Origin of the sequence: Streptomyces sp. NPDC019531 (assembly GCF_044903305.1) — a bacterium.
GTDB lineage: Bacteria > Actinomycetota > Actinomycetes > Streptomycetales > Streptomycetaceae > Streptomyces.
On sequence record NZ_JBJDQL010000001.1, the window covers coordinates 321,401 to 378,667 of the forward strand.

The window sequence follows — 57,267 nt, forward strand, 5'->3', positions numbered from 1 at the left end:
GGTACGCGCCGGGAGCGGCGATCTGCTGATCGTCGTGGGCGCCGACGACACCGCGCTGAAGACGGCCCGGCCGGTCCTCGACCTGCTCGCCTCCACCCTCACGGTGGTCGGCCCGCGCCCCGGCGACGGCCAGGCCATGAAGGCCGTCAACCAGCTGCTCGCCGGTGTGCACATCGCCGCCGCGGCCGAGGCGATCGCGCTCGCCCGCGGGCTCGGGCTCGACCCGGACACGGTCGTGGAGAGCCTCAAGCACGGGGCCGCCGGGTCGTTCATGTTCGCCGACCGCGGGCCGCGCATGGTCCGGACGTACGAGGACGGCGCCGAGGTCGAGGTCAAGTCGCGGCTCGACATCTTCGTCAAGGACATGGGCATCGTCACCGGCATCGCCAAGGACGCCCATGTCCCGGTGCCGCTGGCCGCCGCGGCCGAACAGCTCTACCTGCTCGGCGAGCGCGCCGGGCTCGCCGCCCGCGACGACTCCTCCCTCGTCACCGTCCTGTCCCCCAAGTCGTCGGAAATATCAGCAGAAACAACCCCCGTGACATCCCCGGAAGGAGAGGGACGATGAGCCACGCCGCCCTGCTCACCATCGCGGTCGCCGGTGTGGCGACCCTGCTCCTGCTCATCCTCAGAGCCAAGGTCCAGCCGTTCGTCGCCCTCATGGTCGTCAGCGTCGGCGTCGCGCTCGCCGCGGGGGTGCCCGCCGCCGACCTGGTGAAGACCATCGAGGACGGCATGGGTGCCACCCTCGGCCACATCGCCACCATCATCGCCCTCGGCGCGATGATCGGCCGGATCATCGAACTCTCCGGCGGCGCCCACGCCTTCGCGCACTCGCTCATCGAGAAGTTCGGCTCCCGCCGCACCCCGCTCGCCCTGACCGTCGCCGGGTTCGTGCTCGGCATCCCGGTCTTCTTCGAGGTCGGCCTGATCATCCTGATGCCGATCGCGTACGGCGTCGCCCGCGCCGCCCGCAAGCCGCTGCTGATCTACGCGCTGCCGATGGGCGCCGCGATGCTCACCGTGCACGCCTTCCTGCCGCCGCACCCCGGTGCCGTCGCCGTCGCCGCGACGATCGGTGCCAGCCAGGGCCTCATGCTGCTGCTGGGCCTGCCCATCACGGCGGTCGTCGCCTTCCTCGGCTACCTCGTCTCCCGTCGCCTCACCCGCCGTGAGTACCCGATGGACCCTGCGGTGTACGCGGAGGTGTACGGCGAGCCGGAGGCTGCCGGGGACGGGGGCGGGGCCGGCACCGCGGCGACCGCCGCCGAGGGCGGTCACGGCACCGCCGTGCTCACCAAGCCGGCGCCCTCGGAGACCGGTGTCCGCGCGCCGTCCTTCGGCATGGTCCTGGCGCTGATCGTCACCCCGATCCTGCTGATCCTGCTCGGCACGATCGGCCAGAACACTCTCGCCGAGGGCTCCACCCTCCGCGCCGTGCTGACCGTCCTCGGCGCCCCGATGGTGGCCCTGCTCATCGACGTCGCCCTGTGCGGCTGGCTCCTGGGCGCCCGCCGTGGCTGGAACCGCGCGCACATCGCCGAGGTCATGGGCTCGGCGCTGCCGCCGGTCGCGATGGTCATCCTGGTCGCCGGAGCGGGCGGTGTCTTCGGCAAGGTCCTGGTGGCCAGCGGCATCGGCGACGCGATCGCCGACGTCCTGGACCGCACCGGTCTGCCCGTGCTGGTGCTCGGCTTCCTGACCTCCCTCGCCCTGCGCGCGGCCCAGGGCTCGGCGACCGTCGCCCTGATCACGACCGCCGGCATCCTGACTCCGCTGCTGCAGCGCGCCGACCTGTCGACGGGTCAGCTGTCGCTGGTCGCCCTGGCGATGGGCGCGGGTGCCCTCGCGCTGTCCCACATCAACGACGCCGGGTACTGGATGTTCACCAAGCTGGCCGGTCTCGACGTGGCGGCGGGCCTGCGCACCTGGACGGTCCTCACGACCGTGATGGGCTGCGCGGGATTCGCCCTGACCGCGGCGCTGTGGCCGCTGGTGTGATCTGCCTGTGGGTATGACCTGCCCGTGGGTGTGACCTGCCCCTGGGTATGAGGAACCGCCCGCCCGAGCCGCGATCGGCCCGGGCGGGCGGTTTTCCGTGCCGGGCTACCGAACACTTGCCCAGTGCTCCACCCTTCAGGGTGGAGGGGTAGGGCATCCTCGTCCCGGCGGCCCGTAGGGGCGCAGCACCACTGCTGACGTCGCCTTGTCCGACAACGTAGGTGCGGACCTACCGCCGAGCGGGCGGGAAGTCAGGCCTCTGGAGGCCTTGTAAGACCACCTCCGGGTGGCAGGGGCCCGTGAAGCAGGAACCCGAGGGAGCACCGCGTAGCGGTTCTGACCGGAATCGCCTGCGTTCACGCAGACGAGGGCGTCAATTCTTGTAGCCCGTGACCTTGGCGATCCAGGCCACGAAGTCGGGCAGGTCGATGTTGGCGCCGTGGCCCTGGTCCCAGTAGTACAGGTAGTTGACGTTGTCACCGAGGCCCGCCGCGGCCGCCGCCAGGTTCGCGGAGATGATGTGCGAGGTGTCGGTGTCGCTGGTGCCCAGCCGGATCCACCAGTGCTTGGTGCGCTGGGGGTTGGCCTTCTCGACCAGGTGGTACATCGGGTTCATCAGGTTGAGCTTCTCGGGGATGTCGCTGTCGAGTCGCGTGCTGGTGACGCCGGTGGTGTCGTTCTTCAGGCCGTACGCCGTGAAGTGGCGGGCCTTGGTGGTGCCCACGCCGAACTCGTTGTTCTCGCCGGCCGACAGGTCGAAGGCGTCGAAGGCCGGAGTGGTCTTCTTGCGGGCGCCGACGTGGGTGAGGAAGTCGGCCCAGGTGAAGCCGGCCTTGCCGTTCTTCCAGGTGATGAAGGTGTTGGCGGCCAGGTAGGTCTCGCGGTCGGAGTCCGAGAGAGCGGCCAGGTAGGTGGTCGCCGAGGGCTCCAGGTACTGCGTGACCAGGTAGTCGTCGTAGTTGCGCGCGGTCAGCGTGCCGAAGCCGGAGCCCTTCAGGCCGCGCAGCTTCAACTTCGCCTGGTACTCGGCGAACTGCGACTGCAGAGCCTTTGACACCGTCTGGTCGACGACCGCGCCGGTGCTCTGGGTGACATTGGTGCCCCAGTTCCACTCGTAGGCGCCGTCGGCGTGCTCCAGGTCGGTGATCGGGCACCAGGCACCGGTCGCGAAGATCGCGTCGGAGGCGTCGGCGGCGCCGGCCTCCTTGAGGAGCTTGTCGTAGAGCTTGCTGTCGCCGGAGGCGCCGAGCAGTGAGGACAGGGCACCGCCCGCGCTCACACCGGCGGAGACGATCCGGTCGGTGTTGCCGGGGATGCGGCCCTTGTTGGAGCGCAGATACCGTACGGCGGCCTTGAGGTCGACGATCGCGGCGGGGGCGGTGCCGTAGTACTCACCGGCGGAGTTCGTGATCGTACGGCCGCGGGCGCCGGGCTCGACGACGACGTACCCGGCCAGCAGGGCCATCTGCGGCATGGCTGCCGCGCCACCGCCGCCGCCGGGCGGGGCGGCGGTGGCGGAGGCCGATGGAGAGGCGGACGCCGACGCGGTGGCGGACGCCGACGCAGAGGGGGCACCGCCGCCGGGAGGTCCACCGGCACCCACGGCACCGCCGATCCCGGTGGCCTCCGCCACGGAGGACTCGACGTACCCGGCGATGACGTTGGACAGCACGATGGGCGCGTTCGAGGCGTCCACGGCCTTGCCGTCGATCTCGACGGGCACGCTGACGATCAGGCTCTGGTACTTCTCGTCGACCGGCTTGGAGACGTAGGTGATGGCCTTCCAGAAGTGGTAGGTCACGTCGTGGGCGGTGCCGTCGGTGTCCGTGAGGGTGGTCGTGATCTCGGTGTAGGCGTCCGGATCGAAGACCAGGCCGTCGGAGGACGACGAGGCGGAGGCGGCCCCGGTCGACGCCTGCGCGCTGAAGGCGATCCCGCCGACCGCCGCGGCTCCGGCGGTGGCTCCGATACCCAGCACGACCGACCTGCGCTTGATTTCCTTGTGCTTCACGTTGACGTCCTCCGGATGGGTCCCGCCTGCGTTTGGTTTACTCCAGCAACCTAGGGCTGGGTGCTGTCAGTCGGCTGTCGGTTCCATTAATTGTTGACAATATTGTCCATGACTTGTCTGTGGCGGCCTAGGGTCCCTGAACGTCAGTAGTCCTCACCAAGGGAGAAAGACCTGTGAAGCGCCGCAGCCTCCTCACCGGGATCGTCGCCGCGACGGCCGCCCCCGCCCTCGCCGGATACGCCGTCCATTCGGAGCGCACTAGCCTGACCGGGACCCAACTGGCCGCGAGTTCCGGTCACATCGTCGCGGCCACGGCGATCACCGAGGTGTTCGGGGACGGGCAGAAGCTCACCGCCGTAGCGCTCGAATACGACGCGGAGATCGACGGGTCGACGTTGTCGCTGTCGACGTTCGAGGTGACCGACCGGACCGTGACCAACGTCTATGCCAACACCGCGGCGACGAAGGCGGGGCACGGGATCAATGGTCGTTACGTCATCGTCGAGCTCTCGCCCCTGGACGAGGCGGCCCGTCTGTACGAGGACGGGTTCTCGAATCCGTCCTCGTCTTCGTCCTCGCCTTCGTCCTCGCCTTCGGGCTCTCCCTCGTCCTCTCCCTCCGCCTCCGCCTCCGGTGGCCCGGGCGGAGGCGGAGGTGGCATGAAGAGCCCCACGCTGAAGGCGGCGTCGGCCGAGGTGACCCAGGCCGGCACCGTGACCACCACGGGCGGTGACGCCTACGCCGCCGACGCGGCCGTCACCACGAGCAAGGTCGACAACCTGATCGTCGACGACTTCCAGCAGTTGAAGTACACCGACGCCGAGACCGGCAACTCCCTCCAGTACAACCTGTTCGTGCCGAAGAACTACGACCGGCACAAGTCCTATCCGATGGTGCTGTTCATGCACGACGGCGGTACAACCAGCACGAACCCGCTCATCACCCTCACCCAGGGACTCGGGGCCGTGATCTGGGCGACCCCGAGCGAGCAGGCCAAGCACGAATGCTTCGTCCTGGCACCCCAGTTCACCAGCCAGACGGACGAGGGCAGCGACGGCAACGCACCCGCCCTGAAGACCATCAAGGGCCTGATCGACTCGCTGGCCGACAAGTACCGCATCGACCGCAAGCGCCTCTACACCACAGGGCAGTCCGGCGGCACCATCACCTCCATCGCGCTCGACTTCACCTACCCCGACCTCTTCGCCGCCTCCTTCCTCGTGGCCGGCCAGTGGGACGACCTCTCCCAGGTCAAGCCGCTCGCCAAGCAGAAGATCTGGGCCGTGGTGTCCGAGGGGGACGAGCAGGCGTACCCCGGGATGACCGGGATCATGGACACCATCGAGAAGGAGGGCGCGAAGATCAGCCGCGCGGTGTGGGACGGCCAGCTCACGCCCTCCGAGTTCGCCCCGTACGCCGCGGCGATGCGGGCCGAGAAGACCCCGGTCAACTTCGTGGCCCTGAAGAAGGGCACGGTGGTGTGGTCCGGCCTGACGGAGAACTCCGTCGACAACCACATCTGCACCTGGCGGGCCGCCTACACCATCGAGGGCATCCGCGACTGGCTCTTCGAGCAGAAGCGCAAGTGACCCGCCCACGGCACGGGTTCAGCCGGTGCTGTCGTTGTAGAGCCTGTCACCGCTGTAGACAGCGGTGATGGTCTCGCCGGTCCCTGCGGCGGCACGGCCGGGCAGGACGGCCTTGCCGCCGCGGAGCCGGACGGGCCCCCCGAGGTCGACCCCGTCGGCCTTGAACTGAACCGTGCCGGTGGGGGTGGCGGGTTCGCTGGTCGCGGCGGTGACCGTGGCCGTCGGCCGCCCGGAACCGTCGGTGGTCACCTTGGTGGTCGTGGCGCGGAAGCCGACCCGGGAGAGGAAGTCGTGCAGGGTCCGCTGCCAGAGAGCCCAGGTGTGGCCGCCGCCCACGGAGTAGTAGGTGAAGGGCACGCCCGCGTTGATGAGGCCCTCGCGTTCGGTGATCGCGGTCATCATGGGCGCGTTGCCGCCGAGGTCCTGCTGTCCGATGGCGAGGTGGACGCCGAGCAGCTTCTTGAGGGCGGGCTTCTTGTACGCCTCGTCGACCGGGGTGTCGCCCGAGCCGGTGACCGTGACGGCGGGAGCGCCGGAGGCCGGGGACCACACGCCGTAGTAGCCGAAGGCACCGGTGTCCCCGAAGAGGAAGTTGTTCGCCTGGGTTCCGTAGGCGCTGGTGCCGGCGAATGCGCGGTCGGCCGCGTCGGTGCCGATGTTGTAGTGCTGCTCGATGTAGGGCAGCACGGTGCCGGTGATCTCCGTGGTGTAGCTGCCCATGGTGATGCCGGAGCCGTTGGGCATGACGACGACGGCGGGCTGCATCCTCCCCGCGGCGATCAGATGGTCGACGATCTGCTCCAGCCTGCCGCGCGTGGACCAGGCGAGCTCGTTCTCGCCGCCGCCGTGGCTGAGGAGGAACACCGGATAGGGAGTTGAACGTTCCGGGTCGTAGCCGGGCGGGGTGTAGACGGCCAACTGGTGCTCACCGGTCGCGGAGTTGGGCGTCGGGTAGGTGACCTCGGTGAGCTTTCCGCGCCGGGACGCGGGAACGTCCGCCGTGTAGGAGAGGTCGGGGGTGCCGGACTTCCTGTCGGAGGGGACGTACACCTGGCTGAAGACGGCGGGCGAACCGGCGGTGGTCCAGGCGGGGTTGGCGGGGTCGGTTGTCGCCGTGCAGCCGGTGAGCGTGGCGGAGGCGCAGTCGGCGTAGAGCTGGTAGTCGAAGGTGCCCGAGGGCAGCGGGACGGTGTAGGACCAGATGCCCGAGGCGTCCTTGGTCATGGTCCCGACGGCCCACGCCTCGCCCGGCTGGTTGGGCGACTGGAGGGGGAAGTCGCCGGGTTTCCAGTCGGCGGCGGACACGGGGGTGGCGTTGGTCGGGTCGGTGCTGGTGGAGGCGGTCGACGCGAAGGACCAGGTGCCCTTGATGCGCATCGAGCCGGCCGACGGGGCCTTGACGCGGAAGGTGACCTGGTAGCCGGTCGGTCCCGTGCCCGTGTGGGTCACGGTGGGACCGAGGGCGGTGACGGGCTCCGGGGTGCGGGCGTTCGCCGACGTGGTGGTGAGCAGGGTCGCCGCGGTCAGGGACACGGTGAGGACACCTCGGCACAGGCGGCCGGTGGTCGTGGCGGCCATCAGGCACCCCAGGCCGCGGAGGCCGTGGTCGGCGGCAGGAAGGCCACCCGGGTCAGGAAGTCCCTCAGCAGGATCCGCCACACATGCCACTCGTGACCGCCGTCGACGAAGTCGGTCTGTACGTGGATGCCGGCGGCGGTGAGGTCCCGTACGGCGCGGAACGGGCCCCGGTGCAACGTCGAGAAGCCGACGTTGATGGGGTCCTGCCAGCCGCAGCCGACGTAGACCGACACCTGCCCGATGGCGGCCTTCCGCTCCTCGGTCAACGTGGTGTTCGGGGGCAGGCCCGCGCTCATGATGCCGTAGTAGCCGAAGACCTCCGTGTTGTTCAGGAGCAGATAGGCGGTGCGCATGCCGCCCGCCGACAGTCCGGTGTAGGCGCGGTCGGACGCCGACGTCGAGACGTTGTAGTGGTCCTCGACCCAGGGAATGACCCGTTCGATCAGGTCGGTGCGATGGGCCTGGTCCTGCGTCGAGCTCGCGTAGCCCGTCGCGTTGGGCATGACGACGACCATCGGCTCGACCTCGCCGTGGCCGATCAGGTTGTCCATGATGTCGGCCATGGCGCCCTGGGTGCTCCAGCCCATCTCGTTCTCTCCGCCCCCGTGGCTGAGGTAGAGGGTCGGGTAGGGCTCGGCGCGCTTCGGGTCGTAGCCGGGTGGGGTGTAGACGACCAGGTAGTTCTCGTCGGCGGGTGTGACGTGACCGGGCGAACCATAGGTGACGTAGCGGAGCTTGCCGCGGCCGCCGTGCGGGGCGGGGCCCTGCCAGGACCGGTCGACCGTCCGGAAGTCGGGGTCCGACGGGACGTAGATCTGACTGCGGTCGACGGCCCTGCCCTGCACGACTCCGTCCGTCACGTTCCAGGCCGGGTTGCCCGGGTCGGGCAACTGACCGGCCGTCGTCGTGTCGTCGGCCTGCGCGTCGACGAAGAAGCCGTACGTGTACACACCGCTGGGCAGGGGTGTGGTGTACGACCACACCCCGTCGCGTCCCCTGACCATGTCGACCACCGGCCAGACGGGGCTGGTGGAGTTGGGGTGGGAGGCCGGTACGTCGCCGGGCCGCCACTGCGCCGGCAGCAGGCCCTGGGTCTCGACGAGGTGGTCGGGGCCGGTGACGCGGGGGCTCAGTTCGCTCGGCCGCTCGAAGTACCACTCGCCCTTCAACTGGACGCGCTCGGCGGAGGGGGCGTGGTAGCGGAAGGTCACCTCGTAGCCGGTCGGGCGTCTACCGGTATGCCTGACCACCGGGCCGTACTTCCCGTGCTGCCCGGTGGTCAGACCGGTCGGCCCGGCCTGCCCGGTCGCGTACGCGGGAGCTGCTCCGAGGGCGGTCCCCGTGAGAGATGCTCCTCCGACGGCGGCCGTCACAGCGCGGGCGATTTCGCGTCTCGTCATCGACATGCCCCTCAGGATGTCGGCCACCGCGACGACGGCTACTCCCGCGGAACGCAAACTCATCGTGCACAGCGCGACCTGTGAGTCCGTACTGACCGGTTGTGACCCGGGGGACAGGGGTCACAGCATGGGTCGACTTTCCCGGGCCATGTCCCGACCCGCCCGTCCCTCCCTTCCCCACGGAGAACCCTTGACTTGGAGAGATGTCCCAGCCCTGTTCCGCTCCACCCCGCTCGGCCGCCGCGGCCTCCTCGGAGCCGCCGGTGCCACGGCCGGTGCCGCACTGGTCGGCGCCGCGGGGGCGGCCCCCGCCTCGGCCACCGGCCGAACCGCCTCCGAACGGCCCGTACGCACCGAGTCGGGCCTCGTCACCGGCGTCCCCGCCGCCCTCGACGGTGTCACCGTCTACAAGGGCATCCCGTACGCCGCCTCCACCGCCGGTGCGAACCGCTGGCGCGCACCGCGCCCGGCGCCCTCCTGGTCGGGCGTGCGCAAGGCGGACACCTGGGGCGCCGCCTGCCCCCAGCCCGTCACCGGCATCGACGCGGACAAGGTGCCCCCGCTGAGCGAGGACTGCCTGAACCTCAACGTCTGGACGGCGGGGGCGGGTTCGGCCGGTTCTAAAGACCGTCGCCCGGTGTTCGTCTGGATCTACGGCGGCCGCAACAGCGCCATGTGGGCCTCCCAGCCGGTCTACGACGGTGCCGCGCTCGCCTCCAAGGGCGTGGTCGTGGTCACCTTCAACCACCGCGTCGGTGCCTTCGGCAACCTCGCCCACCCCGAGCTGAGCGCCGAGGGCGGCCATGGCGGCTCGGGCAACTGGGGCGTGCAGGACACCGTGGCCGCGCTGAAGTGGATCCGGCGCAACATCGCCGCGTTCGGCGGGGACCCGGAGCGCGTCACGCTGGCGGGCTGGTCGCACGGCTCGTCGTTCGTGAACATCCTGATGATCTCGAAACTCGCCCGGGGCCTGTTCCACCGCGCCCTGCTCGCGGCCGGGGTGCAGTACACCAAGGACCCGGCCCTGGGTCATGTGGCGGGCGGCTACGACTCGTTGGCCACCGCAGAGGCCAACGGCACCGCGTTCGCCGACTACATGGGCGCCTCCTCCCTGGCCGGCCTGCGCGCGCTGAGCGCCGACGAGATCGTCTCCAAGGTGTACGCACCGGGCGCCCCGGCCACCGGCACCGACTTCGGCAACGTCCTCGACGGTTACGTCCTGCCGACCACGTACACCGGCGCCATGGAGTCGGGCACCGAGTACGACATCCCGGTCCTCACCGGCAACAACAAGGACGAGAACGGTGCTTCACCGACGCTCGCGATGACGGTGACGCAGTTCCAGCAGTACGCGGCCACAACCTTCGGCGACCAGGCGGCGGACTTCCTGAAGCTCTACCCGGCCGCCACCGACGCCGAGGCCGCCGACCAGTACAACAACTACGCGCGCGACGAGGAACGCGTCTCCACCTTCCTGTGGGGCACGCAGTTCCGGAACAGCGCGGGCAACCGCAGCGCGATCTACAACTACTGGTGGACCCACGCGCCCCCGGGCAGTGACACCACCAACCCGATCGAACCGGCCGACGGCGCGGGCGCCTACCACGGCGCCGAGAAGTACTACCTCTTCGGCAACCTGTACGGCACGGACCGTCCGTGGACCGACGAGGACCGCGCGATCGCGGACACGACGTCCTCGTACGTGGCCCGGTTCGCCGCCACCGGGAACCCCAACGGCCGCGGCCTGCCGCCCTGGCCCGCCCTGCGCACCACCAAGCCGCTCTCCATGGAACTCGGCGACGCCTTCGCGCCCCTGCCCGCGGCCGACAGCGACGCCAAGTACGCCTTCCTCAAGGCCTATCTGCTCTCCCAGACCACGGAGTACTGACATGCCCGTACTGAGCACCTGGTGCCGTATGAGAAAAGCCACCCTGCTCGCCGTCCTGGCCGCCGCGATCGCGCTGGTCACCGGCGGAAGCGCGGCGCTCGCCTCCGGCTCCCCGGACAGCGGGCAGGCCGTCACCGCGGTCAACGCCGCCACGACCACGTCCGGCATCGCGCCCGCCATGACCTGCTCCCAGGTGGCCTCCCTGGACCTCGCGGCCGCCGTACCCGACGTGCCGTTCGAGATCACCTCGGCCGCCCCGGTGGCCGCCGCCGACAACACGCTCGGCGACTGGGCGTACTGCAACGTGCAGGGCGTGATCGCCCCGCAGATCCACTTCCAGCTGCGCCTTCCGCAGTCCGGCTGGCAGGCGAACTACCTGCAACTGGGCTGCGGCGGCCTGTGCGGCAACGTCAACACCTCCAGCGCCGCCGCGTCGTACGGCTGTGTCCCGCTCACCGACGGCGCCTTCGCGGTCGGCTCCAGCGACGAGGGCCACTCCCAGGGCGGCGGGCTCTTCTCCACCGACCCGACCCTGCGCGCCGACTTCGGCTACAAGTCCGACCATCTGCTGGCCCAGGTGGCGAAGGTCCTGGTCAAGCAGTACTACGGCACCCCCGCCACCCACTCCTACTTCGACGGCTGCTCCCAGGGTGGCCACCAGGCCCTGACCGAGGCCCAGCGCTACCCGACCGACTTCGACGGCATCGTCGCCGGCGCCCCGGCCAACAACTTCACGGCGCTGAACACCTTCTCGCACGCCTGGACCGCCCAGTCCGTCTACCTGAACGGCGGCCCGGCGACCATCACCACGGCCGACCTCGCACCCCTGCACGCGGCGGTCCTGAAGGGCTGCGACGCACCGGCCGACGGGATCATCGCCGACCCGCTGGCCTGCACCTGGGACCCGGCGAGCATCAAGTGCGAGGCCGGGCAGACCTCCACGACCGCCGACTACTGCCTGACCGCCGACCAGGTCACCACCCTGCGCCGCATCTACTCCGGGCCGACCGACGAACACGGCCAACTCCTCTACCCCGGCTACCAGTTGCGCGGCTCCGAGCTCAACTGGGCCGGGATCATCGTGCCCACGACGGCGACCGGCACCACCGGTGACATGAACTTCGTCCGGGAGACCATCCGCTACCAGGTCTTCGACGAGCCGCACCCCGAACTGACCTACAAGGACGTCAAGTTCACGGCGGCCTACTTCAAGAAGATCATGCGGCCGAACGAGGGCATGTACGACGCCACCGACCCCGACCTGACCGCGTTCAAGAAGGCGGGCGGCAAGCTGATCCTCTGGCACGGCCTGGGCGACCAGCACATCCCGGCCGTGGGGACCATGGCGTACTACAAGGCCGTGCAGAAGGTCATGGGCGGCGCGGCGGCCACCAGCAGCTTCGCCCGGCTGTTCCTGCTCCCGGGCGTCGCGCACTGCGGCGGCGGCCAGGGCCCGGACAGGCTGGACGCCCTGACGGCGATCACCGCCTGGGTCACCAAGGGCCAGGCCCCCGACAGCCTCCTCACCACGGCGGTCGACAGCACCGGCAAGACCACCGCGACCCGCCCGGCGTACGCCTTCCCGTACGTCGCCAAGAACACCACCGGGGGCCCGGCGGACCAGGCGAGCAGCTACACCCCCGTCCTGTCCAAGGCGGAGTCGAACCTGACCCTGAACTGGCTCGGCTCGTTCCGCTCCGGCTACGAGACGGTCGGCAACTGGGTCCACGGGAAGTGGGTGGCCAGCAAGGGCAAGGTGTGATCCGAGCGGCACGAGGACGTCGTACACGACCGACTCGGCCTCTGACAGCTCCGCCTCGCCGGGGCACTCCGACCGTACGGCGTCGGGGTGCCTGCGGTGGGTTCCGCGGGTGCCCCGCCATCGGTCAGGCGATGGCGATGCCGTCCAGCTTGCCGGCCTTCGCCTCCTCCACCAGGGAGGCGAACTGTACGGCGCTCATCTCGACGCGCTGGCCGAAGTCGTCGGTGAGCAGCACGCGGCGCTCCGCGGGCGCGTTCGGGTCGACGAACAGTTGCGGACAACCGCAGTCGCACTCACCGCAGAAGGTGGCCAGTGGCTCAAGACCGGTGACGTCGCTCATCGTGCACTGCCTTTCGGGGATGTCGGGCGGCCGGAGGCGGGGCGATCTCCCGGGGCCGAGTACTGCCAAAGGACATACCCGCGGGCGCGCGGCGCGACGCGCCAGGCCGCATGGCTTCCGGGGCGCGGTGCCGTGCTCCCGTACGCCGGTGCACCCCGGGTGCTTTCGCCGTATCGAGCCCGGCCGGAACCAGCTGCGTATCTTCAACGGCCAACCGGGGAGGGTCCGTTCATCTCGCAGGGGCGGAAGCCGGGTCATCGGAGCGGTGCGGGCTAGGGTGTCGGTCATGACCGACACCCTGACCATCGGAGTGCTGCTCTTCGAGGACGTCGAGGAACTCGACGCGGTGGGCCCGTGGGAGGTGCTCGGCTTCTGGGCCTCCCATGTCGCCTCGTCCTCCGTGCGGGTCCTGGCCCTCGGTCCGGACGCCGGTGTGGTGCGCGGTTCCCAGGGGCTCGGGCTCGTCGCCGACCACGCCCTGGGCGAGGCGCCGCGCCTTGACGTGCTTGTCCACCCCGGCGGCGGCGGAACGCGTGCCCTGGTCAAGGACACCGCGCACCTGGAGTGGCTGCGGGGCCTGCACGAGCGGGGCACCGTCCTGGCGAGTGTGTGCACCGGATCGCTGGTGCTCGCCGCCGCCGGACTGCTGGCGGGCCGCCCGGCGACCACGCACCGGGACTTCCTCGACAAGCTCGCGAAGATCGACCCCTCGGTCGAGGTGCGGAAGCGGGAACGGTACGTGGACGACGGTGACATCGTCACCAGCGCCGGGGTGTCGGCCGGCATCGACATGGCCCTGCACCTGGTGGCCCGCTACGACGGGGCCGAGGCGTGCGAGCTGACGCGGGCCGGGATGCAGTACGAGGCCCCGGGACCGTGACGGACTCCGGGGCCTGACCGGGGGTCAGCGGACGGCGCTCTCGGCCCTCCTGCCGTCCCCGTCGGCGGCGGTGTCGTCCCCGGCCGTCCGGTCGCCGGCGAGCGGCCGGGCGCCGTAGGTGACGCGGATGACGCCGTCGGCGTGCCGCTCGGTGCTCGCCCGGACGCCGAAGACGTCCCGGAGGACCTCCGGGGTCAGCACCTCAAGGACCGGTCCGGCGGTCACCACCGCTCCCTCGTGCAGGACGACCAGGTGGTCGCAGAGCCGGGCGGCCAGATCGAGGTCGTGCAGGACGGCCAGCGTGGTGACCCCGGTGGCGCGGATCAGGTCCAGCAGCTCGAACCGGGCACGGATGTCGAGGTGGTTGGTCAGCTCGTCCAGTACCAGCAGCTGCGGGCTCTGCGCCAACGCGCGTGCCAGCAGGACGCGTTGACGTTCCCCGCCGGACAGGGAGGCGTAGTCGCGTTCCGCGTAGGGGCGTACTCCGCAGTGCTCGATGGCCTCCTCGACGGCCCGGTGGTCCTCCGTTCCGTCGCGGCCGAGCAGACCGTGGTGGGGCGCCCGGCCCAGGGCGACGATCTCGGTGACGGTCAGGCCGGTGGTGTTGCCGCCGGCGTCCTGGAGGACGGCGGCCGTACGGCGGGCGGCGGCACGGGCGGACAGGGCCCATACGTCGTCGTCGCCGACCCGGACCGCGCCGTCCGCCGGTCGCAGTGAGCGGTAGACGGTGCGCAGCAGGGTGGACTTGCCGCTGCCGTTCGGGCCGACGAGGCCGACGATGTCGCCCTTTTGGGCCTCAAGGCTCACGCCGCGCAGGATCGGGTTGCGGTCCAGGGTGATGTGGAGCCGGTCGACGGTGAGTTTCATGGTGTCAGTCCAGGCCCTTGTTGCGGCGCAGCAGCCACAGGAAGAAGGGGGCGCCGAGCAGGGCGGTGAGGATGCCCAGCGGCAGCTCGTTGGGGCGGTTGAGGGTGCGGGAGAGCAGGTCGACGAGGACCAGGTAGACGGCTCCCGACAGGGCGGTCAGGGGCAGCAGTCGGCGGTGGTCGGCGCCCGTGGTCAGCCGCACGAGATGGGGGATCATCAGGCCGACGAAGCCGATGCTGCCCGCGACCGCGATGACCGTGCCGGTCAGCAGCGCGCTGAGGACCAGGAGCAGAGCACGCAGGCGGTTGACGTCGACACCGAGGGCGGTGGCGGACTCGTCGCCTGCCAGCAGGACGTTCAGCCGACGGCCGAACAGGGTCAGCAGCGCGGTCGTGACGAGGACGACCACGGTCACGGTGGGGAGTTGGTTCCACTGGGCGCCCGCGACACTGCCCAGCATCCAGAACGTCACCGTCCGCAACTCGGTCGGCGTCGCCTGGAGTTGCACGAAGCTGGTCGCGGAGAGGAAGACATAGCCGACGGCGACACCCGCCAGCACCAGCCGGGTCGGCGCCATCCGTCCCCGCCGCCGGCCGAGCGCGAACACGAGCGCCCCGGCGACGACCGCACCGACGAAGGCCGCCGCCGACACCCCGAGCCCGGCGAGCGCGATCCCGCCGCCCAGGGTGATGACCAGGACGGCGCCGAGCGTGGCGCCGTAGGAGAAGCCCAGCACGATGGGGTCGGCCAGCGGATTGGACACCACCGTCTGGAGCACCGCGCCGGACACGGCCAGGCCGGCGCCGACCAGGGCCGCCAGGACGACCCGCGGGGTGCGGAAGTTCCAGACGATCTGGTCGAGTGCGGGGTCGTTCGGTGCCTTCCCCGCGCCGGTGACGTGATGGAGGACGATTCCCCACACGTCGCCGAGCGGGACGTTGACGGCGCCGATGCTGATCGCCACGATCATGGTCGCGAGCAGCGCGACGGGCAGGAGCGTGAACGCCAGCGGGAGCTTGAGGCGGGTCAGAAGGCGTCGGGGTGCAGCATCTTGGCGACCTTCTGCACGGCCACGTCGTTGCTGGGGCCCAGGTACATCGAGTCGGACAGCGTCACGTACGCGTTGTTCTTGGAGGCCGGCCACTGGGGGAACTCCTTGAGCAGTTTCTTGGCGTAGGCCGCCGGGTCGGGGTCGTTGTAGGCGATGACGACCAGGGCGTCGACGTCGGAGGCGGCGACCTTCTCCTTGCTCAGGTCGGCGAAGGAGGTCTTGGAGGCGTTCTCGAAGGCGTTGGAGCCGCCGGCCCGGGTGAGGATGTCGTTGTAGATGCCCTTGGCGACGACCGAGCTGAAGTCGTTGCCGCCCATGGACATGTTGGAGAAGAGCACCATGACCTTCGGTGTCTTCTGGCCCTTCACCTTGCCGGTGACGGCCGCGATGTTCTTCTCGGAGGCGGCGATCAGCTTCTCTGCCTTGTCGCTGACGTTGAAGACCTTGCCCATGTCGCGCAGCAGCTGGTAGCTGTCGGCGATGGTCATCTTGGAGGTGTCCTGGTCGCAGCCCTGCGGGGAGACGTAGCTGTTGGCGCCCACCTGCTGCAGCTGGTCCCGGGTGGCGAAGCCGTTCTTCTCGTCGAAGCCGTACGACGTCGTGGACAGCACCAGGTCCGGACGCAGGCCGAGCATGGCCTCCCGGGGGATGTCGTAGGCGTCGTTGAGTTTCACGTCACCGGTGGGCAGCTTCTTGATGGCCGCGGCCCGGCCCGCGACCTCGGACATGCCGTAGGTCTGCTGGTTGGCGACGATCTTGTCCCCCAGGCCGAGGGCGAGGAGCGTGGAGACCTCGGCGACGGAGGCGCCGTTCATCACGACGACCCTGCTGGGCGCCTTCTCGAAGGTCTCCTTCGCACCGCAGTTGTCGAGGGTGACCGGGTATCCGGTCTTCGCGACGGCGGCCTCGGTCGTCGTGTCTCTCGCCTTGTCGTCGGACGACGAGCCGCACGCCGCCGTGAGCAGACAGAGGGCTGCGGCCAGGGCGGCGGCGGCCGGCCGGTGCATCGACATGCGGGCTCCTTGCGTGGAGAACGTGCTCATGGGCTGACGGTCGTGTTGCAGTAGTCGGGCTGAAGTGGCCCTGAGTTCCCGGCCGTTGGCGACTGTTTCGCGGACACCCCGGTAGGGGTCCCGGAGCGCCGGGCGGGGGCGGGCAGCACTCCGGCCGTCACACAGTGGTCCAGGGAGCGGAAGAACAGGTCGCGGTCGACGGGCGGGCAGGTGATCCCGCTGCCCTCCAGGCCCGCCCGGACCCGGTCGGCGTGGACGCGGCCCAGGCGCAGGTCGGTCGCGGTGGCCCCGCCGACGGAGGTCTGTTCCGTCGAGTCGAAGAAGGCGAGCGTCGTGGCCGCCGCGTCGGCCGAACGCGGCAGGTGCTCCCGCCACTGGGCGAGCGGCACGGTCCGTACCGGATAGCCGTACTCCCGCACCCAGTCGTAGACGTCCGCGAGGCGTACGCGGGGCAGGGTGGCGTGGTGGAAGACCGGGCCCGGGGCGGTCCCGGCCCGCTGCCCCAGACACAGGTGCACCAGGGAACGCGCGACGAAGTCCACCGGAGTCCACACCTCGTCCTCGTAGAGCTCCGGGACGATCCCCTGCGGTATCCCCGCCCGCAGCACGCTCCACAGGAAGTCCCGCTCGTTGACGTAGCCCGTGTCGGCGGGCCCGACCACCCGGCCCAGGCGGTGGACCGTGACGGGCAGACCCCGCTGCGCCGCCTGTTCCAGGAGCCGCTCGGAGGCCCACTTGGACTGCTGGTAGCCGTGGCGCAGGCCCTCGTGGAGCGGCAGGAACTCCTCCCGCACCTCGGGGCTGAGGCTCGCCGGCGGGGCCACGGACAGGGTGGAGACGTAGTGCAGGGGTGTCGTGCCGACGGCGGCGAGGCGCAGGAGCTGCCGGGTGGACTCGGTGTTGGCGGCGCGCAGGGTGGCGTAGTCACGCATGATGCTGACGGTCGCGGCGTTGTGGAAGATCGCGTCGCAGCTCGCGGCGAGCTCGGACAGGGTTTCGCGGGACAGGGCGAGGCCGGGGCGGGCCAGGTCGGCGGGCAGGGCCGTCAGACGGGCGGTCGCGTGGTCGTCGAGCGTGATGCCGTGCCGCGCGAGGGCTTCGTGGACGCGGGCGCCGGCTCCGGGTACGTCGGCGGCCCGCACCGCGCAGACGATCTCGGCGTCCGTGGCGGCCAGCAGCCGGGCCAGCAGATGCGCGCCCACGAAACCGGTGGCACCGGTCAGCAGAATGCGCCGGGGAGCGGCCTGCGGGGTACGGCGGATGCCGGGCCGGATGCCCGGATCGAGCTCGGAGTCGGTGAGCAGGGCGGGCGGGAAGGCGGGCGGGGCGTCGGGGAGGGCCTGCGTTCCGGCTTGCGTTCCCGCTTCCGTTACGGCTCGCGATTCGGCCTCCGTCAGGAAGCGCGCCAGGGTCGCCGCGGTCGGGTGCTGGAAGAGCCAGGCGACCTTCACGTCCCGGCCGAGTTGGACGCCGAGCCGGTTGGCGACCTGGATGGCCTGGAGGGACTGGGCACCCAGGTCGAACACGTCGTCGTCCACCGTCATGGTGTCGTTCCCGAGCATCTGTCCCCAGATGCCGGTGATGGTCAGCTCCAGGGGACTGCCGGCCGTGGGCGCCCGGTGAGCGGGCGGCTCGGCGAGTGCGTTCCGGTCGATCTTGCCGGAGCCGGTGCGGGGCAGCCGGTCGACTAACTCGATCGCGGAGGGGATCATCGCCGCGGGCAGCAACGCCCGCAGCCGCTCCCTGATCTCGGCGGCGGGCGGCGCGGGGGCCTCCGTCACGAGGTGGGCGGCCAGGCGCCGGGTGCCGTCCGGCAGGATCTGCCCGACGACGGCCGCCTCCCTGATCCGGGGATGCCCGAGCAGGGCGCTCTCGACCTCGGCGGGCTGCACCCGGTGTCCGCTGATCTTGAACTCGGTGTCGGCCCGGCCCAGATGGCGCAGTTGCCCGTCCTCGCCGATGCGGACCAGATCGCCGGTGCGGTAGGCGCGCGGGGCGTCCGGCAGGACGGCGAGCGGCGCGAAGCGCGCGTTGTCCGGTACGTCCGGCCGGTAGCCGTCGGCGAGGGTGGGACCCAGTAGATACAGCTCGCCGTCGGCCACCGCCGCCCTCGTGCCGGGCAGGGGCAGGCCGATGGGGACGTCTCCGGCGGTGAGTTCGGGGGCGTGCAGGTCGGCGACGGTGGCGACCACGGTGGCCTCGGTCGGCCCGTAGGTGTTGAGCAGCGCGACCGAGGTGCCGACCGCCTTGCGCCAGCGCTCGACCCGTTCGGGCAGGGCCGCCTCACCGCCGATGACGACGGTCCGCACGCCCTCGGGCAGGGCGGCGGCGCCGGTCGAGACGGCGTAGGCGAGCTCGTGCCAGTAGGCGGTGGGCAGGTCGAGGACGCTCACCCGCAGCCGTGCACAGGCGTCGAGGAAGCGCGGCACCGACTCGGTCATGTCGTCGGAACGGATCACCAGGGTGGCGCCCGCGCACAGGGTCAGGAAGATCTCCTCCACGCTGGCGTCGAAGTGCAGAGGGGCGAACTGGAGGACCCGGTCCTCGCGTCGCAGCCCGTAGCGGTGCGTGGCAGCGGCGACGAAGTGGGCCAGCGCCGCGTGACCGACCGCGACGCCTTTGGGGCGGCCGGTGGAGCCCGAGGTGTGCAGCACGTACGCGAGGTCCGTGAGCCGCGGCGCGGAGGAGGGTGCGCCGGTGGGCTCGGGGTCCGGGTGGTCCAGCGGGAGTACGGCCTGGTCCGGGAAGTCGGGTGCGCGGTCTGCGGTGGTGAGGACGAGCACCGGGGCCGCGTCGGCCAGCAGCCTCGCCGTGCGGTCGGCGGGGGCCCGCGGGTCGAGGGGGCAGTAGGCGGCGCCCGACAGGAGCACACCCAGGATGGCGGTGACCGCCTCGATACCGCGGGGCAGGGCCACGGCCACCACATCGCCCCGACCGGTGCCCCTGGCGGTCAGGCGGCGGGCGATGTCCCGTGCGGCGCCGAGGAGTTGGGCGTAGGTGAGGCTTTCGTCGGCGTGCTCCACCGCGACGCTCCCGCCCCTGCGGACGGCGTGGTCGGCGATCAGGTCCAGCACCGGGCGGGCGGGAGTGGGCAGCGGGCCGCCGTCCAGGACGGGAACGGGCCGGTGCGCCCGCGGTCCGCCGAGCGGCCGGTCCGGGTCGGTGAGGGCCTGCGTCAGCAGGGCGAGCAGGCCCTCCTGGAAGGCGGCCGTCTCCGTCTCCGTGTACAGGTCGGGGTTGGTGTCGACGGCGACGCGCAGCCCGGTGCCGTCCCCGCGGTCGTACACGTTGACCGCGAGGTCGTCGACGGGGCCCGCGGACACGTTGTGGGCGGTGCTCGGAAGCCCGGCGAACTTCAGGTCGTACTCGAACGGCATGATGTTGACGCCCGGACCGGACAGTCGGCGCCTGCCGCCCACCAGCTTCAGGTCACGGCGCAGTTGCTCGTAGCGGTAACGCTGGTGGGGCAGTCCGGCGCGCAGTTCGCGGGAGAGCCGGGGGACGAGGACGCGGAGGCTGTCGTCGGGGGTGACGGGCACGCGCAGGGGCAGGATGTTGCGGACCATGGCGGGCACCCGCAGCGAGACCGAGCCGAGGCGGCCCATCGCCGGGAGGCTCAGCACGATCTCCGGGGCCCCGGTGACCCGGTGCAGATGGGCGACGGTCACCGCGAGCAGCACCTCCGACCAGGTCACCGACAGTTCGCGGGCGACGGTGCGCAGAGCGGCGGCCCGGTCCGGGTCCAGGTCGGTGACGTGCCGGTGGAAGGTGTGGGCGGGCAGGGCGGAGCGGCCCGCCGGGGTTGCCACCGGCGGACGGTCGGCGTAGCGGCCGGTCCAGTGGGCCCGGTCCTTGGCGTGACGGGAGGAGTCGCGGTAGGCGCGTTCCTCGGCGCGGACGGACTCCAGGGTGCCGAAGCCGCTGTCCGGTACGGGCTCACCGGCCGTCAGGGCGCTGTAGACCTGGGCGACGCGCCGGGCCACGAGCGAGAGGCCGAAGCCGTCGAGGGCGATGTGGTGGACGCGGTGGTACCAGAGGAACTCCTCCGGTGCCGTGCGCAGCAGGGCGTGGCCGAAGACCGGGCCGCGGGTGAGGTCGACGGGACGGGCCATGTCCTGGTCCATCCAGGCGAGGGCGGCGGCACGCGGATCGGGTTCGGCGGTGAGGTCGGCGATGTGGGTGTGCCAGTCGCCTGCCGGGGTGTCGGCCTGCCGGGGGCGGCCGGTGTCGTCGGTGTCGAAGGTGACGTTCAGGGCCTCGGTCTCGGCGACGACGTGATGCAGGGCCCGGTCGAAGACGGCCGGATCCACCGGGCCGGTGATGCGCAGGTATTCGGCGGTGTTGTACGCCGGGCTGTCCGCGTCCAGTTGCTGGCCCGCCCAGATGCCTTCCTGGGCGGCGAGCAGCGGACGGCGTTCAGGCGTCGGCATGGTCGGCTCCCCGTGTGCGTTCGGTGAGCAGCTGCCACCACTGGGCGAAGGAGGTGCACTCGGCGAGGTCGACGAAGGTCACGTCGGCACCGGCCGCCCGCCAGCCTTCCAGCAGGGTGACGATGCGCAGCGAATCCAGCCCCGCGGCGAACGGGCTGTCCTGCAGGTCCACTTCGCCGGGCTCCAGGAACAGGCACTCCGCCAGGTCCACGCGGAAGCCTTCCAGGGTGAGCGGTCCAGGCATGGAGCTCTCTCTCAATGGCTCTTCCCTCTCAATGGCTCTTCCATCGGCTGGGCAGGTCAGTTGACCTTGCGCGCGGCCCCGCTCCAGAAGCGGTCGCGAAGTTCGCGGCGGAGGATCTTGCCGCTGGGGTTGCGCGGGACGTGGTCCGTGAACTCGTAGCTCGCGGGCAATTTGAAGGCGGCCAGCCGCGGCAGGAGGAAGGTGTGCAGGTCCCGGGGGCTGGGCGGTTCGCCCGCGGCCGGTACGACGAAGGCGTGGACCTTCTCGCCCCAGCGCTCGTCGGGAATGCCGACCACGACCGCCTCCCCGACCCCGGGGTGGTGTTCCAGGACGTTCTCGATCTCGGCCGGGTAGACGTTCTCCCCGGCGACGAGGATCGCGTCCTTGATGCGGTCGCGGATGAACACGTAGCCGTCCTCGTCGAGGCAGCCGGCGTCACCGGTGTGGATCCAGCCGTCGACGAGGGTCTCGGCGGTCCTGTCGGACAGGCCCCAGTACTCGACCATCCTGGCCGGAGTGTGCAGACAGACCTCCCCGACCGCACCCGTGGGCAGTTCGCGGCCCTGGTCGTCGATCACCTTGACCCTGACCCCCGGGTAGGGATGCCCGGCGGCCTGCATACGGGGGCTGCCCGGGACATGGGCGGCCGGGGGCAGGCAGACGGCGGTGTTGCCGGTCTCGGTGAGGCCGTAGATCTGGGCGAACTCGCAGTCGACGACGGCGAGGCTCTCCTCCAGGAGCGCCTCGGAGATCGGGGAGCCGCCGTAGACCGTCTTGCGCAGAGTGGTGAAGTCCTTGGCGCTGACGCCGGGTTCGGTGAGCATCATGCGGAGCATGGCCGGGACCACACAGGCGGTGGTGATGCCGAGGCCGCGGATGAGGTCCACGGCCTGCCGGGCGGCGAAGGCGGGCATCGCCACCACCGTCGTACCGGCGTTGAGGTTCTGGGTGGCCCACCACAGGCCGCCGACGTGGAATCCGGGGATGCCGATCAGCGCGATGTCGCCTTCCCGCCAGTCGATCCAGTCCAGCCCCTCGCTCGCGAGAGCGTCGCGGATCGCGAAGAAACTGCGGTGGGCGAGGACGACCCCCTTGGGCAGGCCGGTGGTTCCGCTGGTGTAGAGCTGGGCGACCGGGGTGTCCGGGGTGGCCTCGAACTCCGTTTCATCGGAAGGGTGTTGGGCACGCCATGCCTCGATCGAGGTGACCGGGACGACGGTCTCGGGAGGGGCGGTGGGCATCCCCTCGACGATCGGGGTGAACTCGTCCTCCACGAACAGCAGCCGGGTGCCGGAGTCCTGGAGGATATGGCTCACCTCCGGTGCGGTGAGCCTCCAGTTGACCGGGACCAGCACGGTGCCGGTCTTGGCGCAGGCGAAGAGGGCCTCGTAGTAGTGCTCGGACTCCTTGCCCAGATACGCCACCCGGTCGCCCTCGGTGAGTCCGGCGGCCCGCAACGCGTGCGCCATGCGGTTGCTGCCGTGGTGCAGGTCCGCGTAGGTCAGGGTGCGGTCCTCGCAGATCACCGCGGCGGCGTCCGGCCGGCGGCCGACGTGGAAGCGGGTGGTGTGGACGAGGGTGTTCAGTTCGGGGTGGTGGATGCGGGCGCCCTGCCGCGACGCCGACGTCGATGTCTCCATGAGGGGACTCCCTTCGGTGGGTCGGTCAGGGGACGTTGACGAATGCGAGGGTCGCCTCGCCGTCGCTCCGGCCGCCGTGGGCGTCCTGGTAACGGAACACGGTCTGGGCGTGGAGGAAGGGGCTGGCGCCGCCGGGGGCGCGCCGGGTCACCGAGCGGAACTCCATCTCCCCGGTGAAATCACGGGGGTTGACGGGCCGTCGGAAGTTCGCGGCGAAGCGGGCGATGAGGATGTCCGGGAGCTGGTGGCGCCAGAAGTCGTCGAGGGTCCAGTCCTCGAACCCGGTCAGCAGTCCCTCTTTCACCGACTTGGCGACCAGGTAGTACATCATCTGGTTGTAGGCGATGTTGACCTCGACCGAGTTCAGATGGCCGGTGTCGTCGATGTAGCAGGACTCCGGGATCGCGAACGCGCAGTGCGCGGCGGAGAGTCCGGCGTCGGCCGTGACCTCGGCGGACCTCAGGTACTTGCAGTGCGGCTTGTAGGGCACCAGGACCCGGGCCAGCAGTTCCTCGTCGGTGGGGTACGACCGCTGGGACGGGGCGGCGGGGCGGTCGGTGGCCGGCGCGGTCACGCGGCGCGCATCCCGTCGTACAGCTTGCGCTCGTCGTGGACGGTGACGCGGTGGGAGACGGTGGGCTCAGGGGTGGTGGTGTGGCGGGCGCGGTGGATGAGGCTGCGGTTGTCCCAGACCAGCAGGTCGCCCTTCTCGAAGCTCTGCAGATGGATGCCCTCGTGCTCGAAGGTGTCGTCGAGCTGGCCGGTGGCCTCGAAGAGGCGCTTGAGCAGTTCCTCGTCGAGCGGGTCGCCGTCCTCGGTCTCGATGCCTACGGTGAAGCCCTCGCTGATGTAGAGGACCGTCTCGCCCGTCATCGGGTGGGTGAAGGTGGTCGGCCGGACGACGGGCGGGGTCTTCGTCTCGACCTCCTCGATGATCTCGGAGATCGGGCGGTAGACGTCGTTCGGGCGGATCTTGAAGTACTTGCGCACGGAGTGCCGGCAGCGCGTCCCGGCGATCTCCTTCCTCAGGACCTCGGGCAGCCCCTCGTACGCCCGGCCCATGTCGATGAAGTAGGTGCCGCGGTTCTTCTCCGGGACGACCTGCGGGTGGATCAGGGTGAGGCCGAAGGGGTCGGGCATGAACTGGTAGTCGGCGTGCCAGAACTTGCCCGTCTTCGGCACCCCTATCTGCCTGCCGTTCTCCGGGACGTTGGAGGAGACGAATATCTCCGGGACGTCCGGGTGCTTGTACATGGGCTCGTAGTAGGTCTCGGGGCGGCCCAGGCGCCTGCCGAGGGCGAGGAACTGTTCGGGGGTCAGGTCCTGGCCCTTCAGGACGGCGATCTTCTTGGTGTAGACGGCCTCTTTGAGGGCGTGGATGTCCGCTGCGGAAGCCGTGGTGTGGTCGAAGTCCTCGACGGTGACACCGAGCGCGGCGCCGGGCTGGTCCGTGATCTTCATGGCTGTCGGTCCTTCCGAAGGCTCAGACGGTGGTGGTGCGGCGGGAGTCGACGAGGTCGGCGATCCGACCCAGGGGCACGTCGGGCTGGAGTTCGTCGTCGCCGACGGTGACGCCGAGGTCGCGTTCGATGCGGATGCTGATCTCGACCGTGGTCAGGGAGTCGATGTCCAGCGCGCCGAGGGTGGTCTCGGGGCGGGTGACGTCGGCGGGGAGGTCGTGCAGTCTCGCGATGATCTCGACGATCTGCTCGAAGGTGGTCGTCATGGTGTGTTCCGTTCGGTGTGCGGGTGTGGGGCGAGCGAAGGCCAGGTGGTGAGGCAGGACCCCCAGGTGAGGCCGCCGCCGAAGGCGGTGAGCAGCAGACGGTCGCCGGGGCGGATCCGCTGTCCGGCCACGGCGTCGGCCAGGGCCAGCGGGATCGAGGCGGCACCGGTGTTGCCGACCGTGTCGACGTTGGCCACGCAGCGCTCCCTGGGCAGCCCCAGGTCGTCGGCGACGGAGTGCAGGATGCGCAGGTTGGCCTGGTGGGGCACGAAGTGGTCGACGTCGTCGGTCTTCCAGCCGGCCCCGGACAGCACGGTCCGCGCCGAGGCGGCCATCCGGGTCACCGCGTGCCGGTAGACCTCCTTGCCGCGCATCGCGAAGTGCCGTTCGGCGTGGGTGGGTTCGGCTCCGGTGGACCGCTGGCGTGAGCCGCCCGCGGCGACCGTGATCAGGTCCTCGTGGGCGCCGTCGCTGCCGAGGTCGAAGGGGCCGACCGCGCCGGGCTCGTCCGGATCGCCCGCGCGCAGTACGACCGCTCCGGCGCCGTCCCCGAAGATGATCGCGTTGGTCCGGTCGAGCGGGTCGACGATGGTGGAGTAGGTGTCCGCCCCGATGAGCAGGACCCGGCGGGCGACACCGGAGGCGATGAGCCCTGCGGCGGTGGCGAGGCCGTACACGAACCCGGTGCACACCGCGCCGACGTCGAAGGCCGCGGCTCCCGCGAGTCCCAGGCGGCCGGCCACCACGGGTGCGGTGGCGGGGCAGGGGCGGTCCGGGGTGGTCGTGGTGACGATCACCGTGTCGGCGGGTCCACCGCCGGAGGAGTCCAGGGCGAGCCGTCCGGCCTCGACGGCGAGATCGGAGGTGGCCTGGCCGGGCCCGGCGACGTGCCGTCGGCGGATTCCGGTGCGGGTGCGGATCCAGGCGTCGTCGGTGTCCAGCCGCGCGGCGAGTTCGTCGTTGGTGACCACACGGGGCGGCACCCATCCGGCCAGTCCGCACAGGACGGCCGCCGGACCCGGCGGGCGGGGGATGTAGCTGGGCACGGCTGTTCTCCTCGTGGGGTGAGAAGTGAGGTCTGCAGGGGTGGGGGAGGCGTCCTACGCGGCGTCGGTGGCGGTCGCGTCGTCCTGCCCGGCGACGGTGGCGGTCACGTCGTCCTGCCCGGCGACGGTGGCGGTCACGTCGTCCTGCCCGGCGACGGTGGCGGTCGCGGTTCTGCGCAGGGCCAGGACGAGCGGGATGCCGCAGCCGAGTCCGGCCGCGATGGCGAGGACGGCGGCACGGATACCGGTCAGCAGGGCGTCGTCGGACGGCCCGTGACCGACGCCCCTGGAGAGGGCGACCAGCAGGGCGAGGCCGACCGCACCGCCCACCTGAAGCGTGGTGGACGCCATGCCGGAGGCCACGCCCTGGTCATCGGCGGCCACGCCGGCGGCGGCGACGATCCACATACCGGTCCAAGCGGCGCCCTGGCCGAGCCCGAGCAGCACGATGCCGGGCAGGAGCAGCGGGTACGAGCCGTTCCCGGTGAGCGCGAGCGCCAGGGCGGCCGCTCCTGCCGCGCCCAGCACCATGCCGCAGACGAGCATGCGAGCCACCCCGACCCGGGCGACGGCACGTTCGCCGATCTGGGTTCCCAGGGCGGTCACCAAAGCGGGGACGAGGAACGCCAGGCCGGTCGCGAACGCGCTGTAGCCGCGCACGTTCTGGAAGTAGAGGGTCATGAAATAGGGCAGCGAGCTGAAAGTGGCGCTGTAGAGGGCGGTGATGGCCATCGCGGCGATCAGCCCCCGGTGGGCGAACAGCCGCGCCGGCACCAGCGGGTCGCGCGAGCGGGTCTCGACGAGCGCGAAGACGGTCAGCAGGACGGCCGAGAGCGCCGCGCCGAGCAGGGCGGACGGGCTGCCCCAGCCCGCCTCGGGGGCGTGCACCAGCACGAAGACCAGGAGCGTGATCCCACCGGTGGCCGCCAGCGCGCCCGTGACATCGAAACGCCGGGTCCCGGTGCGCGGGCCGTCCGCCGGGAAGAGCCGTAGCGCCGCCCACGCCAGCGCCGCCGCCACGGGGACGTTGACGAAGAACACCGACGGCCAGCCGAACGCCTCCACCAGCACCCCGCCCAGCAGCGACCCGAAACACAGGCCCCCGGCTCCGGCGGCGCCCCACACCGCCAGGGCCCGGTTCCGGGCGGGCCCCTCCTCGTAGATCGTGTTGATCAGGGCGAGGGTGGCCGGGAACAGCAGCGATCCGCCGAGGCCCTGCACCGCGCGGACCGCGACCAGCACCCCCGCCGACTGGGAGAGCCCGCCGACCAGTGACGAACCCGCGTACATGAGCGCCGCGGCGACGAACGCCCGGCGCCGGCCCAGCAGATCGGCCGTCCGGCCGCCCAACAGGAGGAAGCCGCCCGTCGTCACGACGTAGGCGCTCACCACCCACTGGAGGTCGTGCGGAGAGAAACCCAGGTCTGCGCCTATGTCGGGAAGGGCGACGTAGACGATGTTGTAGTCGAGCGCGATGACCAGCTGGGCCAGCGCCAGAACGAGAAGGGACAGTCGTGCCCGCACCGGTCGACATCCTCCTCAGCCAGCAATGAAAAACGGCGAACAATTCAGACCGGAAAACCGAACCGGTCGATCAATTTCGGTCACGATAACACTGGCGAGACGGCTTGAGAACCGCCCGCAGAGAAACATTTCCCGAGTGTGTGAATTGCATTTTCAGGCAGCACTTAATTCCGGCAGAGCCGAACTGCCGGATGGTTTTCCCCGCACAATCCAGACGGTCAGCCGTCTTCCATGAGGCGCCTGATCTCCGTTATGAGCACGGTGAGTGCCCGCCGCTCCGGAACAGTGGTCTCGGGATGCCACAGGTCTATGAGCAGGCAGGTTCGCGGGCGATCGCCGTCGTTACGCGCCTCGTGCTCGAAGGAGTAGTCGAAGAGCAGGCACTTCCCCTCCTCCCACGAACGGGTTTCCCCCGCGACCGTGATACTGCACCCCTCCGGAATGTCCACGGCGAGATGCAGATTGATGCTGAAGTTCCACAGGTCGCAATGCGGGGCGATGGCGGCGGCCGGCAGCAGCGTGGAGAAATGGCACTCCAGCAGGGGGCATATTTTCTCGGTGTCGACGGCGAATTCTTTGAGAACCTTGTACGCCGTGGGCACGGCGCCCGCCGATTCCTCGACCAGATTCCCTCCCCGGTACAGATGGAGGGCCTGCCAGTCCTCCTGGCGGGTCAGGTAGTGCTCGTAGTCGGAGAACGTCTCCCGGCGCTCCGCCCAGGCCGCGGTCAGCTCCTCCTTGATCACCGGATGAGCGGCTTCGAACGCCTCGACGACGGGCGCCAGTTCGGGATGGCCGCGGGGATCGTGCCAGGGTCTCCGGGACAGGCCCGGCAGGATCCACCTGGCCCCCTTCTGGAGCGGGTGCCGCGCCGGCCCTCCCCCGGGCTCCAGCATCCGTTCCACACGCGTGAGGGAGTCCGGGCCGTACTCGCCTCTGATCACCGCGAAGGCGTCTTCTATCTCGGGTGTCATGCTGTAGTAGTCGGGTGAAGAAGCCGGGGAGTTCCCAGGAGATTCCGTCAATTCCTCGGCGGGTCAGAGGAGTTGAGGCTCACACGAGGCAGGCGGGAACTCGGGGACCGAGGCGGACTACTACTGCGGCGGACGACTACTGCAAGGACACGGAATCCGGACGCACCACGACGGCCAGGGACTCGACCCGGCCGCTGCGCCGGAACTCCAGGGTGAACATCACGAGGTCACCCGACCGCCACCCGTCCGAAGGCACCGGCACCGTCAGGTCCACCCCGCTCGGCGACATCGCGAGGCTGTCGCCCGCGGCGACGGAGACGGAGTCGATCCGGGACCCGTAGGCCGCGTTCCCCTGCTCCATACGGTGCCGCGAGAGCGTCACGTCGCCCGAGACATCACGTGCCGAGACCCGGACCAGGGTGTCGGCCGAGCCGCCCGTGTTGGCGATGTGGAAGAACGCCGCCGTCTCCGGGACCCCGGCGGACGGCAGCAGCACCTTCCCCTCGGTGACCTGGATGCGCGCCGGGCTGCCCGCCCGACCCGTGCCGACCCAGGCGGTCAGACCCGCCAGCGCCACACTGCACGCGGCCACGGGCACCAGGGCGGCGAGCGCCCCGTCCCGCAGCCGCCGCCGGTCGTAGCCCCGCAGCGAGGACACCCGTTCCGTGAACCGCCTCATCGGACACCGGCCTTCGCGCCCCGCGTCCCGCCGTGGCTCCGGCCGAGGGTGGGAGACGGCTGCCGGCCGCGCAGCCGGAGACTGTTGGCGACCACCAGCACGGAACTCAGCGACATCGCGGCGGCGGCGAGCATGGGATCGAGCAGACCGACCATGGCGAGCGGCACGGTGACGACGTTGTAGCCGAACGCCCACGCCAGGTTGGCCCGGATCGTGCCGAGCGTGCGCCGGGCAAGGCGGACCGCGTCGACAAGCGCCTCGATGTCTCCGCGGGCGAGGGTCAGGTCGGCCGCGCCGATGGCCACGTCGGTGCCGCTGCCCATGGCGATGCCGAGGTCGGCGGCGGCGAGCGCGGCGGCGTCGTTCACGCCGTCGCCGACCACCGCGACCCGGTAGCCCTCCGCCTTCAACTCCCGTACGAGGGCGGCTTTGTCCTCGGGGGTGCAGCGAGCGTGCACCTCGTCGATGCCCAGCGCCCCGGCGACGGCCTCGGCGGGCGCCTTGCGGTCGCCGGTGGCGAGCACCGGACGGATCCCGAGCCGGCGCAGCCGGTCCACGGCCCGGTAGCTGCCGGGGCGCACCAGGTCGCCGACGGCGATCAGCGCCTCGACCCGGCTGTCGACCTTCACCAGGACCGGTGTGTGTGCGGCGTCCTCCGCCTCGGCCAGCGCTTCGGCCAGCGCGCTCGGCAGCGTGCCGTCCGGCGCGCCCACCTCGACCGTACGGCCGTCCACCCGACCGCTGACCCCTTGTCCCGGGATCGCGGCGAACTCCGTCACGTCCGGCAGCGGTTCGGCCGCTCCCGTGCGGCGTGCGTACGCGGTGACCGCCCGTCCGATCGGATGCTCGGAGCCCTGCTCCACGGTCCCGGCCAGCCGCACCACCTCCGCCTCGCCGAGCGCGCCCGGCAGCGCGGTGACGCGGGCCACCGTCATGTGACCGGTGGTGAGCGTGCCGGTCTTGTCCAGGACGACCGTGTCCACGTGCTGCAGCGCCTCCAGGGTCTGCGGCCCGCTCACCAGCACGCCCAGCTGGGCCCCCCGCCCGGTCGCGGCCATCAGGGCGGTCGGGGTGGCGAGGCCCAGCGCACAGGGGCAGGCCACCACCAGCACGGCCACACAGGCGGTGAGCGCCGCCTGCGGATCGGCTCCGGCACCGAGCCAGAACCCCAGGACGGTCACCGCGATGGCCAGCACCACGGGGACGAACACTCCGGCGACGGCGTCCGCGAGGCGCTGTGCCCGTGCCTTGCCGGCCTGTGCCTCCGTCACGAGGCGGGTGATCCGGGCCAGTTGGGTGTCCGCGCCGACCGCCGTGGCCTCGACGAGCAGCAGCCCGCCCGCGTTGACGGCACCGCCGACCAGGGCCGAACCGGGGCTCACCTCCACGGGTTCGCTCTCCCCTGTGACCAGGGACAGGTCCACGGCGGAGCTGCCCTCCGTCACCCGCCCGTCGGTGGCGACTCGCTCTCCGGGGCGCACGACGAAGACCTGCCCCACCCTCAGCTGCTCGATGGGGATCGACCGCTCGCCGTTCCCGTCCCGTACGGCCACCTTCTTGGCCGCCAGTTCGGCCAGCGACCGCAGCGCCGCACCGGTCCCCCGCCGGGCCCTGCCTTCCAGGAACCGCCCGGTCAGCACGAACAGCGGCACACTCACCGCGGCTTCGAGATACACGTGTGCCATGCCCTCCGACGCGGAGGGCACCAGGCTGAACGACATCCGCATCCCGGGCTCGCCCGCTCCCCCGAGGAACAGCGCGTACACCGACCAGGAGAACGACGCCGCGACGCCGAGCGAGACCAGGGTGTCCATGGTGGCCGAGGAGTGCCGAAGTCCCCGTAGCGCCCGGATGTGAAAGGGCCAGGCGCTCCACACCGCGACCGGGGCGGCCAGCGCGAAGCACAGCCACTGCCAGTTGCGGAACTGGAGCGCCGGCACCATCGACAGCACCAGGACCGGCACGGCCAGCAACGTGGTGACCAGGAGCCGTTCCCGCTCGCGACGGGCGGCCTCGTCGGGACCCGCCGTGTCCGCGTCCTCGGGGACCTCGTCGTCCTCGGGTACGGGCAGAGCCGCCTCGTACCCGGCCTGCTCGACCGCGGTGACGAGGTCCTCGGGCGCCACAGCGGCCGGATGACTGACCCGCGCGAGGCCCGTGGCCAGGTTGACCGTGGCCGTGACGCCCTCCAGCTTGCCGAGCTTCTTCTCGACCCGGCGGACACAGGCCGCGCAGGTCATCCCGCCCACGGTGATGTCCGTGACCACGAGACTCGCCATCGGTTCGGCCGTCATCACTCACCGCTCCCGTGACTCATCCCCGGCATGTCGTCCATGCCACCGTCACCGCTGCCCCCATCGCTGCCCTCGCCACTGTCCCCGGTGCCTCCGGTGCCACCAGTTCCTCCTGTGCCTCCTGTGTCCCCGACGTCCCCGGTGTCCCCGGTGCTGTGGATGCCGGGCGCCACCGGGCCCGCCGCCGATCCGACGGCGTAGGACACCGAGAACACCAGGACGAGCAGGAGCAGGAAGCCGCAGAGCGCGGGAGGAGGCAGTCTGCGGCGGATCGCGCCGACGGAGTGGGGTGACAACGGAACATCGGCCATGCCCGGCCTTCCTGGTCGCGTCGAACGGTCCTGCAACAGAGGGCAGTTGCAGCCGTACCGCTCCAGTAGTCGAGCCGAGGGGGCTTCGAGTTCCGACCCCTAATCGTGACTTGCATCACATCCACACGCGGCATTCACCGACGCCCTGCGCGCCCATCACAGAGGGGGAGATGCACTCGTCAGACCGGTGAGTGAGGCAGCGCGGGACACTGCCATTTCACGCCGCGGACTATGGGAGACCACACCGCCACGAGCCGGACGCGATCGCCGCAGAGCTTGGTCATCTCGTCGATATCGGAGGTCAACATGACCACGGGCCGGTGCTGTCGCAGCGCGGCCTCGGCGACCGCCGCGTCGATTGCGTACTTGCGCCCGTGCAAGCCGGCATTCATCACGGTCGGTGCCGCCCGCAAGCGCCGAGCAATACACGTCCCAGCACGGGCGTTCTCATCCCATGCCAGCACAATCCCAGCACGGGAAAAACCAAGGGCCCGACTCCGAAGAGTCGGCCCCCTTCTGACCTGGCCAGCAACGTGGTGGTGCGTCACCCGCTACACGTTGAAGCGGAATCCGTAGTGCAGAGCTCCCACCTGCGGAAACGTGGTTCTGGAGGGAGTCATCCCAGCACGATCTCAGCACGGGCGTTCTATCCCAGCACCCGGAGGACTCTTGCACGCCTACGCAGCTCGGGTGTCAGCGCGTTCCAGCTCCCCTCGCCTTCGATGGCTGGCACGTTGCGTCTAGGGTTGTGGCCAGTCGGGTCCTGGTCTTCCTGTGCGGAAATTCCCCTTCGATCGCCCAGCATCATTCCGGCATGAGAGCGCTAACCCAGTGCGGACGGTCCTGCGGTCAGTAGTGATAGCGGGCTGCGAGGATCACGATCTCCTTGTCCGTGACCAGGTAGACGAGGCGGTGCTCGTCATCGATCCGCCTCGACCAAGCCCCAGGCAAGTGATACTTGAGCGGTTCGGGCTTGCCGATCCCCGTGAAAGGGTCACGCTTGACGTCCTCGATGAGCTTGTTGATCCGAGCGAGCATCTTTCTGTCGTTCTTGAGCCAGGACGTGTAGTCCTCCCAGCCCTGATCCTCAAAGACGAGCCTCACTCAGCACCCACAGCAGAGTCCGCCGCATCTGGATCAATCAGCTCGCGCTCCGACACGTTGATGTTGCCCAGGGCATTCTCGTACGCCTTGAGCAGTCTCCGTGCGTTCGCAGGCGAGCGCAGCAGGTACGAGCCCTCACGCAGTGCCGCGTAGTCCTCGGCCGAGACGAGCACAGCGTTGCCATGCTTGGACACGATCTCGATGGCCTCGTGATCGTCGTTGACTTTCTTGATCAGCGGAAAGAGAGCCTTACGGGCTTCGCTCGCAGTTATCGACACAGGTTGACTCCCTCCATCAAGTGGTACCGAATAACGTACCACTAATGGTCGCCCGAAGCGGGGTCAAATGAGTGACAACCCGTCAGAACTCCCAGCACCTTCCCAGCACGGGAAGGAGCGAGAGGCTCGACTCCGATGAGTCGAGCCCCTCTGACCTGCGCATTAAACAAAGCCGACGTGGTGGATTTGCGCCTAAACGTTGAAGCGGAACTCCACCACGTCCCCGTCCTGCATGACGTAGTCCTTGCCCTCCATCCGCGCCTTGCCCTTCGCGCGGGCCTCGGTCACCGAGCCGGTTTCCACCAGGTCACCGAAGGAGATGACCTCCGCCTTGATGAAGCCCTTCTGGAAGTCGGTGTGGATGACTCCGGCGGCCTCGGGGGCGGTGGCGCCCTTCTTGATGGTCCAGGCTCGGGATTCCTTGGGGCCGGCCGTGAGGTAGGTCTGGAGGCCCAGGGTGTTGAAGCCGACCCTCGCGAGGGTCGTCAGGCCCGGCTCCTCCGCGCCGACCGACTCCAGGAGCTCCAAGGCGTCCTCCTCGTCGAGTTCGGCGAGGTCCGCCTCCAGCTTGGCGTTCAAGAAGATCGCCTCGGCCGGGGCGACCAGGGCTCGCTGCTCATCCTTGAAGCCGTCGTCGACCAGTTCGTCCTCGTCGACGTTGAAGACGTAGAGGAACGGCTTGGTCGTGAGGAGGTGCAGGTCGTGCAGGAGTTCCTCGTTGCCCGAGCCCTGGACGATGCCCGCCGAGAACAGCGTGTCGCCCTTCTCCAGGATCTCCTTCGCCGCCTCGACGGCCGCGACCTTCGGGGCGGTGTCCTTCTTGATCCGCGACTCCTTCTGGAGCCGGGGCAGGACCTTCTCGATGGTCTGGAGGTCGGCCAGGATCAGCTCGGTGTTGATCGTCTCGATGTCGTCCTTGGGTGAGACCTTGCCGTCGACATGGACGACGTTCTCGTCCTTGAAGGCGCGGATGACCTGGCAGATCGCGTCCGACTCACGGATGTTCGCGAGGAACTTGTTACCCAGGCCCTCGCCCTCCGAGGCGCCCTTCACGATGCCCGCGATGTCGACGAAGTCCACGGTCGCCGGGAGGATCTTCTGGGAGGAGAAGATCTCAGCCAGTTTCGCCAGGCGCGGGTCCGGGACGCCGACCACGCCGACGTTCGGCTCGATCGTGGCGAACGGGTAGTTGGCCGCCAGCACGTCGTTCTTGGTCAGGGCGTTGAACAGGGTCGACTTGCCGACATTCGGCAGACCGACGATTCCGATCGTGAGCGACACGTTGCGACTTCCCGTACGTGAGAGGAGACGTGAGGAGACTGGCGGCCAGGGGGCCGATCCACCAGTCTACGGCGTGCCGCGCCCCGCTCCCGAGGCCCTCTCGAACGCATGGCCAAGGTCTTTCCTCCGGCGTGTCTGAGGGGCGATTCCCCACATAAACAGACCTAAGTTGGTCCAGTGGAGCAACACAGGACACGCCCCCCGCACAACGGAACGCGACGCACGGCACCAGGAGTGCCGAGAGCGCCGCTGCCCGCGCAGGCCCGCGGCGAGCGTCGGCCGCCGGTGGCCCGGCGCCCCGCACCACCCGTGGTCCAGACCCTGCGGAGACTGCCCAACCCCCGGCTCACCGGGCTCGGCGCCGGGCTGTTCTGCACCGCCGTGATGCTGGGGCTCGGCTATCTGGTCTCGCTGCTGTTCGGACCGGCACTGACGCTGTACGGCGTGCTGTTCCTGCCGGTGAGTGTGCTGACGGCGGTCTGGATGCGGCGAGGCGATCTGCTGACCGCCCCGATCATCGTCCCGATCGCCTTCGCCGCCGGACTCTTCCCGGTCGCCGACAGCAGCGGCGGCACCTCGGGCCGTCTGATGGGCCTGTTCACCGCCCTGGCCACGCAGGCCGGCTGGCTCTACGCCGGCACCCTGGCCGCCGGCGTCATCGCACTGGTACGCCGGATCCGCCTGGTGCGACGCCGCTCCCGCTGACGGCGCCCGCACCGCGCCCCGTGGGCCCCGTCGGCCCCTACTCCTGCCCGGCCCGCATCGCCGCCCCCACGATCCCCGCGTTGTTCTGCAGCTGCGCCGGGATGATCTCCGCCTGGATGCCCTCGATGTGCGGCAGGAACTTCTGGGACTTGCGGCTGACACCGCCGCCGATGATGAACAGCTCGGGCGAGAAGAGCATCTCGACGTGGGCGAGGTACTTCTGGACGCGGTGGGCCCAGTGCTCCCAGGTGAGTTCCTCGTCCTCCCTGGCCTTGCTGGAGGCCTTCTTCTCGGCGTCGTGGCCGTGCAGCTCCAGGTGACCCAGTTCGGTGTTGGGGACGAGGACGCCGTCGACGAAGACCGCGCTGCCGATGCCGGTGCCGAAGGTGAGCAGGATCACCGTGCCCCTGCGGCCCTGTCCCGCGCCGAAGTTCATCTCGGCGACGCCCGCAGCGTCCGCGTCGTTGACCACGGTCACCGGGAGCCCGCCGAGCCGCTCGCTGAACAACGCGCGCGCGTCGGTGTCGATCCAGCTCTTGTCGACATTGGCCGCCGTACGGATGTGCGACCCGCCGGTGACCACGCCCGGGAAGGTCAGCCCGACCGGTCCCGTCCATCCGAAGTGGTCCACGACCTGCTTCACCCCGTCGGCCACGCCGTCGGGCGTCGCCGGATGCGGGGTGAGCACTTTGTGGCGCTCCTGAGTCAGGTCGCCCCTGTCGAGGTCCACAGGGGCGCCCTTGATCCCGGATCCACCGATGTCCAAGCCGAAGATCTGCATGGCCCTACGTTACGACGGACGACTGACAGTCACTCCCCTGAGGTACCCGAAGTGCGGGCGGCGCCCGTACGCTCCGCGACCAGTGCCGCAGCCTCCTCGCGCAGGTCGCGGCGCAGCTCCTTCGGAAGCGAGAAGGTGATGGACTCCTCGGCCGCCTTCACCAGCTCCACGTCGCCGTAGCCGCGCTGCGACAGCCACTCCAGGACCTCCTCGACCAGCACCTCCGGCACCGACGCGCCCGAGGTCACGCCGACCGTGGTCACGCCCTCCAGCCAGGCCTCGTCGATCTCGCTGGCGAAGTCCACGAGGTAGGCCTCGCGGGAGCCGGCCAGCTTGGCGACCTCGACGAGCCGCTTGGAGTTGGAGGAGTTGCGGGAGCCGACCACGATGACCAGCTCGGCCTCGGCGCCCATCTGCTTCACCGCGAGCTGACGGTTCTGCGTGGCGTAGCAGATGTCGTCGCTGGGCGGGGAGATGAGCTGCGGGAACTTCTCCTTGAGGGCGTCGACGGTCTCCATGGTCTCGTCCACGCTCAGGGTCGTCTGGGAGAGCCACACGATCTTCGACGGGTCACGGACCTCGACCTTGGCGACATCGGCCGGGCCGTCGACGAGCTGGATGTGGTCGGGGGCCTCGCCGGAGGTGCCGATGACCTCCTCGTGACCCTCGTGCCCGATCAGGAGGATGTCGTAGTCCTCGTTGGCGAAGCGGACGGCTTCCTTGTGGACCTTGGTGACCAGCGGGCAGGTCGCGTCGATGGTGGCGAGCTTCCCGCGCGCGGCCTCCTCGTGGACGACGGGCGCGACACCGTGGGCGGAGAACATCACGATGTTCCCCTCGGGGACCTCCTCCGTCCGCTCGACGAAGATGGCGCCCTTCTTCTCCAGGGTCCGCACGACGTACTTGTTGTGGACGATCTCGTGCCGGACGTACACCGGAGCGCCGTACTGCTCCAGGGCTTTCTCGACGGCGATCACGGCGCGGTCCACACCCGCGCAGTAGCCCCGGGGGGCGGCGAGCAGGACACGGCGGCCAGGCGAAGCAGTCATGCGTCCCATCGTAAGGCCGCGTTCGGTCGGTCAAAGATCGCGTGCCCGGGACCTGCCCGGGGAGACGGACCGGGAGATGTGAGCGGCGGGACGGGTGAGGACAAGTGGAGGCGTGATGTGCGGAACCGGCACGGCGGACCGTACGACCGAGGAGGACCGCGACGGCCTGCGGCGCGCCTGGGCTTCCGGGACCTCGTCGTCCACGGGCCGCTGTTCATCGCCCCCATGGCGCCCGTCGGCATCCACGGCACCCTGGACGCCAAGTCGCACGGGGCGGTCACCCTCGTCCGGTGCGGGAGAGATGTCTGCGCGGGCCGTTACTCTCGGCGCATGGCTGTGAACTCCACTCCCGAAGCGCCCCTGCCCGTCGGCGAGGTGTCGCGGCTCATCGGCGGCTGGATCGACCGCCTCGGCGCCGTGTGGGTCGAGGGCCAGATCACCCAGCTCTCCCGGCGCCCCGGCGCGGGCGTCGTGTTCCTCACGCTGCGCGATCCGTCGTACGACATCTCGGTGAGCGTGACCTGCTTCCGCCAGGTCTTCGACGACGTCGCCGATGTCGTCAGCGAGGGCGCCCGGGTCGTCGTACTGGCGAAGCCGGAGTGGTACGCGCCGCGGGGGCAGCTCTCGCTGCGGGCCACGGAGATAAGGCCGGTCGGGGTCGGCGAGCTGCTCGCGCGGCTGGAGCAGCTGAAGAAGTCCCTCGCCGCGGAGGGGCTGTTCGCGCCGGAGCGCAAGAAGCCGCTGCCGTTCCTGCCGCAGCTGATCGGGCTGGTCTGCGGGCGCGCGTCGGCCGCCGAGCGGGACGTCCTGGAGAACGCCCGGCACCGCTGGCCGGCCGTCCGCTTCGAGGTGCGCAACGTCCCGGTGCAGGGGGTACACGCCGTCCCGCAGGTCGTGCAGGCCGTCAAGGAGCTCGACGGCCTGGACGACGTGGACGTGATCATCGTGGCGCGCGGCGGGGGCAGCGTGGAGGATCTGCTGCCGTTCTCCGACGAGCAGTTGGTGCGGGCGGTCGCGTCCTGCCGTACGCCGGTGGTGTCGGCGATCGGGCACGAGCCGGACACCCCGCTCCTCGACTACGTCGCCGACCTGCGGGCCTCCACACCGACGGACGCCGCGAAGAAGGTCGTACCGGATGTGGGTGAGGAGTACGAGCGGGTGCAGGCGTTGCGGGACCGCGCGCGGCGCTGTGTGGAGGCGTTCCTGCAGCGGGAGGATCGGGGGCTCGCGCAGGCTCTCGCGCGGCCGTCGATAGAGGATCCGCACCGGATGATCGACGAGCGCGGCGATCATGTGGCCTCCCTCGCCGACCGCGGCCGCCGCACCCTGGGCCATCTGCTGGACCGCGCCGACTCCGAGCTGACGCACACGCACGCGCGCGTGGTGGCCCTCTCCCCCGCCGCGACCCTCCAGCGCGGGTACGCCGTGCTGCAGAAGGCCGATGGGCACGTGGTGCGGTCGCCGGACGAGGTCACGGCGGCGGAGACCCTGCGGGCACGGGTCGCCGACGGTGAGTTCAGTGTCAGTGTCGATGCGTAGGGTGGGCGGATGACCAGCAAGATGGCGGAAGAGGCGCTCGGGTACGAGCAGGCGCGGGACGAGCTGATCGAGGTCGTACGGCGACTGGAGGCGGGCGGCACGACCCTGGAGGAGTCCCTCGCGCTCTGGGAGCGGGGCGAGGAGCTGGCCAAGGTGTGCCGCCGCTGGCTGGACGGTGCGCGGGCGCGGCTGGACGCGGCACTGGCCGGGGCGGAAGAGGCCGGGACCGAGACCGGGACCGAGGGCGACGCCGAGTAGCGGACCTGCGTGATCTGTGAAGCGGATCACCACGCCCCGGTTTTGGTTGAAGGTTGAACTTCATTGGCGTACGTTCGGAGCCGTCAACCGGTCCACGGTCCGTTTCCGGGGCCGACGTACATCCCGAAAAGGTTCACCATGTCTCTCGTTCTTGACGCCGCCGCCCAGGATCTGCTGTTCCGCGAGGCCCGCACGGCGAACACCTTCACCGACGAGCCGGTGACCGACGAGCAGGTCCAGGCGATCTACGACCTGGTCAAGTACGGCCCCACCTCCATGAACCAGTCGCCGCTGCGCGTCACGCTGGTCCGCTCCCCCGAGGCCCGCGAGCGCCTGGTGCAGCACATGTCCGAGGGCAACCAGAAGAAGACCGCCGGCGCACCGCTGGTCGCGATCCTCTCCGCCGACAACGAGTTCCACGAGGAGCTGCCCCAGCTCTTCCCGCACTTCCCGCAGGCCAAGGACCTCTTCTTCGCCGAGCGCCCCGCCCGTGAGGGTTCCGCCGGGCTGAACGCCGCCCTGCAGGCCGCCTACTTCATCATCGGCGTCCGCGCCGCGGGCCTCGCCGCCGGCCCGATGACCGGCCTCGACTTCGCCGGCGTCCAGAAGGAGTTCCTGGACGACGACCACACCCCGCTGATGGTCGTCAACATCGGCAGGCCGGGCGAGGACGCCTGGTTCCCGCGCTCCCCGCGCCTGGAGTACGACGACGTCGTCACCACCGTCTGAGACGGCTGACACACGAGAGGGCCCGGCTGCCTGGCGGCCGGGCCCTCTTGTCGTTGTCTCACGCCACCCTGAGTGACTTCGTCTCACGCCACCCTGAGCGACTTCGTCTCACGCCACCCTGAGCGACTTCGCCATCTCGGTCAGCTGGGCGAACGATCCCGTGCCCGCGACCACCGTCGTCGCCCCGTCGCCGCTGTGCACGAGGGCGTCGTAGCGGCCGCCCGTGTACCGCGTCCAGGTGCGGCCCGCGATCTCCTGGGTCTGCTTCGTCGCCTCGCCGCCCTGGCTCGCCTCGTCGATGAAGTCCGACGCCTTCTGAGTCGACTGCTCGATCTGCACGTACTCACCGCCAGGAGCGCTGAAGCCCAGGTGCCAGGCGTCGGACTGGTCGGCCCGGAAGCGCACCGAGGTCGCCTTCCAGTCGGCCGACAGGCCCTCGGGCGCGGCCACCGGGTAGGGGGCCGCACGGCGGGCGGTGAGCAGCTCGACGCGGTAGTCGACGTTCTTGATGTCCGGAGCGGAGTCGTCGTGCGGGATGAACACGTAGATGACCGCTGCCGCGATCCCGATCAGGCCCAGGGAGAGGATCATGTCCCGGACCGTCTTCTGCTTGCCGTTCGAACCTGCCACGCCCCTATCGTCGCAGGTGCCCGGTCCGCTCATCCGTGGGGTCCCCTGCTCATTTTTGTCGGACTGACGATAGAGTCGACGGTCGAACCCTCATCCGGCCGTCGTCGTATCAGAAAGGTGCGCCTCGATGACCGAGAATCATCATCTGCCGTCCGAGCTCGAAGTTCCCAGCGAAGCCCCCGACCGCAACCTCGCCCTTGAACTCGTCCGGGTGACCGAAGCCGCCGCGATGGCCGCGGGCCGCTGGGTCGGGCGGGGCGACAAGAACGGCGCCGACGGTGCCGCGGTGCGCGCCATGCGGTCCCTCGTCTCCACCGTGTCGATGAACGGCGTGGTCGTCATCGGCGAGGGCGAGAAGGACGAGGCCCCGATGCTCTTCAACGGGGAGCGCGTGGGCGACGGGACCGGGCCCGAGTGCGACATCGCCGTCGACCCTATCGACGGGACCACGCTGACGGCCAAGGGCATGCCGAACGCGATCGCGGTACTGGCCGCGGCGGACCGGGGGTCGATGTTCGACCCGTCCGCCGTGTTCTACATGGACAAGCTGGTCACGGGTCCCGAGGCCGCGGACTTCGTCGACATCGACGCGCCGGTGTCGGTGAACATCCGGCGGGTCGCCAAGGCGAAGCGGTCCACGCCGGAGGACGTCACCGTGGTCATCCTCGACCGGCCCCGGCACGAAGGGATCATCAAGGAGATCCGGGAGGCGGGGGCCCGGATCAAGCTGATCTCCGACGGTGACGTGGCGGGGTCGATCTACGCGCTGCGCGAAGGTACCGGCGTCGACATGCTGCTGGGTATCGGCGGTACGCCCGAGGGGATCATCTCCGCCTGTGCCGTGAAGTGTCTCGGGGGGACGATCCAGGGCAAGCTGTGGCCGAAGGACGACGAGGAGCGGGCGCGGGCGGTTGACGCCGGGCACGATCTGGACCGGGTGCTGACCACGGACGACCTGGTGTCCGGGGAGAACGTGTTCTTCGTGGCCACCGGGATCACCGATGGTGAGCTGTTGCGGGGCGTGCGGTACCGGTCGGAGACCGCGACGACCGACTCGATCGTGATGCGGTCGAAGTCGGGGACGGTCCGGCGGATCGACTCGGAGCATCGGCTCAGCAAGCTGCGGGCGTACAGCGCGATTGACTTCGATCGCGCCAAATAGCTCGCGGCTGCGGGCTCGTCGGCGGGTGCGGGTGCGTTGTGGCTTGTCGCGCAGTTCCCCGCGCCCCTAGGTAGTTTCCACTCAGCCCAGTTCAAAAGGCGCCCCCGGTGCGGTGGGGGCGCCTTTTTCTGTACGGGGGCTCAGCCCGCCTGGGCTATGCGGGCCGCCCTCGCCGCGTTCTTCAGTTCCAGGTCGCGGCGGCGCCTGCGGGCCAGGACCACTCGGCGTTCCGCTGCGGTCAGGCCGCCCCACACGCCGTAGGGCTCGGGCTGGAGAAGGGCGTGTTCGCGGCACTCGACCATAACCGGACAGCGGGCACAGACGCGCTTCGCGGCCTCCTCGCGGGAGAGCCTGGCGGCGGTGGGTTCCTTGGACGGGGCGAAGAACAGGCCGGCCTCGTCGCGCCGGCACACCGCCTCGGTGTGCCATGGAGCGTCTTGGTCCCTGTCCCGCACTGGCACCCGCTGGGCCGGAACGGCAGCGACCTGCAGGGACGAATGCGGCGGTTGCAGCACGGTCTACTCCTGACGACGGCTTCGCGAGCGAGAGACGATGCAGCAAGCCCTACCCGCTGTGCGCGCGCCTATGCACTGAGTCCCGAACCGCTGGATTACGGGTGCTCGTGTGCGCTTCAGGGGGGCGATCAGAGGTGGACCGACTCACTCCGCATCCGACCGGATTCACAACCGTCAACGGTCCAGGTGTTTGCGCAAACTCTTGTCGACCTTGTCCTGCACCCGGTCGAGGATGTCCGCGACGAGCTTGCCGCGCTTGGGCCGTCCCTCGATGTTGCCGAGCACGGCCCAGCCGTCGACGTACACCACGGGCGCGTCCGGCTCGGCCGAGTCCACGGTGTGCACCTCGAAGTTGCCGAGGATGCCGCCGCCGGTGCCGCGCAGCGACACGTTCTCCGGGACGCGCACCTCGACGTTGCCGAAGACCGAGAACGCCTTGATCACGACCTGGCGGTACTCGAAGATCGCCTCGCTGAGGTCGATGTCCACACTGCCGAAGATCGCGTAGACGTGGATGCGGCGGCCCGCACGCCGGCGGCCCTTGCGGACGGCGGCGCTGAAGACCGCCACCACGTTCTCGTCCGGGTCGTGGGGTATCGCGTCGGTCGGTCGGCCGGGAGCGGGGGTCCAGGCCGGTATGTCCCGGCGCTCGTGGGCCGCGGGCAGGTCCCGGATGAAGACCTCCAGCTCGCCCACCGTCTTGGCGCTCAGCACCCCCTCGACCCGCTCGGCGTGCTCGTCGGCGGTGAGCCGGCCCTCGGCGAGGGCCTCGCGCAGGATGTCGGCGATGCGGTCGCGGTCGGCGTCCGAGGCACGCAGTTCGGCGACCTGGGGTTCGGTCTTCTTCTGAAGGTCCACGTCGGCAGCCTACCGAAACGCGATAGATCGCGACTAGGCCTGTGGACAACTCTTGGACAAGCAACTGAGCCTTACCTCACAAGCTGCCGCGGTGGGACAGGTTCTAGGCTGTTGAGGCCCGCCGACGGAGGCGGGTGGCCGACTGCGGAGTGTGGCCGACTGCAGAGTGAGGAATGGGCTGAGATGCCTGAGTTCGCGTACACCGATCTGCTCCCCATGGGAGAGGACACCACCCCCTACCGGCTGGTGACCTCCGAGGGTGTCTCCACCTTCGAGGCCGACGGGCGGACGTTCCTCAAGGTGGAGCCGGAGGCGCTGCGCCAGCTCGCCGCGGAGGCCATCCACGACATCCAGCACTACCTGCGGCCCGCGCACCTCGCCCAGCTGCGCCGGATCATCGACGATCCCGAGGCGTCCGGCAACGACAAGTTCGTGGCGCTGGACCTGCTGAAGAACGCCAACATCGCGGCGGCGGGTGTCCTGCCCATGTGCCAGGACACCGGTACGGCGATCGTCATGGGCAAGCGCGGGCAGAACGTGCTCACGCGGGGCGGCGACGAGGAGGCCCTGTCGAAGGGCATCTACGACGCGTACCTGAACCTCAATCTGCGCTACTCGCAGATGGCCCCGCTGACCATGTGGGACGAGAAGAACACCGGCTCCAACCTCCCCGCGCAGATCGAGCTGTACGCCACCGACGGCGGCGCGTACAAGTTCCTGTTCATGGCGAAGGGCGGCGGAAGCGCCAACAAGAGCTTCCTCTACCAGGAGACGAAGGCCGTCCTGAACGAGGCCTCCATGATGAAGTTCCTGGAGGAGAAGATCCGTTCGCTCGGTACGGCCGCCTGCCCGCCGTACCACCTGGCGATCGTCGTCGGCGGCACGTCCGCCGAGTACGCGCTGAAGACCGCCAAGTACGCCTCCGCTCACTACCTGGACGAGATCCCGGCCGAGGGCTCGGAGCTCGGGCACGGCTTCCGGGACAAGGAGCTGGAGCAGAAGGTCTTCGAGCTGACGCAGAGGATCGGGATCGGCGCGCAGTTCGGCGGCAAGTACTTCTGCCATGACGTGCGTGTCGTACGGCTGCCCCGGCACGGTGCGTCCTGTCCCGTCGCCATCGCCGTGTCCTGCTCGGCCGACCGCCAGGCCGTCGCGAAGATCACCGCGGAGGGCGTGTTCCTGGAGCAGCTGGAGACGGACCCGGCGCGGTTCCTGCCGGAGACGACCGACGAGCACCTCGACGAGGCCGGGGACGTCGTGAAGATCGACCTCAACCAGCCGATGGACGACATCCTCGCCGAGCTGACCAAGTACCCGGTGAAGACGCGCCTTTCGCTCACCGGCCCGCTGGTCGTGGCCCGTGACATCGCGCACGCCAAGATCAAGGAACGCCTCGACGCGGGCGAGGAGATGCCGCAGTACCTGAAGGACCACCCGGTGTACTACGCGGGCCCGGCGAAGACCCCGGAGGGCTACGCGTCCGGTTCGTTCGGCCCGACCACGGCCGGCCGCATGGACTCCTACGTCGAGCAGTTCCAGGCCGCGGGCGGCTCCAAGGTGATGCTCGCCAAGGGCAACCGCAGCAAGCAGGTCACCGACGCCTGCGACGCGCACGGCGGCTTCTACCTCGGCTCCATCGGCGGCCCGGCCGCCCGGCTCGCCCAGGACTGCATCAAGAAGGTCGAGGTCGTCGAGTACGAGGAGCTCGGCATGGAAGCGGTGTGGAAGATCGAGGTCGAGGACTTCCCCGCCTTCATCGTCGTCGACGACAAGGGCAACGACTTCTTCCAAGATCCCGCGCCGGCGCCGACGTTCACCTCCATCCCTGTCCGGGGCCCTGGGCTCGCGTAGTGCCTTCGGGGCGGCCGGGAGCAATTCGCCCCCGCCGCCCCTACCCGTCCCATCCCCAGGGGCTCCGCCCCTTCACCCCCGCCAGGTGGCTCCGCCCCCTGGGCCCCGGTTCGGCCCGAAAGGCCTCGTCCTCAAACGCCGGACGGGCTGAGGCCTCGGCAGAGTCTTCGCCGTACGGTCAGCGGGCTCAGACAGCCTCGTCCAACGCGCGGCGGGAGCCGGGCAGTCGGGGCAGGTCACGTGGGGCGGGACCGGGGACCGCCGGGGCTTCGGATGCCGCTGACGGCAGGCGAGCCGGCCGCGGAAGGACACCGACCCCGCGGTGGCGAGGGCCGCGACCCAACAGGCCGACCTGCCTGCGCGGAAGCTGGCCGAGCACGCCCGGCAGGTCCAGGCGCACGCCGACGAACTGCACCGCTACCCGGCGGCCCGGCTCCCGCAGCCCGCGCGGCCGAGTCTGCCGGGCCAGGTCCTGCGGCAGGAATAGCCTCGGCAGTCATGGGCGCTGACCACGACGGAGGTGATCGGCAGTGGCCGACGAGCAGCAGGAACAGGCGTATCGCATCGAGCACGACTCCATGGGCGAGGTCTGTGTCCCGGTGGACGCCAGGTGGCGGGCGCAGACCCAGCGGGCCGTGGAGAACTTCCCGATCTCCGGGCAGCGGATCGAGCGGGCGCACATCGAGGCCCTGGCCCGGATCAAGGGGGCGGCCGCGAAGGTGAACGCGCGGCTGGGCGTGCTCGACAAGGACGTCGCCGAGGCGATCCAGGAGGCGGCCGACGAGGTGGCACGCGGGGACTGGGACGCGCACTTCCCCGTCGATGTCTTCCAGACCGGCTCCGGCACCTCGTCCAACATGAACACCAACGAGGTCATCGCCACGCTGGCGACCGAGCGGCTCGGCCGTGACGTGCACCCCAACGACCACGTCAACGCCTCCCAGTCCTCCAACGACGTCTTCCCCTCCTCGATCCACATCGCCGCCACCGCCGCCGTATCCCGGGATCTCGTCCCCGCCCTCGACCATCTCGCCGCGGCCCTCACCCGCAAGTCCGAGGAGTTCGCCGACGTCGTGAAGTCGGGGCGCACCCACCTGATGGACGCCACCCCCGTGACGCTGGGCCAGGAGTTCGGCGGGTACGCGGCGCAGGTGCGGTACGGGATCGAGCGGCTGGAGGCCTCTCTCCCCCGGCTCGCCGAGCTGCCGCTGGGCGGGACCGCCGTCGGCACCGGCATCAACACCCCGCCCGGGTTCGCGGCCGCCGTCATCGAGGAGGTCGCCCGCACCACCGGGCTGCCGCTCACCGAGGCGCGGGACCACTTCGAGGCGCAGGGCGCCCGGGACGGGATCGTGGAGACCAGCGGGCAGCTGAGGACCATCGCGGTCGGGCTGACGAAGATCTCCAATGATCTGCGGTGGATGTCCTCCGGGCCCAGGACGGGGCTGGCGGAGATCTCGCTCCCCGACCTTCAGCCCGGCTCGTCGATCATGCCCGGCAAGGTCAACCCGGTGATCCCGGAGGCCGTGCTCATGGTCGCCGCGCAGGTCGTCGGCAACGACGCCACGGTCGCCGCCGCCGGAGCGGCCGGCAACTTCGAGCTCAACGTCATGCTTCCGGTCATCGCGAAGAACGTCCTGGAGTCCGTAAGGCTGCTCGCCAACGTCTCCCGGCTGCTCGCCGACCGGACCGTCGACGGCATCGTCGCGCACCGCGAACGCGCCCGGGAGTACGCCGAGTCCTCGCCCTCCGTGGTCACCCCGCTCAACAAGTACATCGGGTACGAGGAGGCCGCGAAGGTCGCCAAGAAGGCCCTCGCCGAACGGAAGACGATCCGCCAGGTCGTACTGGAGAGCGGCTACGTCGAACGCGGCGATCTGACGGTCCAGCAGCTCGACGAGGCGCTGGATGTCCTGCGGATGACACGGCCGTAATCTTTCCCCACCCCCGCGTGAACCGTGACGCGCACCGCGGCGTCGTATGCCTATGGCACCTAATATCTGTTCATGGCAGACGGTGGAGCGGTGAGAGCAGTGGAAGCGGGTACGTCGACGGCCTTCTGGGAGCCCGGGAGTCAGATCCTGTGGCGCTACCGGGAGAACTCCGGCGCGCACTTCCACATCGCCCGTCCGGTCACCGTCGTACGCGACGACGAGGACCTGCTCGCCGTGTGGCTGGCACCGGGCACCCAGTGTGTGAAGCCGGTGCTGGCCGACGGCACGTCCGTGCACGCGGAGCCGCTGGAGTCCCGCTACACCAAGCCGCGGACCGTGCAGCGGGACCGCTGGTTCGGTACCGGTGTGCTGAAGCTGGCGCGGCCGGGGCTGCCTTGGTCGGTGTGGCTGTTCTGGGAGCCGGGCTGGCAGTTCAAGAACTGGTACGTGAACCTCGAAGCACCACTGACGCGTTGGACCGGGGGTGTGGATTCCGAGGACCACTTCCTGGACATCACCGTGGAGCCGGACCGCAGTTGGCAGTGGCGGGACGAGGACGAGTTCGCGCAGGCCCAGCAGGACGGCCTGATGGGCCCGGAACTGGCCGAACGGGTCCGGGAGGCTGGGCGGTCCGCGGTGGAGGTGATCCGCGCCTGGGGCCCGCCGTTCTCGGACGGCTGGCCCGACTGGCGGCCCGATCCGTCCTGGACTGTGCCGTTCCTTCCGGAAGACTGGGACCGTACGCCTGCGCACTTGTCCTCATGAGACCCTTGATGCGCCCCCGGGCTGCAAACGTAGGATCGTCCTCCGCAAGAACGCGCAGCGGCAACTAACGGAGCGGGCGCTGGGCTTGACCGATCGTCACCGAGGGGCGGCAGGACGTGGGCGTGGGGTATGAGGACAACACCGGCACGGGCCACAGACGGTTGACCAAAAACGCAGGAACAGCCCCTGACCACGCGGGAATTCCGTTCCTGGGACACGCATTCCGGGTATCGGGATTTCGGCGGGACCAACTGCGCGCACGGCGTGCAGCCCCGGACGGACGGATTCGACACGCGTGACGGAGCACCCGACCTCCTTCGAACGCCCCCAGCCGGGCGTCGACCCCACGGACCCCCGCGGGGCGCTCCTGCGTTCCCCGGCGCCCTCGTCCACCCAGGGCGTCGAAGCGCCGGCCGCTTTACCCGTCCAGGCCCGCGCCGGTGACATCCCGCCGGAGACGGCACCCGTCGCCCAGAGCAGCAACAGCACGACCGGCACGTCCGGTAGGACCGGCAACAACAAGGACATGGGCATGAACCCGGCCGGCACCGGCCCCGAGCACTCCCAGCCGGCCTCCGCCGAGCAGGACCCGCACCGCCCGCGGCCCGTGCCCGAAACGGTCCCGGTCCAGCCCGGCGGCGAGGACGACCGGCCGCCCCAGAGCGGCGACGAACGCCGTAGCGGACAGGGTCTGCCTCCGGGCCGGCCCACGCCGATGCGGCGGGACGGCGACCGGCTGCGCTTCGTGGGCGCGGCAACCCGCCGGATCGCCCGCGGCATCGACCTGGACGAGATCGTGATGGGTCTGTGCCGGGCGACCGTGCCGACCTTCTCGGACGCGATCCTCGTCTATCTGCGGGACCCGCTGCCCGTCGGCGACGAGCGGCCCACCGGACCCCTCGTGCTCAGGCTGCGGCGCAGCGACCGCATCCCGCAGCAGGAACGGGACCTGGAGGACGGCATCCTGCCGGTGCCGGTCCCGGAGAACCCGACCGAACTGGACACCCTCGGCACCGAACTGTGCGAGGTACAGCCCGGCAGCGCGCTCGCCGAGGTGTTGCGCGGGGTGCGCCCGGTGTTCACGGACACCCCCGCGGCCCGCGCGGCGCTGCCGGAACTGCTCGGCGAGGGCTGCGAGTTCGCCGTACCGACGGGCCGGCGCGCGATCCTGGCCCCGCTGCGCGGCCGGCGCCGGGTCATCGGTGCCGCGCTGTTCCTGCGCCGCCCGGAGCGCATCGCCTTCGACCCGGACGACCTCCTCGTCGCCGCCCAGCTCGCCACGCACAGCGCGCTGGGCATCGACAAGGCGGTGCTGTACGGCCGTGAGGCGTACATCGCCGACGAGCTGCAGCGCACCATGCTCCCGGAGACCCTGCCGCGGCCGACCGGCGTCCGGCTGGCCTCGCGCTATCTGCCGGCCGCCGAGACGGCCCGGGTGGGCGGCGACTGGTACGACGCGATCCCGCTCCCGGGCAGCCGGGTCGCCCTGGTCGTGGGCGATGTCATGGGGCACTCCATGACCTCCGCGGCGATCATGGGCCAACTGCGGACGACCGCACAGACCCTCGCCGGGCTCGACCTGCCTCCGCAGGAGGTGCTGCACCACCTCGACGAGCAGGCGCAGCGGCTCGGCACGGACCGGATGGCGACCTGCCTCTACGCCGTCTACGACCCGGTCTCGCACCGGATCACCATCGCCAACGCCGGTCATCCGCCGCCGGTGCTGCTGCACCTGGGCGGCCGTGCCGAGGTGCTCCGCGTGCCGCCGGGCGCACCGATCGGTGTCGGGGGCGTGGACTTCGAGGCCGTGGAGCTTGACGCGCCGGCCGGAGCCACGCTGCTGCTGTACACCGACGGTCTCGTGGAGTCCCGGCTGCGGGACGTGTGGACCGGGATCGAGCAGCTGCGGGAGAAGCTCGCCGCGACCGCGCAGTTGACCGGTCCGGATCATCCGCCGCCGCTGGAAGCGCTGTGCGACGAGGTGCTGGACATGTTGGGTCCGGGGGACCGGGACGACGACATCGCGCTGCTCGCGGCCCGTTTCGACGGGATCGCGCCGAGCGATGTCGCGTACTGGTTCCTTGAGCCGGAGGACGCGGCGCCGGGGCGTGCGCGGCGTCTTGCTCGGCGGGCCTTGTCCCGCTGGGGCATGGAGGATCTCACCGACTCCGTCGAGCTGTTGGTCAGTGAGGTGGTGACCAACGCCGTGCGGTATGCGACTCGGCCGGTCACTTTGCGGTTGTTGCGGACCGATGTGCTGCGGTGTGAGGTCGGGGACGATGTACCGCAGTTGCCGCGGCTTCGGCAGGCCCGGGCCACCGATGAGGGCGGGCGGGGGCTGTATCTCGTCAACCGGCTGGCTCGGCGGTGGGGGGCGACCCGGCTCAGCACCGGCAAGGTGGTGTGGTTCGAGCTCAACCGAGGCTGACCGTCTCGGAGCCCGGCACCCGCGCACGACTCTTCGGGGTCATGCGCGGTGATCCGGACGACGCCATGCCCGCCTGGACTCGCTTCTCGCCGGTCGCCCGTGAGCAGGATCAGCGTGGCGCCCGGCAGGACCCGCTCCGCCTCGTGCTCGGGCGATGGCCTCCCCGGCCCCCATGCCGAGGCCGAGAGCCCCTCTACGCGTCAGGCTCGTGGTCACGAGAAGCCTTTGTCCACGCTCACCGATGTCAGGCTGTGGTCCCGCCCGGCATCCATGTACACGCCGTCGCCGGTCCTGGCCCCGCACATGTCGAGGGGATTGGTGAAGGCGAACCCGTAGACGGCCGCGGCACCGTAAAACAGCGAGACCTTGCACCCTGACGTTGCTTCGAGCTGGGGAATCGTTGCCGGTCGGCTCGCTACCCAGCTGGACACCGGCCACGACAAGGGCGCCCGGTGGTCGGTCACCGGGCGCCCTGTCTTTCGCTTTTCGCTACTGGCCGTCGTTCGGGTCGAGCGGGATCTCCGGAGTGGTCGTGCTTTCCTCCGGGGTCGACGGCGGGCTCGTCGTCGGCGTCACCGTGGGGGTTACCTCGGGAGTTGTCGCGGCCTCCGTCGTGGGAGTCTGCGACGGGGTCTGCGAGGGTTTCTCCGCGGTCGCGGTCGCCGACGGGGTCTCGGACGGGATCGCAGAGGGACTCGGGGTCCAGGAGGGCTGGACCGCGGCGCCCTGGTCGGTGTCCAGGTCGAACTTGGTGTTCTTGCCTGCGACACCGAAGGTGTACGCCGCCCAGATCTCCGCCGGGAAGCCACCACCGTTGACACGGGGAAGGCCTGCGGTCTTGTACATCTTGCTCTGCCCGTGGGTCTTGTAGTCCTCGCCGAAGAGACCGACGGAGGTCACGAGGTCCGGGGTGTAGCCGGTGAACCAGGCCGACTTGTTGTCGTCGGAGGTACCGGTCTTGCCGGCGACCTTCCGGCCGTCGCGGGCCGGGTTCTGCTGCACGGACTTCTTGGCCGTACCGTCGTCGACCACGCCGGTCAGGACCGAGGTCACCGTGTCGGCGGCCTCCCGGCTGATGACCTGGTCGCCGATCGGGTCGGGCATCTGGAACTCGCTGCCGCCCTGCTCGGCCGACTCGATGATGGTCGGCGTGACCTGCTTGCCGTGGTTGTCGAGGGTGGCGTAGACACCGGCCATCTGGATCGGGCTCGCGCCCATGGTGCCCAGGGTGTAGGCGGGCAGCGACTTGAGCTTGCCGGTGTCCATGCCGAGTTTGGTGGCCGTCGCCAGCACCTTGTCCATGCCGACGTCCACGCCCATCTGCGCGAAGACGGAGTTGATGGACTTGTTCATCGCCGTCTGCACGGTGACCTTGCCGTAGTCCGCGTCGTCCTCGTTCTCGGGTCCGAAGCCGACCTTGTTGCCGTCGCTGTCCACGACCTGACGCTTGCTGGTGCCGTCGTAGATCGTGTTGGCGCCGATCGTCTTGCCGCTCTGCGTCTCGGAGGCGTTCTCCAGGGCGGCGGCGAGGATGACCGGCTTGAAGGTCGAGGCGGGCTGGTAGTCGGTGCGGTTGGCGTTGCTGATGTAGTGCTTGGTGTAGTCCGTGCCGCCGTACAGGGCGACGATCTTCCCCGTCTTGGGGTCGACGGAGGCGGCGCCGGCCTGGACGTTCTTGTCGACCGTCCGCTTCTCCGGGTCCAGCTGGCTGATCAGCTGGGTCTTGACCGCCTTCTCCAGCTTGGCCTGCTTCTTCTTGTCGATGTTCAGGGTGATGGTCCAGCCGGAGTTCTCGACCCGGGCCTCGGCCTCGTCCTGGGTGATGCCTTCCTTGTCCATCAGCTGCTTCTCGAGCTGCTGTTTGGCGAGCTTGATGAAGTAGCCCTTCTGCCCCTCCAGGCCTGGGGCGGCCTTGGGCTCCTTGGGCACCGGGAACTTCATGGCCGCGCGCTCGGTCTTGTCCAGCCAGCCCTGCCCGACCATGTTGTCCAGGACGTAGTTCCAGCGGGCCTGCACCAGCTTCTTGCCGGTGGGCGTGGCGACCGCCCAGTCGTACTGGCTCGGGGCCTGGAGCAGCGCGGCGAGGTACGCGCCCTGCTCGACGCTGAGCTTCTTGGCGTCGACGCGGTAGTAGTCCTGGGCGGCGGCCTGGATGCCGTAGGCGCCGCGGCCGTAGTAGCTGGTGTTGATGTAGCCCGCGAGGATGTCGTCCTTGGACGTCGTGCGGTCCACCTTCAGCGAGATGACCAGTTCCTTCAGCTTGCGCGTGACGGTCTGGTCCTGGTCGAGGTAGTAGTTCTTGACGTACTGCTGGGTGATCGTGGAGCCACCCTGCTTGCCCTTGCCGGACAGGGTGTTGATCAGGCCGCGGGCGGTGCCCTTGAGGTCGATGCCGGCGTCGGTGTAGAAGGTCTTGTTCTCCGCCGCCACGAAGGTGCGCTGGACCGGCTTGGGCACCTCGGAGAGGTCGACGATCTCGCGGTTGGTGTCGCCCTCGCGGGCCATGACCGAGCCGTCGCTGTACTTGTAGATGTTGCTCTGCTCCTGCGCGGCCGCGTTGCCCTTGGGCACGTCGATCATCATGTACATCACGACGAAGCCGCCGATGCCGAGCAGGCAGAGGGCGAAGAACGTGCCGAGCATCTTCTTCCAGGTGAAGAGCCGACGTATGACGCTCTTACCGCTTTTTGCGTTCTTCTTACCCCGGGCCGCCTTGCGGGCCGCCGCCCTGCCACCTTCCGCGATGCCGCCTTCCGCGATGCCCTCGCTCGGCGTCCCGGACGAGCGCGTGGGCGGCGCCGCGCGGCGACCACCGCGCTGACGTGCTCTTCTCTCTTCCGCTCGTCCCATGGGTCGACTCGCTCCGCTTCCTCATCGGCGGCCACACAGGTTCGTGGCACAGGTCAGCTCAGAAAGCTAACACCGGTCCATATGACACAGGACCTTCGATCCGGCCTTCGGCGGGCGTGAGAATCAGCACCCGCCTCCTCGGAACCAGACCGCCGGGAGGGCGTGAAGGTTGCCGAGGGAGGGTAATGTGATATCAGTTAGTTAGCTCTTCGATAAAGATCTTCGACAGATGGGGGACTCCTGTGTCCAAGGACGACTCGGTACCCGACATGCCCGCCCCGCGCGTACGCGAGTTCACCGCGCACAGCATCGGCGGCGCCCTCGCGCTGCTCCTCGGCCTGGTCGGACTGCTGCTCGCGGTCTTCCTGTTCGCCGCGAGCGGGGAGAGCCCGGGCTTCGCGGTCGGCGGCGTCCTCGTACTGATCGCCGCGCTGATCTCGCTGCGCGGCCTGAACACGGTCGCGCCGGGCGAGGCCCGGGTCGTCCAGCTCTTCGGCCGCTACAAGGGCACGATCCGCCAGGACGGCCTGCGCTGGGTGAATCCCTTCACCTCACGTACGAAGATCTCCACCCGGGTCCGCAACCACGAGACGGCCGTCCTCAAGGTCAACGACGCCTACGGCAACCCGATCGAGCTGGCCGCGGTCGTGGTGTGGAAGGTCGAGGACACCGCGCAGGCCACCTTCGAGGTGGACAACTTCGTGAAGTTCGTCGCCACCCAGACCGAGACGGCCGTACGGCACATCGCCATCGAGTACCCCTACGACGCCCACGACGAGGACGGGCTGTCGCTGCGCGGCAACGCCGACGAAATCACCCAGAAGCTCGCCACCGAGCTGCACGCGCGCGTGGAGTCGGCCGGCGTCCAGATCATCGAGTCCCGCTTCACCCACCTCGCCTACGCACCCGAGATCGCCTCGGCGATGCTCCAGCGGCAGCAGGCGGGGGCGGTCGTCGCGGCCCGGAGGCAGATAGTGGAGGGCGCGGTCGGCATGGTCGAGGAGGCGCTCGCCCGGATCACCGAGCGGGACATCGTGGAGCTGGACGAGGAACGCAAGGCGGCGATGGTGTCCAACCTGATGGTGGTGCTGTGCGGCGACCGCGCCCCGCAGCCGGTCCTCAACACCGGGACGCTCTACCAGTGACGGCACCTTCCGCACCTTCTGAGGGCGGCCCCCCCGAGCGGCGGCCTCAGCAGCGCAAGCAGGTGCTGCTGAGGCTGGACCCGCTGGTGTACGAGGCGCTCGCGCGGTGGGCCGGCGACGAGCTGCGGTCGGCCAACGCGCAGATCGAGTTCCTGCTGCGCAGGGCGCTCAGAGAAGCGGGACGCCTGCCCGGTGACGCCGGACCGTTGCCGCGCCGGGGGCGGCCGCCCAAGGATACGTGACAGAACCGTGACAATGGGCCCCCACCTGCGGCTGCTCACCGCCGGGTCCGACGTACACTCTCCACGTATACATGCAGGGTATACACCGCATGTACAGTCCTTCCCATGTCCATCGGTCACACCCTCCTAGGGCTCCTGGAGTCCGGGCCCCGCCACGGCTACGACCTCAAGCGGGCCTTCGACGAGAAGTTCGGTCACGACCGGCCGCTGCACTACGGCCAGGTCTACTCGACGATGTCCCGGCTGCTGAAGAACGGCCTCGTCGAAGTCGACGGCATCGAGGCCGGCGGCGGCCCCGAGCGGAAGCGGTACGCCATCACGGACGCCGGGATCACCGACGTACGGCGGTGGCTCGCGACGCCGGAGAAGCCCGAGCCGTACCTCCAGTCCACGCTCTACACGAAGGTCGTCCTCGCGCTGCTCACGCACCGGGACGCCGGCGACATCCTCGACACCCAGCGTTCCGAGCATCTGCGGATGATGCGCATCCTCACCGACCGGAAGCGGAAGGGGAACCTCGCCGACCAGTTGATCTGCGACCACGCCCTGTTCCATCTGGAGGCCGACCTGCGCTGGCTGGAGCTGACCGCCGCGCGTCTCGACAAACTCGCGGAGGTGGTGGTCAAGTGACCCCGGCCGGTTCCCTGCTCGTCGCCGACGGGCTGCGCAAGACCTACGGCCCGACCGTCGCCCTCGACGGCGCCGAGTTCTCCATCCACCCCGGCGAGGTCGTCGCCGTGATGGGCCCCTCCGGGTCCGGCAAGTCGACCCTGCTGCACTGCCTCGCCGGAATCGTGCCGCCCGACGCGGGCTCGATCATGTACAACGGCCGGGAGATGGCGACGATGAACGACGCCGAGCGCAGTGCCCTCAGGCGCTCCGAGTTCGGGTTCGTCTTCCAGTTCGGGCAGCTCGTCCCGGAGCTGACCTGCGTGGAGAACGTGGCGCTGCCGCTGCGGCTGAACGGCACCTCCCGCAAGGAGGCCGAGAAGGCGGCACTGACCTGGATGGAGCGACTGGAGGTCGACGACCTCGGCAAGAAGCGGCCCGGCGAGGTGTCCGGCGGTCAGGGGCAGCGCGTGGCCGTGGCCCGGTCCCTGGTCACCGGCCCCCGGGTGCTGTTCGCCGATGAGCCGACCGGGGCGCTCGACTCGCTCAACGGCGAGCGGGTCATGGAGCTGCTCACCGACGCCGCCCGGTCCACCAACGCGGCCGTCGTCCTCGTCACGCACGAGGCACGGGTGGCCGCCTACTCGGACCGCGAGATCGTCGTACGGGACGGGAAGTCCCGGGACATGGAGCGGGCCGTATGAGCGTGCGGCAGTGGTGGAGAGACCTCTCCATGGGGGTTCGGTTCGCCTTCGCGGGCGGACGTGAGGGGTGGGTCCGGGCACTGCTGACCGCGGTCGGCGTCGGGCTCGGGGTGGCGTTGCTGCTGCTGACCACCGCGCTGCCGAACGCGCTGGCGGTCCGGCACGACCGGGAGGACGCCCGTACGGACATCACGTTCGGCGGCAAGGTCATCCCGAAGGCGTCGGACACCTTGCTGGTGGCGGACACCGGAACCACCTTCCGGGACAAGACCGTCCGCGGCCGGGCACTGGAGCCCGAGGCGCCGAAGGCGCCGCTGCCGCCGGGGGTCGGGGCGTTCCCCGCGGTCGGCGAGATGGTCGTCTCCCCCGCGCTGAAGAAGCTGCTGGAGTCCGGCGACGGCAGGCTCCTGCGGGAGCGGCTGCCCGAGCGGATCGTCGGCACGATCGGCGAGAGCGGGCTCATCGGTTCCCATGAACTCGCCTACTACCGGGGTGCCAAGGGGCTCGCCACTCAGGGCATGGACGGCGGCCGGGTCACCCGCATCGACCACTTCGGGGCCGCGGACTCGACCCCTGAGCGCAGCGACCCGATCATGCTCCTGCTGATCCTCGTCGTCTTCGTCGCCCTGCTGATGCCGGTCGCCGTGTTCATCGCCGCGGCCGTGCGCTTCGGCGGCGAGCGGCGCGACCGGCGGCTCGCGGCCCTTCGCCTGGTGGGCTCCGACGGCCGCTCGACCCGGCGGATCGCGGCCGGCGAGGCGCTCGCGGGAGCGGTGCTGGGGCTGGTCCTCGGCACCGGGTTCTTCCTGATCGGGCGCCAAGTGGCGGGCTCCGTCGAGGTGTTCGGGCAGAGCGTGTTCCCGAGCTACCTCAACCCCTCCCCCCTGCTGGCCCTGCTGGTCGGTGTCGCGGTGCCCGCGGCGGCCGTCCTGGTGACGCTGATCGCGCTGCGCGGGGTGGTGATCGAGCCGCTGGGTGTGGTCCGGACGGCGAAGCCCGCGCGGCGCAGGCTGTGGTGGCGGCTGCTGCTGCCGCTGGCCGGACTCGCGATGCTCTACCCGATGGTCGGACAGGGCCGCAACGGCGGCGACTTCAACCAGTACCTCGTCATCGGCGGTGTCGTCCTGCTCCTTGTCGGCGTGACCGCGCTGCTGCCGTGGATCGTCGAGTCGGTCGTGGCCCGGCTGGGCGCGGGCGTCCTGTCCTGGCAACTGGCCGTGCGCAGACTGCAGTTGAGCAGCGGCACCGCGGCCCGGATGGTCAACGGCATCGCGGTGGCGGTGGCCGGGGCGATCGCCCTGCAGATGCTGTTCGCGGGCGTCGAGGGCGACTACACCAAGAGCACCGGCTACGACGTCTCACGGGCGCAGATGCAGGTGAGCGTGCCGGACGGGAAGACACTCGCCTCGACCGCGAAGGAACTCGCCGCGACCAAGGGCGTGGAGAAGGTGTACGCCTTCGACGAGGGGTACATCGCGGACGGGCCGGGCGACGACGCTCGCTCGAGCCGGGTGACCGTCGCCGACTGCGCGTCCCTGCGCGAGATCGCCGCACTGCCTTCCTGTCGCGAGGGCGACTCCTTCGTCCTGCAGGGCGGCGGGGACGACGGCGAGGAGGGGGCCCTGACCGCCGAGCCCGGCCGGACGCTCTACTTCGAGACCCAGACCTCCGAAGGCTCCGAGAAGACCAAACCGGTCGCCTGGACCCTGCCGAAGGACGTCAAGCAGGCCCGCCCCGTCACCGATCCGACCGGCTACAAGCGCGGCGGCCTCCTGATCACCCCGAGCGCCCTGTCCTCGACGGTCGCGCCGGGCGTGCAGGGACAGGTCTATGTGCGGCTCGACGACTCGGTGCCGGACGCGCGCGAGTACGTACGCAACACGGCGGCCCGTATCAGCCCGCTCGAAGAGCCCATGGAGTGGGTGTCCTTCGAGCGCGACGACCGCTACGAGTCCATCCGCACCGGTCTGTTCGTCGGCGCCGCCTGTGTCCTCGCGCTGATCGGGGCAAGCCTGCTGGTCTCCCAGCTGGAGCAGCTGCGCGAGCGCAAGAAGCTGCTGTCGGCGCTGGTCGCCTTCGGCACCCGGCGGCGCACCCTGAGCCTGTCGGTGCTGTGGCAGACGGCGATCCCGATCGCGCTCGGTCTGCTGCTGGCCTCGGTGGTGGGGCTGACGCTGGGCGCGGTGCTGCAGCAGATGACGGCCACCACGGTGCGTGTGGACTGGCCGAGCGTGCTGTCGATGACCGGCGTGAGTGCCGGTGTCGTCCTCGCGGTGACGCTGCTGAGCCTGCCGCCGCTGCTGAGGCTGATGCGGCCGGACGGGCTGCGGACGGAGTAGCCCGTCCGCAGCCGGGGGTCCGCTCAGAGGCTGTACTCCTTCACCACTCGCCGGACCTGGGCGAACAGCATGCCGACGTTGACCGACTTGCGGCAGACGACAACGGCGACGACGTCCTGCTGTTCGTTCAGCCGCACGAACAGGTGTGTGAGGTTCTCGCTGTTGACCAGGATCTCCTGGAAGAAGTGGTTGTCACTGCTGATCCCGCGACGTTCCTTGAAGACGTCCTCGATCATCACGACCGTGCGGCCCTGGAACAGGTC

General features: G+C 70.1%; 50 protein-coding genes and 1 pseudogene (2 of these 51 only partly in view). 21 read left to right on the plus strand and 30 right to left on the minus strand.

Annotated features, from left to right (window positions below):
* On the plus strand, positions 1-568 hold the 3' portion of the coding sequence (locus ACI2L1_RS01515; protein WP_404737270.1) for an NAD(P)-dependent oxidoreductase. Its footprint begins 389 nt before the window's first position; the window shows 568 of its 957 coding nt (coding positions 390-957); the start codon falls outside the window, past its left edge; the stop codon is at positions 566-568.
* A complete protein-coding gene (locus ACI2L1_RS01520) occupies positions 565-2,001 on the plus strand; it encodes an SLC13 family permease (protein WP_404737271.1) in 1,437 nt (478 codons plus the stop codon). Before ACI2L1_RS01515 ends, ACI2L1_RS01520 begins: the two co-directional genes overlap by 4 nt.
* Positions 2,002-2,374: 373 nt before the next feature.
* On the opposite strand, the gene ACI2L1_RS01525 is transcribed toward ACI2L1_RS01520, so the two are convergent.
* On the minus strand, positions 2,375-4,012 hold the full coding sequence (locus ACI2L1_RS01525; RefSeq protein WP_404737272.1) for a subtype B tannase: 1,638 nt from the start codon (positions 4,010-4,012) through the stop codon (positions 2,375-2,377).
* A 173-nt stretch (positions 4,013-4,185) separates the two neighbouring features.
* On the opposite strand from ACI2L1_RS01525, the gene ACI2L1_RS01530 reads away from it, so the two are divergent.
* Positions 4,186-5,601, plus strand: coding sequence for a hypothetical protein (locus ACI2L1_RS01530; protein ID WP_404737273.1), 1,416 nt, complete (start codon positions 4,186-4,188; stop codon positions 5,599-5,601).
* Positions 5,602-5,619: 18 nt separating this feature from the next.
* Here ACI2L1_RS01530 and ACI2L1_RS01535 read toward each other — a convergent pair whose 3' ends face one another.
* The gene (locus ACI2L1_RS01535; RefSeq protein WP_404737274.1) at positions 5,620-7,179 is read right to left on the minus strand and encodes an alpha/beta hydrolase-fold protein; all 1,560 of its coding nucleotides are present in this window, start codon (positions 7,177-7,179) and stop codon (positions 5,620-5,622) included.
* Entirely contained in the window at positions 7,179-8,579 is a 1,401-nt protein-coding gene (locus ACI2L1_RS01540; RefSeq protein ID WP_404737275.1) for an alpha/beta hydrolase-fold protein, read from the minus strand. Before ACI2L1_RS01540 ends, ACI2L1_RS01535 begins: the two co-directional genes overlap by 1 nt.
* Positions 8,580-8,769: 190 nt before the next feature.
* Here ACI2L1_RS01540 and ACI2L1_RS01545 point away from each other — a divergent pair, with 190 nt between their 5' ends.
* Both ACI2L1_RS01545 and ACI2L1_RS01550 read left to right on the plus strand, forming a co-directional pair.
* Positions 8,770-10,467 (plus strand): carboxylesterase/lipase family protein, encoded by a 1,698-nt coding sequence (locus ACI2L1_RS01545; RefSeq protein WP_404737276.1) that lies wholly within the window; start codon positions 8,770-8,772, stop codon positions 10,465-10,467.
* A 1-nt stretch (position 10,468) separates the two neighbouring features.
* The gene (locus tag ACI2L1_RS01550) at positions 10,469-12,229 is read left to right on the plus strand and encodes a tannase/feruloyl esterase family alpha/beta hydrolase (RefSeq protein WP_404737277.1); all 1,761 of its coding nucleotides are present in this window, start codon (positions 10,469-10,471) and stop codon (positions 12,227-12,229) included.
* A 124-nt stretch (positions 12,230-12,353) separates the two neighbouring features.
* Here ACI2L1_RS01550 and ACI2L1_RS01555 read toward each other — a convergent pair whose 3' ends face one another.
* Positions 12,354-12,569 (minus strand): hypothetical protein, encoded by a 216-nt coding sequence (locus tag ACI2L1_RS01555; RefSeq protein ID WP_404737278.1) that lies wholly within the window; start codon positions 12,567-12,569, stop codon positions 12,354-12,356.
* A 286-nt stretch (positions 12,570-12,855) separates the two neighbouring features.
* Here ACI2L1_RS01555 and ACI2L1_RS01560 point away from each other — a divergent pair, with 286 nt between their 5' ends.
* The gene (locus tag ACI2L1_RS01560; protein ID WP_404737279.1) at positions 12,856-13,449 is read left to right on the plus strand and encodes a DJ-1/PfpI family protein; all 594 of its coding nucleotides are present in this window, start codon (positions 12,856-12,858) and stop codon (positions 13,447-13,449) included.
* Between the two features lie 24 nt (positions 13,450-13,473).
* On the opposite strand, the gene ACI2L1_RS01565 is transcribed toward ACI2L1_RS01560, so the two are convergent.
* From ACI2L1_RS01565 to ychF, 19 genes and pseudogenes are all read right to left on the minus strand, one after another.
* Positions 13,474-14,316, minus strand: a complete 843-nt coding sequence (locus tag ACI2L1_RS01565) for an ABC transporter ATP-binding protein (RefSeq protein WP_404737280.1) — start codon at positions 14,314-14,316, stop codon at positions 13,474-13,476.
* A 4-nt stretch (positions 14,317-14,320) separates the two neighbouring features.
* A complete protein-coding gene (locus tag ACI2L1_RS01570; RefSeq protein ID WP_404737281.1) occupies positions 14,321-15,286 on the minus strand; it encodes a FecCD family ABC transporter permease in 966 nt (321 codons plus the stop codon).
* Positions 15,287-15,342: 56 nt separating this feature from the next.
* Positions 15,343-16,380, minus strand: a complete 1,038-nt coding sequence (locus tag ACI2L1_RS01575) for an ABC transporter substrate-binding protein (protein WP_404737412.1) — start codon at positions 16,378-16,380, stop codon at positions 15,343-15,345.
* Between the two features lie 26 nt (positions 16,381-16,406).
* Positions 16,407-20,810, minus strand: a complete 4,404-nt coding sequence (locus ACI2L1_RS01580) for an amino acid adenylation domain-containing protein (protein ID WP_404737282.1) — start codon at positions 20,808-20,810, stop codon at positions 16,407-16,409.
* Entirely contained in the window at positions 20,797-21,054 is a 258-nt protein-coding gene (locus ACI2L1_RS01585) for a phosphopantetheine-binding protein (protein ID WP_404737283.1), read from the minus strand. Before ACI2L1_RS01585 ends, ACI2L1_RS01580 begins: the two co-directional genes overlap by 14 nt.
* A 56-nt stretch (positions 21,055-21,110) precedes the next feature.
* The gene (locus tag ACI2L1_RS01590; protein WP_404737284.1) at positions 21,111-22,694 is read right to left on the minus strand and encodes a long-chain-fatty-acid--CoA ligase; all 1,584 of its coding nucleotides are present in this window, start codon (positions 22,692-22,694) and stop codon (positions 21,111-21,113) included.
* A gap of 25 nt (positions 22,695-22,719) precedes the next feature.
* Positions 22,720-23,268 carry an FcoT family thioesterase gene (locus ACI2L1_RS01595; protein WP_404737285.1) on the minus strand — a complete coding sequence of 183 codons (549 nt, stop codon included), beginning with the start codon at positions 23,266-23,268 and terminating at the stop codon, positions 22,720-22,722.
* Entirely contained in the window at positions 23,265-24,155 is an 891-nt protein-coding gene (locus ACI2L1_RS01600; protein ID WP_404737286.1) for a TauD/TfdA dioxygenase family protein, read from the minus strand. The genes ACI2L1_RS01595 and ACI2L1_RS01600 overlap by 4 nt, the downstream gene beginning before the upstream one ends.
* 22 nt (positions 24,156-24,177) lie before the next feature.
* Positions 24,178-24,420, minus strand: coding sequence for an acyl carrier protein (locus tag ACI2L1_RS01605; RefSeq protein WP_404737287.1), 243 nt, complete (start codon positions 24,418-24,420; stop codon positions 24,178-24,180).
* The gene (locus ACI2L1_RS01610; RefSeq protein WP_404737288.1) at positions 24,417-25,466 is read right to left on the minus strand and encodes a beta-ketoacyl-ACP synthase III; all 1,050 of its coding nucleotides are present in this window, start codon (positions 25,464-25,466) and stop codon (positions 24,417-24,419) included. The genes ACI2L1_RS01605 and ACI2L1_RS01610 overlap by 4 nt, the downstream gene beginning before the upstream one ends.
* A 54-nt stretch (positions 25,467-25,520) precedes the next feature.
* Positions 25,521-26,990 carry an MFS transporter gene (locus tag ACI2L1_RS01615; RefSeq protein ID WP_404737289.1) on the minus strand — a complete coding sequence of 490 codons (1,470 nt, stop codon included), beginning with the start codon at positions 26,988-26,990 and terminating at the stop codon, positions 25,521-25,523.
* Positions 26,991-27,208: 218 nt separating this feature from the next.
* Positions 27,209-27,964, minus strand: coding sequence for an aspartyl/asparaginyl beta-hydroxylase domain-containing protein (locus ACI2L1_RS01620; protein ID WP_404737290.1), 756 nt, complete (start codon positions 27,962-27,964; stop codon positions 27,209-27,211).
* Positions 27,965-28,100: 136 nt separating this feature from the next.
* The gene (locus ACI2L1_RS01625) at positions 28,101-28,643 is read right to left on the minus strand and encodes a copper chaperone PCu(A)C (protein ID WP_404737291.1); all 543 of its coding nucleotides are present in this window, start codon (positions 28,641-28,643) and stop codon (positions 28,101-28,103) included.
* Positions 28,640-30,937 carry a heavy metal translocating P-type ATPase gene (locus ACI2L1_RS01630; protein WP_404737292.1) on the minus strand — a complete coding sequence of 766 codons (2,298 nt, stop codon included), beginning with the start codon at positions 30,935-30,937 and terminating at the stop codon, positions 28,640-28,642. The genes ACI2L1_RS01625 and ACI2L1_RS01630 overlap by 4 nt, the downstream gene beginning before the upstream one ends.
* Positions 30,937-31,248: a hypothetical protein gene (locus ACI2L1_RS01635; protein ID WP_404737293.1), complete on the minus strand. Its 312-nt coding sequence runs from the start codon at positions 31,246-31,248 to the stop codon at positions 30,937-30,939. Before ACI2L1_RS01635 ends, ACI2L1_RS01630 begins: the two co-directional genes overlap by 1 nt.
* A gap of 242 nt (positions 31,249-31,490) precedes the next feature.
* Positions 31,491-31,715: pseudogene (locus tag ACI2L1_RS01640) on the minus strand (hypothetical protein); the annotation flags it as partial.
* A gap of 382 nt (positions 31,716-32,097) precedes the next feature.
* Positions 32,098-32,352 (minus strand): Txe/YoeB family addiction module toxin, encoded by a 255-nt coding sequence (locus ACI2L1_RS01645; RefSeq protein WP_009321768.1) that lies wholly within the window; start codon positions 32,350-32,352, stop codon positions 32,098-32,100.
* A complete protein-coding gene (locus ACI2L1_RS01650) occupies positions 32,349-32,630 on the minus strand; it encodes a type II toxin-antitoxin system Phd/YefM family antitoxin (RefSeq protein WP_404737294.1) in 282 nt (93 codons plus the stop codon). Before ACI2L1_RS01650 ends, ACI2L1_RS01645 begins: the two co-directional genes overlap by 4 nt.
* Positions 32,631-32,822: 192 nt before the next feature.
* Complete coding sequence (gene ychF / locus ACI2L1_RS01655) at positions 32,823-33,911, minus strand: redox-regulated ATPase YchF (RefSeq protein ID WP_404737295.1); 1,089 nt, start codon at positions 33,909-33,911, stop codon at positions 32,823-32,825.
* Positions 33,912-34,088: 177 nt separating this feature from the next.
* Between ychF and ACI2L1_RS01660 the strand changes: the two genes are divergently transcribed.
* Positions 34,089-34,616, plus strand: coding sequence for a DUF6542 domain-containing protein (locus ACI2L1_RS01660; protein ID WP_404737296.1), 528 nt, complete (start codon positions 34,089-34,091; stop codon positions 34,614-34,616).
* Positions 34,617-34,653: 37 nt separating this feature from the next.
* Here the strand turns inward: ACI2L1_RS01660 and ppgK are convergent, their stop codons facing one another.
* Together ppgK and ACI2L1_RS01670 are read right to left on the minus strand one after the other, a co-directional pair.
* The gene (gene ppgK, locus ACI2L1_RS01665) at positions 34,654-35,397 is read right to left on the minus strand and encodes a polyphosphate--glucose phosphotransferase (protein WP_404737297.1); all 744 of its coding nucleotides are present in this window, start codon (positions 35,395-35,397) and stop codon (positions 34,654-34,656) included.
* A 29-nt stretch (positions 35,398-35,426) separates the two neighbouring features.
* Positions 35,427-36,455 (minus strand): 4-hydroxy-3-methylbut-2-enyl diphosphate reductase, encoded by a 1,029-nt coding sequence (locus tag ACI2L1_RS01670; protein WP_404737298.1) that lies wholly within the window; start codon positions 36,453-36,455, stop codon positions 35,427-35,429.
* 321 nt (positions 36,456-36,776) lie between these two features.
* Here ACI2L1_RS01670 and xseA point away from each other — a divergent pair, with 321 nt between their 5' ends.
* The 3 genes from xseA to ACI2L1_RS01685 all read left to right on the plus strand — a co-directional run bounded on the left by xseA (position 36,777) and on the right by ACI2L1_RS01685 (position 38,972).
* On the plus strand, positions 36,777-37,985 hold the full coding sequence (gene xseA, locus ACI2L1_RS01675; protein WP_404737299.1) for an exodeoxyribonuclease VII large subunit: 1,209 nt from the start codon (positions 36,777-36,779) through the stop codon (positions 37,983-37,985).
* A gap of 9 nt (positions 37,986-37,994) precedes the next feature.
* A complete protein-coding gene (locus tag ACI2L1_RS01680) occupies positions 37,995-38,243 on the plus strand; it encodes an exodeoxyribonuclease VII small subunit (RefSeq protein ID WP_404737300.1) in 249 nt (82 codons plus the stop codon).
* Positions 38,244-38,381: 138 nt separating this feature from the next.
* Positions 38,382-38,972 carry a malonic semialdehyde reductase gene (locus ACI2L1_RS01685; RefSeq protein ID WP_404737301.1) on the plus strand — a complete coding sequence of 197 codons (591 nt, stop codon included), beginning with the start codon at positions 38,382-38,384 and terminating at the stop codon, positions 38,970-38,972.
* A 108-nt stretch (positions 38,973-39,080) separates the two neighbouring features.
* Here ACI2L1_RS01685 and ACI2L1_RS01690 read toward each other — a convergent pair whose 3' ends face one another.
* Complete coding sequence (locus ACI2L1_RS01690) at positions 39,081-39,602, minus strand: DUF4245 domain-containing protein (RefSeq protein WP_404737302.1); 522 nt, start codon at positions 39,600-39,602, stop codon at positions 39,081-39,083.
* 127 nt (positions 39,603-39,729) lie between these two features.
* Between ACI2L1_RS01690 and glpX the strand changes: the two genes are divergently transcribed.
* The gene (gene glpX / locus ACI2L1_RS01695; protein ID WP_404737303.1) at positions 39,730-40,764 is read left to right on the plus strand and encodes a class II fructose-bisphosphatase; all 1,035 of its coding nucleotides are present in this window, start codon (positions 39,730-39,732) and stop codon (positions 40,762-40,764) included.
* A gap of 140 nt (positions 40,765-40,904) precedes the next feature.
* On the opposite strand, the gene ACI2L1_RS01700 is transcribed toward glpX, so the two are convergent.
* Both ACI2L1_RS01700 and ACI2L1_RS01705 read right to left on the minus strand, forming a co-directional pair.
* On the minus strand, positions 40,905-41,279 hold the full coding sequence (locus ACI2L1_RS01700) for a WhiB family transcriptional regulator (RefSeq protein ID WP_404737304.1): 375 nt from the start codon (positions 41,277-41,279) through the stop codon (positions 40,905-40,907).
* Positions 41,280-41,453: 174 nt separating this feature from the next.
* The gene (locus tag ACI2L1_RS01705) at positions 41,454-42,137 is read right to left on the minus strand and encodes a DUF1707 domain-containing protein (protein WP_404737305.1); all 684 of its coding nucleotides are present in this window, start codon (positions 42,135-42,137) and stop codon (positions 41,454-41,456) included.
* 183 nt (positions 42,138-42,320) lie between these two features.
* Here ACI2L1_RS01705 and ACI2L1_RS01710 point away from each other — a divergent pair, with 183 nt between their 5' ends.
* From ACI2L1_RS01710 to ACI2L1_RS01730, 5 genes are all read left to right on the plus strand, one after another.
* Positions 42,321-43,988: a fumarate hydratase gene (locus ACI2L1_RS01710; protein WP_404737306.1), complete on the plus strand. Its 1,668-nt coding sequence runs from the start codon at positions 42,321-42,323 to the stop codon at positions 43,986-43,988.
* Positions 43,989-44,310: 322 nt separating this feature from the next.
* Positions 44,311-44,475, plus strand: a complete 165-nt coding sequence (locus ACI2L1_RS01715; protein WP_404737307.1) for a hypothetical protein — start codon at positions 44,311-44,313, stop codon at positions 44,473-44,475.
* 43 nt (positions 44,476-44,518) lie between these two features.
* Positions 44,519-45,922 carry a class II fumarate hydratase gene (locus ACI2L1_RS01720; protein WP_404737308.1) on the plus strand — a complete coding sequence of 468 codons (1,404 nt, stop codon included), beginning with the start codon at positions 44,519-44,521 and terminating at the stop codon, positions 45,920-45,922.
* Between the two features lie 99 nt (positions 45,923-46,021).
* A complete protein-coding gene (locus ACI2L1_RS01725; RefSeq protein ID WP_404737413.1) occupies positions 46,022-46,687 on the plus strand; it encodes a DUF402 domain-containing protein in 666 nt (221 codons plus the stop codon).
* A gap of 295 nt (positions 46,688-46,982) precedes the next feature.
* Positions 46,983-49,115 (plus strand): SpoIIE family protein phosphatase, encoded by a 2,133-nt coding sequence (locus ACI2L1_RS01730; RefSeq protein ID WP_404737309.1) that lies wholly within the window; start codon positions 46,983-46,985, stop codon positions 49,113-49,115.
* Positions 49,116-49,604: 489 nt separating this feature from the next.
* Here the strand turns inward: ACI2L1_RS01730 and ACI2L1_RS01735 are convergent, their stop codons facing one another.
* On the minus strand, positions 49,605-51,965 hold the full coding sequence (locus ACI2L1_RS01735) for a transglycosylase domain-containing protein (protein ID WP_404737310.1): 2,361 nt from the start codon (positions 51,963-51,965) through the stop codon (positions 49,605-49,607).
* Positions 51,966-52,234: 269 nt separating this feature from the next.
* Between ACI2L1_RS01735 and ACI2L1_RS01740 the strand changes: the two genes are divergently transcribed.
* The 5 genes from ACI2L1_RS01740 to ACI2L1_RS01760 all read left to right on the plus strand — a co-directional run bounded on the left by ACI2L1_RS01740 (position 52,235) and on the right by ACI2L1_RS01760 (position 57,004).
* Positions 52,235-53,110: an SPFH domain-containing protein gene (locus tag ACI2L1_RS01740; protein WP_404737414.1), complete on the plus strand. Its 876-nt coding sequence runs from the start codon at positions 52,235-52,237 to the stop codon at positions 53,108-53,110.
* Complete coding sequence (locus ACI2L1_RS01745; RefSeq protein ID WP_404737311.1) at positions 53,107-53,352, plus strand: hypothetical protein; 246 nt, start codon at positions 53,107-53,109, stop codon at positions 53,350-53,352. The genes ACI2L1_RS01740 and ACI2L1_RS01745 overlap by 4 nt, the downstream gene beginning before the upstream one ends.
* 105 nt (positions 53,353-53,457) lie before the next feature.
* The gene (locus tag ACI2L1_RS01750) at positions 53,458-53,982 is read left to right on the plus strand and encodes a PadR family transcriptional regulator (RefSeq protein ID WP_404737312.1); all 525 of its coding nucleotides are present in this window, start codon (positions 53,458-53,460) and stop codon (positions 53,980-53,982) included.
* Entirely contained in the window at positions 53,979-54,665 is a 687-nt protein-coding gene (locus ACI2L1_RS01755; RefSeq protein WP_404737313.1) for an ABC transporter ATP-binding protein, read from the plus strand. The genes ACI2L1_RS01750 and ACI2L1_RS01755 overlap by 4 nt, the downstream gene beginning before the upstream one ends.
* On the plus strand, positions 54,662-57,004 hold the full coding sequence (locus ACI2L1_RS01760; protein WP_404737314.1) for an ABC transporter permease: 2,343 nt from the start codon (positions 54,662-54,664) through the stop codon (positions 57,002-57,004). The genes ACI2L1_RS01755 and ACI2L1_RS01760 overlap by 4 nt, the downstream gene beginning before the upstream one ends.
* 23 nt (positions 57,005-57,027) lie before the next feature.
* Here ACI2L1_RS01760 and ACI2L1_RS01765 read toward each other — a convergent pair whose 3' ends face one another.
* Positions 57,028-57,267, minus strand: partial view of a hypothetical protein gene (locus ACI2L1_RS01765; protein ID WP_404737315.1) — the 3' portion only. The gene runs 189 nt beyond the window's last position; the window shows 240 of its 429 coding nt (coding positions 190-429); its start codon lies beyond the right edge, outside the window — the gene reads right to left on this strand; the stop codon is at positions 57,028-57,030.

Bases quoted from the DNA above. Each gene is read 5' to 3' on its own strand.
- ACI2L1_RS01520 (WP_404737271.1), top strand. From the start codon at position 565: ATGAGCCACGCCGCCCTGCTCACCATCGCGGTCGCCGGTGTGGCGACC.
- ACI2L1_RS01535 (WP_404737274.1), bottom strand. From the start codon at position 7,179: ATGGCCGCCACGACCACCGGCCGCCTGTGCCGAGGTGTCCTCACCGTG.
- ACI2L1_RS01540 (WP_404737275.1), bottom strand. From the start codon at position 8,579: ATGACGAGACGCGAAATCGCCCGCGCTGTGACGGCCGCCGTCGGAGGA.
- ACI2L1_RS01550 (WP_404737277.1), top strand. From the start codon at position 10,469: ATGCCCGTACTGAGCACCTGGTGCCGTATGAGAAAAGCCACCCTGCTC.
- ACI2L1_RS01555 (WP_404737278.1), bottom strand. From the start codon at position 12,569: ATGAGCGACGTCACCGGTCTTGAGCCACTGGCCACCTTCTGCGGTGAG.
- ACI2L1_RS01560 (WP_404737279.1), top strand. From the start codon at position 12,856: ATGACCGACACCCTGACCATCGGAGTGCTGCTCTTCGAGGACGTCGAG.
- ACI2L1_RS01565 (WP_404737280.1), bottom strand. From the start codon at position 14,316: ATGAAACTCACCGTCGACCGGCTCCACATCACCCTGGACCGCAACCCG.
- ACI2L1_RS01570 (WP_404737281.1), bottom strand. From the start codon at position 15,286: ATGATCGTGGCGATCAGCATCGGCGCCGTCAACGTCCCGCTCGGCGAC.
- ACI2L1_RS01575 (WP_404737412.1), bottom strand. From the start codon at position 16,380: ATGTCGATGCACCGGCCGGCCGCCGCCGCCCTGGCCGCAGCCCTCTGT.
- ACI2L1_RS01580 (WP_404737282.1), bottom strand. From the start codon at position 20,810: ATGCCGACGCCTGAACGCCGTCCGCTGCTCGCCGCCCAGGAAGGCATC.
- ACI2L1_RS01585 (WP_404737283.1), bottom strand. From the start codon at position 21,054: ATGCCTGGACCGCTCACCCTGGAAGGCTTCCGCGTGGACCTGGCGGAG.
- ACI2L1_RS01590 (WP_404737284.1), bottom strand. From the start codon at position 22,694: ATGGAGACATCGACGTCGGCGTCGCGGCAGGGCGCCCGCATCCACCAC.
- ACI2L1_RS01600 (WP_404737286.1), bottom strand. From the start codon at position 24,155: ATGAAGATCACGGACCAGCCCGGCGCCGCGCTCGGTGTCACCGTCGAG.
- ACI2L1_RS01605 (WP_404737287.1), bottom strand. From the start codon at position 24,420: ATGACGACCACCTTCGAGCAGATCGTCGAGATCATCGCGAGACTGCAC.
- ACI2L1_RS01620 (WP_404737290.1), bottom strand. From the start codon at position 27,964: ATGACACCCGAGATAGAAGACGCCTTCGCGGTGATCAGAGGCGAGTAC.
- ACI2L1_RS01625 (WP_404737291.1), bottom strand. From the start codon at position 28,643: ATGAGGCGGTTCACGGAACGGGTGTCCTCGCTGCGGGGCTACGACCGG.
- ACI2L1_RS01630 (WP_404737292.1), bottom strand. From the start codon at position 30,937: ATGACGGCCGAACCGATGGCGAGTCTCGTGGTCACGGACATCACCGTG.
- ACI2L1_RS01635 (WP_404737293.1), bottom strand. From the start codon at position 31,248: ATGGCCGATGTTCCGTTGTCACCCCACTCCGTCGGCGCGATCCGCCGC.
- ppgK (WP_404737297.1), bottom strand. From the start codon at position 35,397: ATGCAGATCTTCGGCTTGGACATCGGTGGATCCGGGATCAAGGGCGCC.
- ACI2L1_RS01670 (WP_404737298.1), bottom strand. From the start codon at position 36,455: ATGGGACGCATGACTGCTTCGCCTGGCCGCCGTGTCCTGCTCGCCGCC.
- xseA (WP_404737299.1), top strand. From the start codon at position 36,777: ATGGCTGTGAACTCCACTCCCGAAGCGCCCCTGCCCGTCGGCGAGGTG.
- ACI2L1_RS01680 (WP_404737300.1), top strand. From the start codon at position 37,995: ATGACCAGCAAGATGGCGGAAGAGGCGCTCGGGTACGAGCAGGCGCGG.
- ACI2L1_RS01685 (WP_404737301.1), top strand. From the start codon at position 38,382: ATGTCTCTCGTTCTTGACGCCGCCGCCCAGGATCTGCTGTTCCGCGAG.
- glpX (WP_404737303.1), top strand. From the start codon at position 39,730: ATGACCGAGAATCATCATCTGCCGTCCGAGCTCGAAGTTCCCAGCGAA.
- ACI2L1_RS01710 (WP_404737306.1), top strand. From the start codon at position 42,321: ATGCCTGAGTTCGCGTACACCGATCTGCTCCCCATGGGAGAGGACACC.
- ACI2L1_RS01735 (WP_404737310.1), bottom strand. From the start codon at position 51,965: ATGGGACGAGCGGAAGAGAGAAGAGCACGTCAGCGCGGTGGTCGCCGC.
- ACI2L1_RS01740 (WP_404737414.1), top strand. From the start codon at position 52,235: ATGCCCGCCCCGCGCGTACGCGAGTTCACCGCGCACAGCATCGGCGGC.
- ACI2L1_RS01750 (WP_404737312.1), top strand. From the start codon at position 53,458: ATGTCCATCGGTCACACCCTCCTAGGGCTCCTGGAGTCCGGGCCCCGC.
- ACI2L1_RS01760 (WP_404737314.1), top strand. From the start codon at position 54,662: ATGAGCGTGCGGCAGTGGTGGAGAGACCTCTCCATGGGGGTTCGGTTC.